Genomic DNA, 55,558 nt, shown 5'->3' with positions numbered 1-55,558 from the left:
AATGGGTCACAGACAGCCTCCCTGCCCTGCCCGCAACCTCCCGGTTGGGTGTCGCTGCCGACGTCCTATCACTTAGCGCGGTGTGGCAGCACGTGCCTCCCGCCGATCGCCCTCGTGCCTTTCGGAAACTGGTCGGCCTGATGCGATCCGGTGGACTGATGGTCATGACGCTCCGGAACGGGCCGGATGACGGTAGGGGCGGCTATCCCGTCAACCTCGCCGAGGTCGAGGACCTCGCACGAACCCAGGGCATGCAGGTGCTACGGTCGGTTGCCTCGGCTGACCTCCAAAGCCGGCCTGGTATTTCCTGGACGAACGTCGTTTTGAGATTGCCGGACGACGGGACTGGAGCCCTCCCACTGCTCCGCCATCTGGTGCTTAATGACGCCAAGAGCGCTACCTACAAGCTCGGCCTGCTGCGCGTGCTGTGCCGGGCCGCTGACGCGGCGGGCGGGTTGGCCGAGGAAGATGGTGACGACCACATCCGCCTGCCATTGGGATTGATCGGGCTTTATTGGCTACGGCTTTATATTCCTTTGACCGCTTCGAATCTGCCGCAAACCCCTGGTAATCGCCATGGGGCCGAGGGGCTCGGTTTCGCCGGGCCAGGATGGCAGGCTTTGACCGATGGGGCTGCAACCCAGCGAGACCTGCGGATCGGCGCCACCTTCGCCGGGGAAGCCGCGATGGCCGTCTTTCGCGCCCTGAGAGAGGCTTGCGATCATGTCTGCCGAATGCCGGCCAACTTTTTAACTTACCCAAATGGGGGCCGCATCCTGGAAACAACCAGGTCGAGGGCGTCGCTCCAGGCGGCAGACATAACCCTTAGCCGCGACACCCTTGCGGCCTTCGGCTCAATGCGAGTTCCACGGCACCTGTGGACTGCTATGCAGCGCTTTGCAGCATGGATTGAACCGGCCCTTTTGACTGAGTGGATGCGACTGATGCAGGGCTACGCCACCACTTAGCAAAGGAGCATCGATATAGGCGCCATGGCCGCCGCTATGACATGGTCGGACCCCGCGCGCGACGTCGCTTTCCCACGGGCCCGAGCGCTAACGCTTATGACTGAAGGCCACATCGTTCACTGCGTCTGGAGCGGAAAGCGCCTGACTGCCGATAATCTCGATGTCGATCATTGCTTACCTTGGTCGGCGTGGCCATGCAGCGATCTGTGGAATTTGATGCCGACTGATCGGCGGGTAAACCAGGTCAGCAAGCGCGACCGTCTTCCCTCGGCCGAGGCCCTCACCGCGGCAGAAGACAGCATATCGACGTGGTGGACTGCCGCTTACTTGCAGCCCGGCGATCCAATACTTCCAGCCCGATTTAGGGCGGAGGCGGTCGCAAGTCTTCCTGGGATTACGATATCGGGCAGCCCTGATTCCAAGACTATTTATACCGCCTTGGGACTGCAGCGGGTCCGACTGCGACAAAATCAAGGCGTGCCTGAATGGGCATGGCGTTCCTGACAGCAGCACGGGCGCATCCAATCGGTCAATGGCTGTGAGTTTTCGTTGATGAGGTTCTGCGTCAAAGTTGGTGCAAGCCCGCCTTTTGAATCCGGCAACGCGACCCCGGATTCCGTTGATGCCCAACAAACAGCTTCGACTTTCGAGATCCGACCTAGAAATTAGGAACATAGAGCGAGAGACCGACCAATGGGTGATCCACGCAGAGAGCCGATCGAGCCCTGCTTGCCCCGTCTGTAATACACTGTCCACGTTTCGTCACAGCCATTACGGACGGCGCTTGTGGGATATGCCCATCCAAGGCGTCCCCGTCCGCCTGAATATCACTACCGGGCGATGGCGATGCCGCGACGCGGATTGTAGACGTCGCATCTTCGCAGAGCGGTTGGGCGAATTGGCGCAGCCGCATGCCCGATGGAGCCATCCGCTAGTGGAGATTCTTGGGGCCTTCGGCCGCGGTGCCGGCTTCCGGCCAGCCGAGCGACTGTTGGGAAAGCTCGGAATGATAGCAAGCGACAACACTATCCTGCGACACCTGCAGCGCGCGGTAGCCCGCCGATCGGCGCCAAACCCCTACGGGTCGTGGGCATTGATGACTGGGCCTGGACGAAAGGGCAGAGCTACGGAACCATCATGGTCGATCTGGAGGCCCGCACCGTGGCGGACGTGCTACCGGATCGATCAGCCGCCAGCGTCGCGAAATGGCTGCGCCAGCATCCGAGCGTGGAAATTGTTTGCCGTGACCGATACGGGCTTTACGCAGAAGGCGCTCGTTTGGGCGCTCCGCAAGCCCGACAGGTTGATGACCGATTTCATTTGATCGACAATCTGCGCGAGCGATTGGAGCAGCAACTAAGCCGCCACCACGCTCCCCTTCGATCCGTCTCGGCGCCACCGATCGTTGGAGAAATTGCCGAGCAGAAGGAAGTCGTTGCGCAGGAAGGCCGCCACGCCATGCTTGAGCTGTTCAATCATGTGAAGACCCTCTACACCATTGGGCGGACGGCCTCGTCTATCGTGAGAGCCACCGGGTTGAGCCGAAACCGCGTCGACAAATGGATCCGGCTTGATAACCTACCCGAGCGAAACAAGATGGCCCCGACAACTGCGAGTCCGAGTTCCTATCACTCCTATCTATCCCGTCGGTGGGCAGAGGGGGTGACGCAGATTCGGTGGTTGTTGGATGAAGTTCGGCGACTTGGCTATACGGGCTGCCGCTCCAGATTGGCAGAGTATGTATCCTCCTGGAGAACGGCGGGTCCTGTGTTCCACCACTCGAACGGTGGCAGGCTAGTCCTTCCCGTCGACCCCACGACAAACACAAGAATCTCGGCCCTTGTTGCGGCGGCAATTTGCATGAAACCTCGTCCGATGCTCAGCCAACGCCAATTACTCATACTCGACCTGCTGAAGGACACCTTGCCCGGATTTCGGATCATGCGCCGGCTATCTCTTCAGTTTCGAGCGTTGCTTCGTAGCCGTAAGCCCGAGGGCCTCTCCCGATGGACGGCCGACGCCATGCAGTCGGGGATCTACGCTCTGCAGCGTTTTGCGAAGACACTAAACCACGACCTAGATGCCGTTCGTAATGCTATTGCTTATCCATGGAGTAGTGGACAAGTTGAGGGGCAAATTAATCGCCTCAAAACCCTGAAACGCGCTATGTATGGCTGGGCCAGTCGCGACCTCTTGCAGGCACGTATGCTGCCGTTGCACCAACTCTGACGCAGAGCCTCTTTAGTGGAAACTGACACTTACCACCGCTACTTCAGCAGGACCTCCCAACCCTGGAGGAACTAGCCCGCGAGTTTCCGTTGATGTCGGTCATCAAGCTGCGGATCGAGATAGAGCGTGCCATGCGGGATTGGTTTAGCCAGCCGCGACCTCCTTCCGCACGCAATCTCGGGATTTCCGACACGCTACGCGAGTTGCATCACCGACTGAGCAGCCCCGAAAAGTCGATTCATTTTATTTCTCTCGCTACGTCGCTCAGCCATTCGCCGGGTGTCCTCTCCGAGGGTGGATCAGCGATTCACGCCAAGACTCGCTGCCAGACAGCACCATGAAGTCGGTGGTCGGAAAACTCACCACCCGGCGGATACAGCCCGCGGGCAGTGGTTGCTTCACCCGATCCTCATGCTCGCAAGGCTCCCGCGTTTCATATCCGTGAGAGATCAAATATCGGCGCACCACCTTGAATGCCAATCCGCCATGCGGCTCGAGAAAAGCGATCGGTACCTCCGCCTCGACGATCGACGGCGTCCCTACGTAACGCAAAGCCGCCACTGTCTCCAGGTGCCGATCGTGCGAGTTATAAAGCGCTTCGCCACCCCACAACCGGAGCAAATCGCCGATACCGCTTTCGCCGGCCAAGCGCGGCGGAAAGAAACAGAACCAGACCATTCCGGCCCTATTGGGCTCGTGAGCCTGATTCTTGGCCTTAAGCCGCTCACCCACGGCTGCGGTCAAAAGCCCTTCCTCAACCGCGGCATCGATGCGGCGGATCAGCATTGCAGCATCCGGCAACGACATGCCGCTCTTACCAATTGCAGCGCTCTCCCGGTCGGTCAGACGCGTGCAATGCCAACCAACGATGGCGTAAGGCTGCACCGCATCGATCAGTCCATAGATTGCTCGGTCGTAAGTTGCCGCGTCCACGCGAACAGGGCCGTTCGCCCAATCGAGAAACACCTCGTGATGCGCATCCAAATACGCCAGCAGTTCGGCAGGCCACGTCGCCACAGATTCGAGGTCAACGACCGTACGCGACAGGCTGCGCTTGTCATCTTCTTCAATCATCCAGCTCATAGCGTGATGCGCCCCGGCTTCAAACGGTGGCGACTGGCCTGCGCGAGGTTGACGGTGTCCTTCACGAAATCCAGCCGCGCCACTGCCGTGTGGTAGCTGCGGAACGCCTCGCCGAGCGCTTCGTCGGTGACTTCCGGCGAGACCTGATCGTCCTGGCCAACGGTCAGCGGCACATCTGCCAACGCGATGCCTCGTCCAGCGAGGAATGTCGTGACAATGACCTCGAAGGTCATCGGCTGGCGATGGTCCATGTGACCGGAGTCGCACGCCACCCATTCGCCCGTCACGGCGCAGGACACACGCCCATCGGTGCCGACCTGGGCCGCGAAGAACGTATCCCGCGCACGATAAAGATCGAACCTCGCTACTCGCCGGAAGGCCTGGCTCACCTCCTGCTTTCGGCTGGGCGCGCGTTGCGCGATACAATGCAGATAGGAGAAATCCGTGCCGCTACCTTCAGCACGGATGACCCGGAAACATTGCGTTCCGTGCTCGGTCATCATGACCTGAAAGTGGCTGACGCCGCAGCCCACCTTTGCAGCATATTCAGTGTGACGTTCGAGAAGGGCCGCGACATCAAGGCCGTCCTCGTCTCTGACCCTCTCGCCGGGTCGGTACGGTTCAACATGGCCTTGAAGAAGTCCGTGGCGTCGCCTTGCTTCTCGAAGCTGCGGGTAGCCAAGTCGACGGGCTTGGAACGCCCCATCAGAATGGCTCATCTTCTTCAGCAGCGCGAAACACCGTCACGTGGCGGGTGATATCGGAATAACGAACCTTGCCGACAACGCGGTCCTCTTCGTCCTCCTGGAGAGCCTCGCCCCACGCTCGCCGGATAAGATCTCTGGCATAAGCGGCGACGTTCGAATCACTCCATCTGGGCAGACCGGTGACAGATCTCGGCCAGCTACTATTATTGGCCCTCCAAATGCCGCCGTCGTGCTTGAGCACCAAGGCTATATCTTCAGCACCTTCAAAATCTTCACGAAACTCCTTGGGATGAACATCATCTTGCTCCTCGTCGTAGTCAAACTCGCCATCAAAACTGACGGCAATTTCCGTAGAGGAGCGAAGCCGGTCCTGGAATTCACCCGTGGTCAGCCAATCCGTTCCCCACTTGACGAACTTGAGGTTTCCAATATTGCCACCACACTCAAGCACGACTTCCGCTGAACGCGCCTGACGCTCTTCGTCCTTTACAGATTCTACGATCAATTCGGCCTGCTTCGACGCCCATCGCGCAAGCGCCTCCTTTGTAGCGAGTGGTTGAGCCGCATCGCGGGCGGCGGTCACCGCCTCGCCGAGCAATACACCCTCGACATTGTGCAGCCTGCCAGCACGCAGTCCGGAAATGGTCACCCAGCCGCCGTCTGCCGAATACGAGTACCTCGACGGTGAAATGAAGGCCCGTCCAAACACCTGATTGTCAGCACCTTCTATGGGCTGCATCAGCGCCCGATCCGCCTTTGGAGCCTCAGCTTCGGGGCGATCGACGTTTGGATTCAGTCGACGGATGAGATCGAAGTCGCTGATTTTCAACCAATCGCCCGGCCGCGCGACCGGTTGGCTGCCTTCTTTCACCATGGTCTCGATCGTAACGTCGAGATTGGGAGCCACCGCGCCTACGAGCGCAGCCAATGGCATGGTCCGCTTAGAATAAGAGTTGATGTAAAGAAGACCGCCCGCCTGAAATGGATTGTCTTTCAACAAAACCTCCACGCGCGTACCGCCATCGATTGGCACGGGCTCGCCGAGGACAGGCGATAGAATTGGCCGCGCGCTTGTGCCGCCACGAAATTCCAACAATCGGCTTGTTTCTTGTCCCTTGTCGCAACGTCGCGAATAGACGCGAACAACGGGCCCAAGCATGAAGACTGAGAAGAATCCGATTCCAAACCGGCCGATGGCATGCATCCCCGCGGCCATCAGCCCGGGAAACTCCTCCATTGCGAGGGGAGACCGCCAAAACGACGTTCCGAAATCAAGTAGCGGGCCGGTGAGCACCTGTTCAGACATGCCGATGCCGTTGTCCTCAACAACCAGCCAAAACCGGTTGCCTTCCGAGAGCAATCCGACCGTAATGAGTCCCCAGTCGGCGGCGCGCTTCTGATATTTTCGCCTGGCCTGTACCGCGTCGGCCGCGTTCTGAATCAGCTCGCGAAGTGCGACGGTCGGATCATTGCCATAGAGCTTCGATCCGCCGAGGTTTTCTACGATGCGGGGAACATCCGAAACCTGAAGACGGGCATCGACCGGGCGCCAACCCCGAGTCTGGACTGAGCGGGCAAGCATTTCCGGCGATCCTGCGCCTTTAACCCGTCTTGCCTTTAAGACCTCACGACCGCGGCCTTGCAAGAGCAGATCAACGTCCCGAAGCTCGCGATCGACAGCATTCAATGTGTCATACGCCAGCCACCAAGCTTCTGCGTCCTCTCGCCCGAAAGGCTGGCCAGTGGTGAACACCACGGCGTCGAGTTCAATATGCGGCCTAGCCAATCGTTCCTGAAACGACCAGTGGAGGGCTGAAATACCACTTGGATTCGTGATCGCGCGAAGAAATCTTGGAGCGCGACGGCTGTCGAGGTGCAAGGCATCTGCAATACGTAGCAGACAAGCGAGCTTTACCCTATCAACCCGATTGAGTGTCCGACTTGCAAGAGCGCCGAGATCTTCCGAAAATTCCTGTTCGAGCTTTTGTACAGACCACCAGTGACTGTGGGCGACCTGACCAACTGTCGGCCCATAGAACCTGCGCAAATCCGAATCCTCAACAAGATATACCTGCGACCCGTCCGCAGTGCGCCACGCTTGTTCGGCGAGTTCTTGGGCGCGCTCTGCATGCAGTCGACGGAGGACATCTGGGACGATCCGTTGCACGATAGCGTCTGGCGGGTTTTCGACATCAAACTTCTCGCCGGCGCTTTCCTCTGAGGCCAATGCGAGGCGCGCGATAGCATCCTTCCATGCGACCGTTGTCCTGACTTCCGCCAAGCCACCGGGGTATGCCGCCAAGCTCATCGCGGCATCGTGCAAAAGGATGCTCGCGCCGAGAACAAACGCCTCCGCTGGATTGACGTTGATCGCACCCTCAGCAACCGAAGAAGCCGTATCCCACAGAGCATCCAAGTGGCTGATGTCGTGGACGGTCATCCCCGGCAAATCGACTGCAATCCGAGAAACGAGCTGCGCTGCGCGTTCTCGAATCGATAGGTATTGTGTCCTGAAGAACTCCTGCTCTTCAGTAGTGCTATCCGAGCGTGGAGTTAAAAACGCCTGTCGCCAAAGCCACGTTTGACGAAAATCTGGCCCGCTGACAGTCATATAATCCTCGACGAGAAAAAAAGGTTACTGCGCTACTAGCGTTGGCACAACGAATTCGAATTGCGCCTCGCAGCCGTCATGGGCGCAGACGGGTCTCTTCAGAGTAAAGGGTCTCTGGAATTTGGTCCGGTTGCATTTCTTGCAGGTGAACTGGGCCCGGAAGGCTTTGAATTCCTCCCAACGCGCCTTCTCGTCGCCGATCGAGCCGTCGCCATACGGTCCATCCTGGAAATGGCTTCCGAAATTCTCGATCTCGCCCTTCGCTAAACTCGCGAGAAACCGATTGTTGACGCCCGGCACTAAAGTCGGCTCCAGCTTGGCGTCCTTGAGCAACCCGGCCAGCGCCAAGGCCAGTTCGCTGCGCTCGTATGAATAAGCCTTCTCCAGCGGCCGGATGCGCACGCTAACCCCGAAATCCCGGCACATACCCAGGAGCCACTCCTCCTCGGCCTGGCGCATCTCGTTGGCTGCCGACTGGGCATCCGCCCAACGCGCCTCGATCATCCCGTCGCTGACCTTGTGGTCAGCGAAACGTGGACCATAGGCAGGGTCGAGCCCAATGATCCGGGTGAAGTGCCACGTCTTCGCCTCAAGCTGGTCCTTCAAGTAGTTGAAGAACCGCTCGTCATGAGTGGTGATCAGGATCTGGCAGTCTCCGAACCGGCTCGCGATGAGACCGGCGATGGTGCGGCGATGATCGGCGTCATAGGACGTGACGATGTCGTCCAGTGCGATGATGGGTGCGCCGGCGTTGAACTGCTTGATCGCCGCCATTCGCAGCGCCAGCGCTAGCGAATGAATCTGGGAATCGCTCAAATAGCCACCGGGCTGCACACCGGTTCGGTTTTTGGCAAAATCGATCAGCAGATTGAGTCGCTGCTGGTTCGTATCGTCTTCTGCCGGCAATTCCAGCCGGACCGGCGTGGCGCCAGCCCCCTGGACTAGTTTATAGATGTCGTTCATCGGCGTCTGAAGCTTGTTGAGCAGCGCCTGGACCTTCTTACGGATTTCGGCCGAAATGGTCGCTGCCTGCGCCGTCAGGGCGTCCGAGAGCTTCACCAATTCGTCGCGCGTCCGTAACCCGAGATCGCGCTCGGCCTGCAGCTCCAGCAGCCGATCGATCTTCGCCTTGGCCTTGATATAGGTGTGGTCACCTTGCTTCAACTCGATGTCGACAATGGCCTGATCGACCGTAGCGAGCAGCTTGACGATCACCGCGACAATATCGGCCGAGGCCGGCACTGCACTCTGCGGCCAACCGGCGATGCCCGCTTGATACGAGATGAGATCGGTTTTCAGCGCGGCCTCACCGCTGCCAAGCAGGCCAATCAGCCCCGGCAGCGCCGCCACCAATTGGGTATGGGCCTTGGTCGCCACCGTCCTGGCCTCGTCGAGTGCCTTCTTGGCGGCGGCGTAGTCGGCCAGTTCTTCGAGATGCTTGGCGATATGTGTCCGGATCGTCTCGGGGCTGCCTGCCGCCGTGTCCGCGACGGGCGTTGCACAAACCGGGCAAACCATGGGTGCCGGCCCGCCTTCGGCGAAAAGCGGTTCTGCGGCTTTCCACAAAGCCTGAAACACGGTGCTCGCCGCCTTGCCGCGCTCTTCCGTTTCCTTACTCTCCGCCGCCGACAGCGTCGCGACAGCCGCCCCGAAGGTCGGAATCGTGCCGATGACGACGATCTCACCGCTCGCCGCGTCCGTCGTCTCCGCCCACAAGGCGGCTGCCGCATTGCGAATCTGACGCAGGCCCGCGAGTCCGATCTTGTTCTCCTCGGCCTTGGCGCGCGCTTCCAGTTCGAGATAGGCCAGATCACTAGCCGCCAGCGCCGTAAGCACCAACGCCGGATCGAGCGGCGCCAGGACCGACGTATTGGCGTGGGCAAGCACCGCCGCCGAATCCCAGGCTTTCACCACCTGGGCCGTCTCCCTGGCAAGCTGGGTGTCCACGCGCTGCAGCGCCGTCTCGTCCTCGGCCGCAGCCTTTATCTGCGCGCGCAGCGCACGAATATTCTTCTGAACCTCGACCAGCGGGCCGAGTTGCAGCCAATTGGCGACATCCGCGTAGCGTTGTTCGGGCGTATGGATTTCGACGAAGGTACGCAGCGCGTGCCCGCGAATGATCGGCGGCACCGCGAAGCAGGCGTTCACAGTCGTGGCTACTGCCGGTATCGGCCGCTTCGCCCCTGTCGCCGATCGGCTACCATTCACGGCATCCTTGCCCGAGACGACGCCCATCGTGATCGCCGGCGCGATCTTCGCCTCCTCAGCCAGATTATGCGCCAGCGCCACGGGGCCGGCCTGGTTGTTGATGGCGCGCTGTCCGAGCCTTTCGAGCGTTCCGTCCTTGGAGAACATGAATTCCAGCGCATCGACAACGCTGGATTTGCCGCTGCCGTTAGGCGCGAAGATCGCCAGGCAACGCTTCTTGCTGAAATCGAACGTCTTCGGTTGGAGATAGGCGCGGAACCCGGAAAGGACCAAGGACTGGAGGAAGTAAGGGTCAGCCATTGGCCGCCTCCGGATTTGGGGGGTCGGCGCGTTCGGCTGCGAGTTTCAGGATGGCGTCCTTGGCTTTCGAGAGCGCGTCAACGGCTGGCGAAGCAGTAAGTAGGTGTTTCGCAAGGATATCTGCCAGGCCGACGTCTACATTCTCCTTTCCGCGAAGCGCGTTGCCCAGGTTCGCCAGGAAGTCCGCGGGAGTCTCCACCTCGGCTGCCGCCGGCGTCCTCTGTTCTCCTGCGTCCGCCATACGCACCTCCCTATTGTTCTGTTTCCCGATACTACAACACGAACGAGAGCAGACGTGTGCTGACACGTACCAAAGCTCGGCCTTTGCCATCACGGCATCGGGCCCGATCCACGGAAGGAACCGCCACTCTGGCTCGGTGGAGCCGCGACATCTGAGCTTCGGACCTCTCACAACGACACGACGCGGGTGAAGACCCGGACCAGTCCGACAACCTTCGACCTTGCATTCAATAGAGTCCGGAATATATTCAATGTCAATCTGAATGTGTCGGAGGCTGAAGGTGAACACGGAAACTGGTGCCATCCTCGCTGAAATCCGCGATGCTGCAGGCATGACGCAGCGCCAAGTCGCCGAACGTATGAGCGCCAATCAGACGCGCGTCTCCCGTATCGAAGCCGGCGATGGCGACGACGTCGACATAACGTCATTTCTCGAAGCGCTGGGTACGCCTCGCGCACGCTCTTTCGCGGATCTGCTGAAGGTTGAGTGGCTGCATTTGCCGCAGCCGTCTCTGCGACACCCCGATCTCGACGTGTTGGTGGCGATCGAGTGCGGGCTAGCCCGCATCCACGCATTCCTAGCCGATGGACAAGTGCCGACGGTGTTGGCGGGTCAAGCGGAGCTTCTCGAAAAGCGGCTTGAGGAAGCAGGCCACTACCTCCTCGCCCTTGACCACGACGTCGTCTACGTCGGTGAGATCGGCGTCGGCAAGACGACGGCCGCTTGCCGGCAGACCGGCCTGGTGATCGACGCAGCTACCGCCGCCGATCTCAAGGGGATGATGCTGGACACGGGCGGGGGGCGGACGACGCTCTGTGACGTCCGCGTTGAGACCGGCGAGCGCTTTGCGTTGACGGTCGAACCCATCACCGATGAGGAGGTCTACAAGCTTGTCGCCGAGGTTTGCCGGGGCGTTCACGAAAAGCTCGGCGGTGAGAGTTCACCCTCGTCGGCGGATTTCAAACCGGCCGAAGAGGTCGAACGTGCGCTGCGCAACATGGCAAAGTTGCCTCGGCCTCCTCGATCACGCAAAGGCGTGGTCGCAGGCCTGGACCCTGCCGCCGATCTCGCTCGTCAATATCCAAAGCTCGATGACCTAACGGCAGAGTTCGCCGCGCGCCTCAGCTTGTGGCGCCGAAGCCGACGCGCCATCGATTTCGACGGCGTCGATCCCAAAGCCGGACGCCAGTGGCTGCGATCGACCTTCACGGCGATCAACAACGGCCGGCATGATGACTTCTCCCTCCCGGCGCTCATCACCGTAACCGTACCCTTCAGCCTTGTTCCCGGCGCCCGCCTGGCGATCGCAGTGGTGGATACGCGAGGGGTCGACGGCAGCGCGGTACGCCCCGACATCTTAGCTCACCTCAAAAACGACCGCGCAGTGACTTTACTCTGCTCGAAATGGGGGAGCGCGCCCGATCCAAGCGCTCAGAATCTCCTGACTTATGTCACTGAAACTGACGCTGATTCTGCGCTGCTGAACCGCGTCGCAGTTGTCGCACTGGCGCGCTCGGGCGATGCACTATCCATGCGTCATGACTCGGGGGAGAGCGCCGAGGACGTCGCCCAAGGCTACGACATCAAGCTCGGCCACGTAGAGGACGCTCTGCAGAAAATCGGGATGCAGGGTGTCGAGGCATTCGCTTTCGACGCCAGCGCTGACAATCCCGCCGATCTCACGACCTTCGTGCTGGACAAGATCGGATCGGTCCGCAAGGTCCAGGCCGACGCGGCGCGCGCTACGATTGCCGCAGTCGACCAGATGCTGTCGAACCGGCAGGAAGCCCAAGCCCTCGCGGCGATGCAGGCGGTTGGCGGTAACCTAGAGCGCTTCGCTGACCGTCACCATGCACTGCGCGGCGTACGCCGGCCTGCTCATGACCGATTGATTGCGGCGGTCACCACCCTGCACCCGCGCACCGTATGGGCGGCGACGCGCCGTGCTGGACGTTTCTGGAACTTCGATGTCTTTCAGTATCTCGGCGACGGCGCTGCGGCTGAGGCCAAGGTTCGCTCGTCCGAGGTTATCGCCGGACTGACGGCGATTATCGAGTCGGACCAAGGCAATCCCGAGCTGGCCAGCGCACATGGCTTTCTGGCCCAGATTCTCGCCAATGCGGCGCAGTGGGAGGCCGATTTCGTGAATGCTTCACGGCATCACGCCGCAGCGGTCTACCACGAGCCCCTAGGGCGCGCGCAGGACCTCTGGGATCGCTGTGAGGCAGCCTATGGTACGAATATGGGCGGCTATCGCGACAGGGTTGCCGCAGAGCTGCGGGGCTGGTTCGAGGAAAACGTCGAATTGCGGGAAGAGCTCGACCGCCGCGTCACCCGAGCCTGGGAGACCAGTTTCATCGCGCCGGTTCGCCGAGCTGCCGGCCTCACCGCCGAGACGCCGGTTGCGTCTGTACAATCCAACGAGTGACGGCGATGACGAATTTCAGCAACTTCCGAGTCATGGAGCCCGAGACTAAGGATCTTGTCTTGGATCTTATGGAGAACGCGGATCGCCAGCGGTCGGCCTTCATGTCATTCGTCAATATCTGGATGGCCTTCAACGGCTGGATGGCGGCGGTCACCGAACGGGAGACTGACGCCGACATGATCCGGGTTTTCGCCGCGAATACTCGCCTCATCGAGGCCTACATAGCGCTCACGCATACTTCTCGGTCATTCCATCGTCTTGTTGCGGATTTTGCTGCGATGTGGCCAGTGCTGAACGTACGCGACGTACGCAAGAAGCTTGGCCGCGACGCCCTTTGGTGGTTGCAGCACGATGATCTGACCGCGGCCTGTCAAGCAGCCAATGTCAAGCAGCAACCCTTGGCATGGCTCCTAGGCGATACGCCCTCATGGGAACAGTTGTTGCGCACGATCTACCAGGTGCGATGCAATCTGTTTCATGGTGAGAAATCCCCACAGAACCCCCGCGACCGTCAGCTCGTTCTTAAATCAGATCGCATTCTTCGGGTGTTTCTCGCCGAGACTGGATGCTTCGATTGGCATGAATGACCGATTATGATCGCCGCCGCTTGGGCACGGGGACGCGGATCGGTGACGGCACGCTGGTGTGAATGGGCGCCCCCAGCATAGGACTTGGCCGTCCAATTCCTAACTGAAACCTTTGCGCTGCATCGACAAGCTCAAGCGCGCCCGACTGGCCGAACGAAATCTCCAGCCATCGCTTTTTCAGGTCGAAGGTAAAGGTAACGCTATCGCGCTCGTTCGCGACGCGCTGGTTCCGATCGTCGTCGTCGACCTCTCCGCCCTGGTCATCTCGAATGTCTTCAAGCTTTTCTATGAAATCATCGAAAGTCTCATCGATGCTTTCGAACTCGATCACAAGCCGGTCAAACTCGCTCCCGAAGAGCTCATCGATGGCGGCCCTATGAGCGGCCCATCCCTGCCGCAATTCCAGGCGACGACGGATGATGTACTCAGCAGGATCTTCGGGGTTCTGCCCGGTCTCAATCGAGTATCGGAACGCCGGGGTGTCCAGGTCCCCAGACCCGCCATCTTCCTCTTTGCGTAGGTCCTTTCGGCGCGCATTTAGCGCGGCCCGGGCGCGCTGATATAGTTCCTGCAGCTCCTCGGCGCCGCGGTCAGCAAGTGGGCGATGACACCAGCCTTCAGCGGAGTCGTTTATGTCAGTCGGGACCTTGTGGTAACCGCGTTTGAAGCCATCGAGTTGGCGGATCGCTCCGGTTTCAGCTCCCTCAAGGAACTCGCTGTTGTTGCGCAACCTGATACCCGCCAGGGCGGCGTCGGCGGGGGCCGCTGGCGGCTCTGGGATATGGTGGGTCCGAAACGAGTTCGACCCCGAGAGAACTGCCTGAGGGGTCTGAGTTCCGCGGACTTGCATTTCACGCGTCATGAACCGCGGGACCTCGACACCTAAGTAGTCCCGCAGCCCGGCGTCGGTCAGCCAACGATCTCGCGTGAGAGCCCGATCTGCCCGTCCCGACATCGCCTCAAGGACAAAATGGGTCCACACACCATGACCGAGATGCGCGGCGGGATATGACTTTTCGCCAGGCGAGCAGGAAAGGAAGACCCCAAGATACCAACCACTGTCGAGAAACTCCTCGACCTCATCAGCGTCGAGGTTGGAAATTACGTCGCGTGATTCGAGCCCTTCCCTAAATTTCTCCGCGCACGCGTCGACAAAGACAAACGCCTGACGACAGTCGCTGTCGGCGAGCGGCTCCAACAAGTCGTCGCGCAGCCTAGAGAAGCGGAACCATTGGGAAAAGACCAGCCACGCCCCCCTGGTCGGAGCGATTCTTCACGTCCTCTATGCCGAGGAGGACAAGACGCTCGCGGGTGTCGCCTCGTTCCTGTCCGATCCGAAGCGGCCGATCGAATCGACGCTCTCGGCCATGATGCAGACGCCGCATCTCGGCGAAGCCGGCGTCCATCCTGTCGTCGCCTCCGCCGCGCGCGAGCTGCTGAACAAGTCCGGCAACGAACGGTCCGGCGTGCTGAGCACAGCCATGTCGTTTCTCGGCCTCTACCGGGATCCTGTCGTGGCCGAGGTGACGCGACGCTGCGACTGGCGGATCGGTGACATCGTGGCCGGCGCCCGGCCGACCACACTATACCTCGTCGTGCCGCCGTCCGACATCAACCGGACCAAGCCGCTGATCCGCCTGATCCTCAACCAGGTCGGCCGGCGGTTGACGGAGGACCTGCAGGCCAAGGCCGGGCGACGCCGGCTCCTCTTGATGCTCGACGAGTTTCCGGCGCTCGGCCGCCTCGACTTCTTCGAGTCCGCGCTGGCCTTCATGGCCGGCTACGTCATCAAGAGCTTTCTCATCGCCCAGTCGCTGAACCAGATCGAGAAGGCCTACGGTCCCAACAACTCGATCCTCGACAACTGCCATGTCCGGGTCAGCTTCGCGGCCAACGACGAGCGGACCGCCAAGCGCGTCAGCGATGCGCTGGGCACTGCGACCGAGATGAAGGCTATGAAGAACTATGCCGGGAGCCTGCTGTCGCCGTGGCTCGGGCATCTCATGGTGTCGCGCTCTGAGACCGCGCGCCCGCTGTTAACGCCAGGCGAGGTGATGCAGCTCCCGCTGTCAGAGTCCCTTAACTGCGATAACCGCCCGATTTGCAGCAGATTTCCCTCAACTATGAGAATATCGCAGCCTTCCCACGCTGAGGGAGCCTTTCTCGAATCTGTAACTCCTTTTGTTCTTTGGCAATTTTCGGCTATCGGAACGCCAGGCCAACTCAATGATGGGCTCTCATCGTTAAGGGAAAAGACCTTTTCTCATTCTCGTGGTAAAAGTGCAAGACCTTGATTTAGCTGGAGATCTAATTCTCATAGTTGAGGAAAACTTACAGCTGGCGTCGCGCCTGGCAGGAAGTTATCCCGTTCTACGCCTTTCCAGGCCAGGTCCGCCGGATCCTCTATAGGATGCCTCTTGGAGATCGTAATCCCCTGTTTTCATGGCTGATTTCAAGCCATCGGAGCATCCATGCTTATGAACGTTCTCATCGTTAAGGGAAAGACCCCTTGCTTATTCTCGCGGTAAAAGAGCAAGCCACTGATTCGATTACGGGCTTTATTCTTACAGATGAGGAAAAACTGACAGCTGCGACGGGATTGGATCATTTCCTGAACGCGACACGTTTACACATGGAGATGGCCGGCGACCGGAATAGTCGATAAGCAAAGGTGGTCATACGGCTTGTAACACGGGGGCGTAGTTTTGGCTGAAACGGATTCGCTGGCGCCGCTGTCGCTAGCAGACTTCAGTCAGGCAATCGCCTCCAAACCCAAGACGCTCGAGGTTCACCTCGATCTAGTGGAGCGTGATCTCGAGATCGCGGGATGCAAGGTCCGAATTCACTGCCACTGCCTGAAGGTAGACGCCAACGGGCGTGTGAGCGTAGCCCGCCTCGCCGAATTCATTCGCACTGCGGTGATCGACTATGCAATCCCGCATGAGGCTCGTCAGCGTGCCAGAGAGCGCGACAACCGAGAGGGTGGGTTCGCTGCCACGGTCGAACTTTACCATCGCGCACTCGGGACGTTTACCGACCTGAAGACGTCCGGCGAGGGTGGTGAGCTCCTCCTATACTTGCTTGCTGAGCGCTTCCTCGGTTTGCCGCAGATACTTTGCAAGATGTCACTCAAAACCAGCGCGCAGGTGCATTACCACGGCGCAGACGGAGTGTATGCCGACGTCGACGAGGACGGCATTTTGAATCTATATTGGGGCGAGTCAAAGATCCACTCGGATGCGGCAAAGGCGATCCGCGAATGCCTAAGCTCGTTGAAGCCGTTCCTTGACGAGGAAGAGGGGGAAGCGGCGAAGCGCGAACGCGACCTCGTCCTGCTGAGTGAGCGAGCCGATCTAGGGAAGCCCGAACTCAATGCATCGCTGCGTCGGTTCTTCGACCAGACAGACCCGCTCGTGAAGAGGAAACGGTATCGTGCAGTCGCTTTGGTTGGCTTTGACAGCGATAGCTACCCCGCCGCTGATGGGAAGTGTGGCGCGAACGACATCGTCGACGCGTCTAGGGAGACGCTAAAGCAGTGGTCTAAGAATGTCGGGAACCGGCTTGCCCTTGAGCAGTTGACCGATTGCCGGATAGAATTCCTCTGCCTACCTCTTCCCGACGCCGACGCTTTTCGCAGCGCGGTGCTGGCATCTTTGGGTCTGTCCAAATGAGTGAAGAGGAACTTATCGATTGGCTACTCACCGAGGGAGTGGCCAGCGATCTTATCCTGCTCTCGAGGGTTAACGCGCTCCAAGAGCTCGAAAACGTGGAGCCGATCGAGGCCATCGGCAAGGCCGTGATGAATATCGACTGGAATCGGTTGCTGCTCGCCGGCAGCATCCTGGCGCGCTCGGAGAGCCGATCCCCTCGCGAGGCGGCGCTGCTGATTGCGACTTCCGCGATGACGTTGACGGAGCGTGGCCCGACGCGGGATGCCGCAGCATTGCTGTTCGAGCAGCTTTCCAACAAACTGGCAGTTGCGCTCTCACAGCGGAGGGGCGAGGTAGGAACGGATTTCGACACGCGCTTGGGTGTCGGTGCTCGGCTGGAATTAACGCGAAACCGCCTCAAAAATTCAGTAGTGTTTGAGGCAGACGGCGGGCTCATGGAGGTGAACGCCTTCCAGCGATCCTTCTGGACCGACGCACAAGAAGATCACAGCTGGATATCCGCCTCGGCGCCGACCGCGTGCGGGAAGACTTACTTGGTGTTGCAATGGTTGCTCGACCAGGTCCGGGCGAAGAGGGCTCGAATGGTTGTGTACCTTGCCCCGACCCGCGCGCTGGTGAGCGAGACCGAGACGAACCTCAAGAGCATGTTGGCAGGTGCGGGCATCGACGCCGATCAGATGCGGGTCAGCTCACTCCCTTTGACCGACCAGTATCTGGCCATGCGAGAGGGTGGCCCCCCGCTGATCGCTGTCTTCACCCAGGAGCGACTGCACCTGTTCGCCAATGCGCTGGCCGACGAGATGACAATCGATCTATTGCTCGTGGACGAGGCCCACAAGATCGGTGATAGCAAGCGAGGGGTGATCCTGCAGGATGCAATCGAGCGCGTGATGAGGACCAGTCCGAACGTTCGGGCGGTCTTTATCAGTCCGGCGACACAGAACCCACGGACCCTGCTCGACGACGCGCCGGCATCGGTTGGCCGCCGGGTTGTCGAGAGCGATGCACCAACTGTGCTTCAAAACGTCCTGTTCGCCCAGCAGGTCAGGCGCCAGACCACTAAATACGAATTGGCAGTCCGTCGTAACGACGAGCCTGAGAACGTGGGTGTCCTAAGCCTGGCAAACCGTCCAGGCGGGCTTCGGAAGAGGGTTGCGTTTATCGCCGAGGCCTTGACGGGCCAACGTTCGGGCACGCTAATCTACGCCAACGGGCCCGTCGAAGCGGAGCAGATCGCCTTTCTCCTAAATCAGGGCGCCCCCCGGGGGGCGATCGACCTCGAGTTGGCGGCCCTTGCGGACCTTTCTCGAAAGGGGGTACACCCTGGCTACCTGCTCGCGCCGCTCGTTGAGCGAGGGGTCGCATTTCACTACGGCAATATGCCGTCGCTGCTGCGTTCCGAAATCGAGCGGCTCTTTAAGTCCGGCAAGATCCGGTTCCTGGTCTGTACCTCGACCCTTATTGAGGGTGTTAATCTTTCATGCCGAATGATTGTGCTTCGCGGCCCAAGGAAGGGGAGCGGCAAGCACATGCTAGCGCACGACTTCTGGAATTTGGCCGGTCGTGCGGGTCGATGGGGCGACGAGTTTCAGGGCAAGATCGTCTGCATTGATCCTCACGACGAGGAGGCGTGGCCGCAGGGCGTGCCAAAACGTGCACGCTACGAAATTAAGCGTGAGACGGACGCGGTAATGGAGGCCCCGGATGAGATACTCGGCTTTCTAAAAGGGCGCTCTGGCATGTTGATGGAGGAGGTGGGACTAAACTCCAACCTCGAACAGGTCTCGTCCTATTTGATTTCGACATTCCTGCGAGCCGACACTGTCGCCGATGCGGCATTCGCGAAGCGACACGATCCGGATTTCATAGCGAGCCTGGACAAGGCGCTCACTGAACTATGCAAGGGTAATCAATTGCCTCCGGCATTGGTCTCACGGCATCCGGGCGTGAGTGCCATTGCGATGCAATCCCTTCTCGAATTCTTCGGACGGCATTCGGGCGATGCGGAAGACCTGGTTCCCGCAGCTACTGAGGACGAAGAGGCGGTGACGTCAATGATGTTCGTTATGCAGACGATCAACGATCATCTCTATCCGGCCTTTAAGCCGGATAAGCTGATCTACGGGCATGCCGTTACTGTGCAGCGCTGGCTCCGCGGTTGGTCGCTCGCTCGAATGATCAAGACCCGAATCGAGAATCTTCGCAGGGGCGGAAAGGTCATCGACGTCCCGAAGGTCTGTCGCCAGACTATGGAGATGGTCGAACAAACCGCGCGGTTCGCCGCACCGAAGTACATCGCCGCCTATGTAGATGTCCTGAAGGTCCACCTTAATGACATCGGGCGTGCCGACCTTCTTCAGGAGCGCTTCGACATTGGGCTGGCCCTGGAATTCGGCATCTCGACTCAAACATTGCTTTCGCTCATGGAGCTAGGCCTTTCCAGGATGAGCGCCGTTGCCCTGTATGAGGTGATAGCACAAGATAGCCTTGATCAGGATGCGTGCCGCGATTGGATGCGCGCTAATGCGAGCACCTTGGCAAGTGCAGGTATTCCCGTCATCATTGTTCGAGAGTTGCGCGAGAAGCTGCTTGGCGAGACCTCGTCACCGAATGCTTCAGAAGGACAAAATATAGAGTGAATATAGATATTACGGTTCATTGAACACTGTTGTTTGGCTGTTGCGAGAGGACTCAACGGGGAGGCCTATAGATCTGCCGGAGTTTGATCAACAAGCACGAAACCCGTTTTAAAAGGGATTGGCGATGGGCAGGGCGCGGCGGATTATCCTCAGTACCCGAACTTTTGATAAGGCTGGAGATGCGACGGCATTCTTCACTGCTATGTTGAACCGTTACGATATCGGGGTCCGCGTCAGCGATGAAGATGCAACCGATCTATCTGCGTTACTCGATCGTCACGATGAATTTGAAGATAAGGCGAGAACTGGGATCGCTGGATTTGAGGTCAACACACCGCCGAAGGACGTCTTGCAATTCTCGAAGAGATGCTTTTGGGTAATTAGAAATGATGGGTCGAAGATCGATTTTTCAATAGGCCACTGTTTAAAGCCACAGCTATACGATTGATTGGCCATTTATTTGCGTCCACTGTCAATCAGCGTCCAAAATTCCACGCCGACACACAGACACCGACCCCGGGCCTTCTAAGCAAAAACGGTCCCGAAGGACTGCTTTCGACCTCTTGATTTCATTCAGAAAGTCTGGAGTGGGCGAAGGAATTCGAACCCTCGACCCCAACCTTGGCAAGGTTGATCACCGAAGAACAACGATAGTTCGACTAAGCCGGCTCAATGTCCATACGTCCTCTACACCGAGCGACGCACAGCCCGGGCAGAAGCGCCGATCATTCATCGTCCGTCTCCTCAGCCGGTAGCATGCCGGGCGCCAGTTCATCCTGGGTCGGCAACACGTTGGCAAGGTCATCCGGGAGGGTCTCTGGCGCCAGCAGACGATAGCGGGCAACGCCGATCGGGGCATCGACGCCACGGAGCGCGTACTCCACGACTACCCGGTTGTGCTCGCGGCAGAGGATCAGGCCGATACTGGGATTGTCGCCCGGTTCGCGCTCCGTGTCATCGAGCGCAGCGAGATAAAAATTCATCTTGCCGGCATGCTCCGGCCGGAACGGTCCTGTCTTCAAGTCGACAGCCACAAGGCAGCGTAGCCGGCGATGGTAGAACAGGAGGTCGACGTAGAAATCCTGTCCGCCGACCTCCAGGTGATGCTGGCTGGCGATGAACGAGAAGCCCTTGCCGAGCTCCAGCAGCAGGTCCTTGACGCGCGCTATCAGGCCGCGCTCCACGTCGCGCTCGTGCGCGGCCTGCCGTAGTGTCAGGAAGTCGAATTGGTAGGGATCCTTGAGCGCCTGCTGAGCGAGGTCGGAGGTCTCGGGCGGCAGCGTACGCGCGAAGTTCGTCAGCGCCTTGCCATGTCGCGCGTGCGCCTGTGTATCGATCTGCGCGCCAAGGACGGGGCGGCTCCAGCCGTGCTCGAGCGTCGCCTCGGCGTACCATAGCCGCGCGGCCGGGTCCTTGACCGCGAGCAATTCGATATTCTGGCCCCAGGGCAATTTGCCAACGAGCCGTTGGAGCATCGCTGGATCAGGCCAAGCCTGGGCGAAAGCCTTCATGTAGCGCAGGTTGGCGGAGGAGAAGCCACGGGTGTCGGGGAATGCGACGCGCAGGTCGACGGCGAGGCGACCGACGATCTTGCTGCCCCAGCCTTGTTCAGCTTGCCTTACCAGGATGTCGCGGCCGATGCGCCAGTAGAGGCCAATGAGCTCACTGTTGACGGCGAGGGTAGCACGCAGCCGCGCCTCGCGGATCTGCGTCTTCAGATCGGCGAGCCAGGCAGGGTAGCCGGTGGGAACCGGAGGGGCACTCATTGACTCACCTTAGGCCGGCGAGCGGCGCCGACGTAAGACGGCGATCAATCAATCGACCGGCGGGTCAATTTGCCAACGGGCCGTTGGCAAATTGACGGGCAAATCTCGCCAATGCCGCTGCGGAGCGGGCGCACTCACAATGGTGCCACTTTACTCTCAGCGAAGCACTGGAACTGAACGTGATCTCCTTGCCTTACCTAAGGAACGCTAGGCCACCTTCGGCCAGATTCTGGCGGAAAGCGATGGTCTAAAGATCCAACCGGCAGTGATGTCGGGCGTCAGGCTGATGCATTGATGGTCATCTGCCGGAATTAACCCGCTGCAAGCTCCTCTTTCTGTCGTCCAGCAATGAGCCGCACGAGTCCAAAGTCGCTTTCCTGATCGATCGCGAGGACGCCTTCTCGCGCAAGCTCAAGGCCCGCTAGCAGCGTGCTCGCGACCGCAGCCCTCGCTTTAAGGGCCCGATCAGCAACGTCGGCCGCGATAATCGGCAAGAAGCGGCGAAGTTCGCCACCCTCGGGATGGTCCACCAACGTCAACCTTATCCGTGCCAACGCGTTCGAGACGCGCCAAAGGTCCGGAACAACCTGCCGATAGACCAGCGCCTCCTCCGGCCGCCCTCCCCTGCCCCGCAGTACGACCAGACACGCCTCCATCAGCGCGACGTAGCCGCCCTCCCGCGAAGGCACCGTCGTCGCCGGCCGGCTGAAAACATCAATCCCAAGCCGTGGCCGTGCCGTCAGCCAGGACGCCGCCGCCCGCACGAAGACCATCTCCTCGAGGCGCCTGACCTCGATGCCGGCTTCCTTCTCGGCCTCGATCGCCGCTTCCGGGCTGGCCGGAAACAACAGCCGCGACCGCAGCAGCACCAGTCGCGTGGCCAACACCAGCCAATCCGCCCGCCGCTCCAGCGACACCCGGCCAGCAAGGCGCTCCATGGCGGCCACGAACTGCTCGGCCAAGTCGCGGACGGACATGCGGCCAAAGTCGATCCGCTGCCGCTCGGTGAGATCCAGCAAAAGGTCCATCGGGCCGTCGAATCCGTCGAGATGAAGCACCGGCATCTCCGGCACCCAGGGCGGATTATCCCAGTCATCCCAGACGGGATCAGCAGACCCCTCGGCAACCTCCCCCTCCCGTCCCTCCCCGTCCGTTAGTCCGTCACTCACCGCCGTAATCCGGCCGGATGTCGAACACCAAAGCGGGCCAGCGGCGGCGCACGGCCTGGATGGCAGACCATGGCGTCCAGTCAGGCGACCAAAATTCAAATTCGACGCGAGCTGAGCGCCGAAGGCGGCGGTCGTCGCCGCCCGTCTTCAGCCGCACATGCCGAAGGGCCTGCACCACGCCCCAGTGGGTGCGAAGCCAGGCGATGCTGGCCGGATCGTCTGGCCCGAGATGCAGAATGCGATCCGGCACCGGCAGCAATGCGTGCAGGTCAAAGGGGCAGCTTCGAACGCGGCCGATTGCGGCGGCGGCACGCTGCTGATTGACCTCGATGGCGCTGCGGATCTGCCCCGCAAGCGCCCGAGCTCCGGCCAGGCTGAGCCCCGCCGAGCCATCCGGCGGGTGGACCAGAGCCATCACCCGGTCCTCCTCGAGAAGATCGAGGTCGGGAGAAACCCACGGAATGGCGCTCGCACCGGACGCCGCTGTTCGGAACGACGTGACCGCGTCCGCCGATCCGGTCACGATCAGGTTGTGCCGCAGCCAATCCGTACTCGTCAGTGCAAGGGGATCGTTGCGCGTCGCTGCCTCGGGAGCGATACCGCGGGCACCTTGCGCATAATCGCTCACCCTAACCTCACAAATCTAGCAACCGGGCCGGGTTCTCACCGGTGATCTTCGCCCGGCGCCGGTAGCCGCGCATGGTTGAAACATCCTTCTGCCGGGTGTGTGCCATCACCTGCTCGTCGGGGGCGGCGGCCAGATACGCCTCGGTGATGAAGCCGGCCCGCAGACCATGCGGTGACAGGCGCTCGCGCGGATCAACGGTCAACCCGGCCAGCGCGGCGCGGCGCACCAGGATCTTCCGGACGCCATCCGCCGTCAGGCGGTTCTCCAACGTGCCCCACGCCGTGACGCCGCGAAACACCGCACCATGGGTGATGCCGGCGCGCTTCAGCCAGCGCTCCATCGCCTTCACCGGACAAGTGTCCTCGCCGCGCATCCAGGGAATGGTGATATCGGCCCCCTGCCCTTCCTGGTCGCGCTTGCTGCGCGGAATGTGGATGGTAAGCCCCACATCGAGAAACTTCAGGTGCTCCCGGTCGATTGCCACCAGCTCCGAACGGCGCAAGGCGCCGGCGAAGCCGGTGAGAAACAAGGCGCGATCCCGCACCCCCGCCAGGCTCGTGGAGCCCCCAGGGTTCGTGGAACCCGCAGGACCTGTGAGGCCGCCAGGGCTTGCGAAGCCCGCGGGGGTCGTGGAACCAGCAGCGCCTCCAGGCTCACCGCCGCAACTGCCGAGGAGTTGGCGGATTTCCGTTGAGGTCAGGGCGGCGGAGGGGCGGATCGGCTTGCCGTGTTGGCGCAGGATGCCTTGTAGGGTGCCGGTGATAGCCGGGTGGCGCGCGCTCCACAGATGGCCCTTCTCGTGATGGTGGTGGGCGATGGCGGCGAGCCGCGCCTGCAATCCGCTCTTGCCGAGCGCCGGCACCAGGCTGGCGAGATAGGCGGCGACCAACACCGGATGCACCGGCAAGGCCGCCGGGTCGACTTTCTGGGTCCGGCACCAAGCGGCGAAGCCACGCCAGTCGCGTTCGTAGGCCCGTTTGGTCGAGGCCGCCAAACGGCCATCCGCAAACGTGGCGGCGGTCTCGATGGCCTGCCCAAGTGGTCCCGACAGCAGCGACAGCATCTCTGCCGACGCGGGTGATGCTGGCGCCATTCGGCCCACGATCGCGAGCGCGGAGGCTTGGCTGCTCGCGGGTGCGTCCGAAGCGTCATCGCGCGCCAGAGGATTGTCGTCCGTCATGCCCGACCGAACCTGCGCATGGCAGGACGTCCAGACGCCGGGGCGCCTCTGCCATCTTGTACCGGCCTGGCACTCTCCGCATGAAAGCACACCGGTGACGGCCATGACGCCACGATACGGGTTGGGTCCCACGGGTCAGTGTGCCGGTGATCTCCCCCGTGCGTCCCCACGCGGCGGACCCCAGGTGCTCGGACCCGAGCCAATTTGCCGTCCGCTGGTCCCTCGGAGCGAGGGTCGACGCCTGACAGCCGGCCGGTTCATCGACAATCGAGCCCGGAGACAAAAATAGGTTGTCGGAAGCAGGCCCAAGCGCATCCGGCAACCGCTTTGGGTGAAGGAACACCTGCGGAGCTAACCCTCTGTAATCACGTCCAGTTTTCTGTTGGCATCGACCCATGAACGACACTGACCCCACGCATGACAGGCCTTCGGCGCGCTCAAAATGCCACCATCCGGCCCGGAAACACCCTGCCAGAGGCCTGGCAATTGTGGCAACTGGCCATTTGCACCTACGAGGTCTTGATAATGGGGCTTATGGAGACTGTTTTACTTGTTGGCCCTGGCTATTTGCTTATAGCTATGCTCATGATAACTGATTGCAGATTATCGCATTTACGATGATGATCACGGCTACGATCCGATGCACGAGCCTCGCAATTTCAGGAACGCCCCGATGCGGAAGCTGTGCGGACCGCCTGATACGACAGGACCGCGGTTTGTCTACATAGACGACAACGAACCGAGCCACACCCGTATGCGTGCGGTGCACGCACCAGACCGAGTAACTTGAATGGTCCGCGAGAGAGAGGCTGGAATTGCTAGCCTGCCGAACGGGCTCTCACCGGGCCACAAACTCCGGGGAGAAATCGTCGTTCTCAGGGCAGGGTATCGCCCTCTCCGAGGAACAAGTCAGCTTTAGAATTCCAATGGCATTCCAGTTCGACCATTGCAGCGCGGAATTACAAGATCCCTCAAACGCTACTGAGGTGGTGTTGCCCTAGCTCGTGGTTACAGTTCAGCGACTGTTACACACCGGGAGATATGTGTCGTGTTGCGGAAGGCTGCATAGACTATCCGAAGTGAGGGCTCTTGTAATAGAGCTAATACCAGGTCTCATTGATCACAACCGCTCAGCTCACGGCGGCTAGCCCAGCGATATCAGGTGCGCCAAGGCAGACTGAGGACCGTCTGATGGGTTCTAATCAAAGAGCCTTGGTATAAGGCCGATTTGGCGGGTGGTTGCTAACACCCTGTGGAGCCAACCAAAGGAAGTTCTGCGACAAAGTGGCTTGTTTAGGGCATGTTGGAATTGGGAAAATGCCGTTCCGGTAGGCCTTTTATCAAGTCGATTGCCCCGTCCAGCGGAATGAGGGTTCTTGTAATGCCCCAGGATTGCGAAGACACCTACGCCATGCTCCGTCGGGCCGACTCACTCGGGACGTTCCAGGTTGAAAGCCGGGCGCAGATGGCCATGCTGCCGCGGCTGCGTCCCAGCGTGTTTTATGACCTGGTCGTTCAGGTCGCGATCATTCGCCCTGGCCCAATCCAGGGCGATATGGTGCACCCCTATCTCCGCCGTCGCTGGGGTCAGGAAGAGCCGGTCTATCCGCAGCCCTCACCTGAGTTTGGCGATCCGGACGAGCTGAAGAAGGTGCTTGGGCGCACGCTCGGGGTACCGTTTTTCCAGGAACAAGCCATGCGGGTAGCGATCGTCGCGGCGGGTTTCACGCCCAATGAGGCGGATCAACTCCGCCGGGCGATGGCGACCTTCAAGCACACGCAGGGCGTTGGCATGTACCATGAACGTCTGGTGGGCGGCATGGTCCGGCGGGGCTATGACCCCGAATTGGCTGAGCGCGTGTTCAAGCAGATCGAGGGGTTCGGCTCCTATGGTTTTCCAGAGAGCCACGCCGCGAGCTTTGCCCATCTTGCTTATGCGTCCTCCTGGCTGAAATGCCACCACCCAGCGGTGTTCGCGGCGGCGCTGCTCAACAGCCAGCCCATGGGGTTCTACGCGCCGGCGCAGATCGTCGGCGACGCCAAGAAGCACGACGTTCTGGTGCGGCCGCTCGACATCAACGCCAGCGATTGGGACAGCACACTGGAACCTGAGGTCCGGAGCGCTGATAAGCACGCATTACGGCTTGGATTGCGGCTGGCGTCGGGGCTGGCGGAGGAGGACGGCCGCCTGATCGTCAAGACACGGCGGTCGGGCAACGGTTCGCCTTATGGTTCCGTCGAGGAGGTGGCACGACGCACCTGTGTCAGCCGCAAGGCAATGGAAGCCCTTGCCGAGGCGGACGCATTTGCCAGCCTGGGCGCTAGCCGGCGCGATGCGATGTGGGATGCCAAGGCCATCGAGCACAACATCCCGCCACTGTTGCAGTTGGCCGGAAATGCCCTCGGCGAGGCGGGGCTGATCCGGGAGCCTGCCCCAGCCCTTCCCGTCGAGGCTAATGGGCAGTCCGTGGTGCTGGATTACGCGGCGACGGGATTATCCTTGCGCCAACACCCGCTCGCCTTGCTACGCCCTGCTTTGGCGGCGCTCGGTTACCACGACACCAACCACCTCAACAGCGCCAAGCCCGGCAGCTCGATCCGGTTGCCCGGCCTCGTCTTGATGCGGCAGCGGCCGGGCACGGCCAAAGGCATCGTTTTCATCACGCTGGAGGACGAGTTCGGGGTGGCTAACCTCGTGGTCTATACGGATGTCGGCCAGCGGGATCGAGCGGCGATGATCGGTGCCAGGCTGATGGTGGCCGAAGGCCAGATCGAGCGGGAAACGGAGCGTGCGGAGGTGCCGATCACGCATTTGATCTGTCGACGTCTCATCGACAGAACGGATCTGCTGCGGCAACTCAACACGGCCCACCCTTCACCAAGCTGGAGCGATGCTGTGCTCAGTCGCGCGGATGAGATACGACGGCCTAATCCTGGATCGGCCCAAACGAAGGTCAAAATGCCGAATAGCCGAGACTTCCGATAGCCCCTCTGCCGCAGCGGCATGAGACGATCGCCAAGAAAACTGCTATGTAGCATGCATGACAACGGCGCCGGCATCAACAATGACTTTGAACCCCAAAGAGCGCGAGTTCGTTCGCAGAGAATTGGATATGTTTTTTTCGACATACCCAACAGTCGCGGAGGGCATACAGATCAAGACCTGGCGCGGCGGACCGCACGCAGGTGAGCCCAAGATGCCACCACCCGCTCAATCCATGCTTGAACGAGGCCTACTCGAGTTGGACACCACCAAACGGCCACCGAGGCTGTTCTTTACAGAAGCAGGCTTGGCTGAATTGTCCGCGATGATGGCGGACCGGCGCTTGGCTGACCCGGCAAAATTCGCGCATATCCGGGAAGAGTTAGGGATCGCAAATTCATAGCCTGCACATCACTCTAACACGGCGTTTTTCGAAGAATTTGGCTGGCTAAAACGGGCTAGCGTCAAGTGAAAGCTCCATACAAACGGGCAGTCGTCACTCACAGGTAACCACTTCACGTCGGATGCTAAGGCACTTTCTACTCGAGAGCCAATCTTTTCTATGGTGCTTCACCTCGTCGTCATAGGCTCACGATGATCATCCAAGTCCTATGATGACGCCAAAACCCATCAACGCGACGCCGGCACCGAGGTTGAGGTGCTGCGTAATCGCACCCGCGAGACCGCGGCGAAGCAGCAAGGCGCCGCTGCACACCACCGAGTACCAAAACGCCGCCCCGACGATTGCCCCAGGCACCATCAGAAGCGCGTTGTCACTCCGACCAGCGGCATCAGTCGCTATTGTTGATGCCGTTGCAAGATAAGGCAGGATCGTCATCGGATTGGATAGACCGAGCATCAAGCCAGAGAGATAGGCAGCATGAGGCGCCTCGGCTGGAGGATCCGTCTTTCTGGCAGCCTTCTTCAACAAAAGGCGAACACCCAGAAGCATGAGAACTCCCGCTGACACAAGATGCACTGGCGTCTTCCACGCCGAAAGTGCGTCGGCAATGACATCCGCGCCGCCTACCGCCATGCTTGCAAAAGCGCCGTGCGCAGTGGCCGCACCGATGCCGCTGATGAGCCCGAGATAAGGGCGGCCCATGAGACTGCGTTGGAGGCAGAGCAGCGATACCGGCCCAAATGGCGCAGCGATCGAAAGACCGAGAAAGGCTCCGTGTAAGATCGGCGGTAGCATCAAAATCTCCCTGGCTTCATTCCACAGGCAATCACGCCAGATTGGGCTATTCGAACGGAGGAGACTGTGACGGGGGTCATACGGAATAGGGCCGCTCAGAAACTGCGTCTGAATCGGGCGGCTCTTAGATGAGTGTCGGCACGCCGTGCAAGATCCGTAGGTGAACTTTCGAACCGGAAGGTGATGCCTTTTGTTATTGATACGAAACGTGATATGGTACTACCATTGTCCTGCTTGGTAGATAGAGGCCTTCTAAAGGGCAGGAACTCGACATGATTGTATCGACGCGACGGACGCTCATTGGTGGCGCGACTCTTAGTGCTGGAGGCCTTCTCGCCCCTATCGTCCGTGCCGCGGCGCTGGACGGCCACGCGGCTGGTTTTGATGTTGCGCCCGCAGCGGATGGACTCAAGACGATCCCTCGTCGGTCAGGCGATCCGGTCCAATTCACAACATCGCTCGACACGGCAGCGTTAAAGGCGACAAGCGGCGGCTGGGCGCGAGAAATCACATCGCGCGCCCTGCCCATCGCAACTGGCATTGCATTAGCCCATCTTTTTCTGAATCCGGGCGGCGCACGAGAGATGCATTGGCACAATTCCGCTGAGTGGGCTTACGTGCTCGGTGGTAATTGCCAGGTGACGGCACAGGATCCGGCTGGAGAGACAGAGGTGGTCAATCTCGGCCTTGGCGACCTATGGTATTTTCCACGCGGTCATGCCCATGCCATCCAGGCGCTCGGCGACAAGCCATTTCACGCCCTGCTGGCCTTTGACGATGGGCTCTACTCAGAGCATGGCACGTTTGGGATCAGCGACTGGATGAGCCGGGTTGAGCCGGCGGCTCTCGCGCAGGCATTAGGCGTCTCACCAAGCGAATTGGGCGCGATCCCGACTGGAGAGACCTACATCATGCAGGGTCCCGTCGTCCCGCTCGCTAGTCCGCAAGCCCGTGCCGAGCAATTGCTATCCGCCGACCGCACTCATCGATATCGTTTGATCGATGGTCCACCTTGGGCCTCGTCCGGAAAGAGCAGCATATTCCTCGCGGGTCGACAGCAGTTCCCGATTTGCACGACGATGACAGGCCAAGTCAATCGCCTCGAACCTGGGGCCATGCAGCAGCTGCACTGGCATCCCAGTGGCAACGAGTTTCACTACGTTGCACAAGGTCAAGTGCGTATGACACTTTTTGCCGCTGATAAACGAATGGCAGTAGCGAACCTAATGGTCGGAGACTGCGGCTACATCCCTGCAAATTGCGGCCATTTTCTGCAAAACACCGGCACTGGCGCGTGCGAGGTGGTCAGCGTTCAGGATAGCCCCAACTACGAGGGCGCCACGTTGACGGATTGGCTGAGTGCGGCGCCCCGCCACCTTCTTGCAAACAACCTTGGAACGGCTATCGGTGACGTACCGAGATTCAAGCAAATTGGCGCAACCGTTCAAAAGCCAACCTGATGCGTTTTCTCGTGGTTGTCGCGATTATAGGCGGCACTATGCCATGGGATAGCCCGGACGCACTGGACGACCTAGCCGCCAACATCTCTCCAGCGCAGACTTGCCATGTTATGTTTGAGGCTGCGACAAAGGTGCAACGTGAAGAGCTTTACATGACCGTCAGCAATGAAGGTGGCGCTTGTATGTGGAGTGGTGGTGTAGAGAATGATGGGAAAGCACACCTTTACAAACGCCGGCTCAGAATTCCACCCACCCACGGCAAGGCGCTTGTCGGCGAAATCGCTCGCTCCCGCAGTTATCAAATCTATAAGCCGGAAATTGGCTATGTAGGGCAGGACGAATTCATCGAATACATTCTTAGCAGCCACAAAGAAATTGTACACCACATCACCGTCGAGCAAGTAATGCACTGAGTGAGAGATCCCGGACGCTAGCACAGAATGGGTGACGTCACCCGGATCCAGATGAAATTCCAGACCGACTTAACCCGGCTTCCATTTAAGTTGTCCGGTAGCATTCTCCGCTTACAACGAGGCCAAGGGAAAATGTCCCGTAGGCCCATGAGCGACGTCACGCGTGGTGGCGTCACCCGGGTGCTCGTAATCGCCATGGGCGCCTTCATCGACGTTTGGGAGATCTGACGAAATCGCCTCCAGTGGCGCCGATAGTCCGAACGTCAATCAGCGAGCGCCGTCGCCGTCCGGTCCGATCGTTCGGAAATCAGCTCGCTACAGCATGCCAGGCCGGAAACGTGATCGTCGGCTAATCATCTTGCCCAACCCCATGAACACGCCGTCGCCGGTGTAGTGCAGAGTCTCGGGGTGCCTGGGCGACTTGGCCACATGTGCCTTCACTACCTCAAAAATGAAGAAGTTGTACTTATCGATCAGGGTATCTTCCGCAAGCCGACACTCGAAGTTGGCATAGCACTCCGCGATCAGCGGCGCCTCGACACGCTCAGCCGCCTGGACGGTGAGCCCGAAGCGCTCAAACTTGTCGATCTCCGCGCCTGTCGTGTTGCCAATCCCGACGACAGTATCGGTCAGCGCCGTGGTCGGTAGATTGATCACGCATTCCCCGCTCCTGCGAATCAGTCCGAAGCTATGAATCCCTCCAGCGATGACGCAGCCGATTAGAGACGGCGTAAACTCCATCACCGTATGCCAACCCATTGTCATGATGTTGTGCGTCCCGTTGTGCGCTGATGAAACCAACACGATCGGTCCCGGCTCCAGGTAGCGACGGATCTGCGATACTGGCAGGTCGATCTTGGTTGTGTGTTTCGCCATCGTCTCGTCCCATTCAAACTCTGGCGGCCCATTAAATAGGTGCAGCCACTCTGGAGACCACCGGAGGAATGTTATCGTCCCAGTTCAGCTAGCTTTTGGGTATCCGGCCACGCCACTCTACCTCAATCAGCACCCCGGTGAGCGCCTTTGTCTTCAGCCCAGGCCAGTAGCCAATGAGCGTCGAAGGTGTGATACGCGCGGCTGGCGTCCGAGCCGCTCTTCGCGAAGCCGACTTCGGCCGCACGTGCATTGATCCGTTCACGGTTGGCACGCGCCTCGTCCGCTGAGCTCCCATACTTAGTTGTGATGTAGTCAAGGCGGTTGCGCGGCCGCCCGCCGGCATGTCCGGATTAGGTTCGAATGGATGGAAAGCTATGTGGGGCTCGGCCACATCGCCGATCTGCTCAAGAGCGATCTCCGACCCGCGCAAGCCGATGGCACACCAGGGACAGGCAAAGTCGGACACGAAGTCAATCTTCAGCGCTTTAGTCATGGTTCTTTCCTCGGGCGGCACAGTTCGAACTCGAACATAGATCTTTGTGCCGGTCTGGTCACGCGAGGCTCGGTGCGAAAGCGGCGGACTATAGAGTTCTACGTGGCGTAAACATGCCTGGGTTCCAACGAAAAAATGCAAGGGACGATGATGCCGCTGCTTGCAAGCTGCTATATCACCGTCGCCATGGCGCGGAGGGATGACATGCGCCTGAAAGCAGCCGCCATGTTTGGCGCAGTGATCACAACAATTGCTGCCGCACAGCCCGCCGTAACGACGATGAACCGTTAGCCGACGCTATATGAGCACCCCTGGTGAGATCAAGGCCTCGGGTTGAACCTACGCGCCATGTTCCCGATTCCCTTGCTGACGCAGCAAATCAGCTCTGAAACGCAGCAAGGTTGCGTCCGGACCAAGGTTGGATGCCTATTGGGAACCAAATGCCGTGCTTACTCACCTCCTTAGGGCTTCTATTCGAAATTCACGGATGCAACCTCGATCTGCAACGTGAGAAGTTTGTCCAGTTTGGGGTAATGGGTATCGAGGTAGCTGTTACCGCCAGCGAAGAGCGGATCTTGCCTACCTGCACGCATTCCACTTCCTGACGCCTCGCCGTATCCTGCATAGAGGCTATCAACGACGTCCATGCCGGAAACAATTTGACCAAACGGCGCGAAAGCAGGCTCCCCATCGTTTTGGCTCGAGTTGTCGCCGAGATTGATGTAGATCTGTGTGGAACGTGTCGCCGGCCCAGTATTGGAAAAAGCGACAAAGCCACGATGGTTTGGTCGAATTAATTTATCGTCAGGTATTGTGTTGTCTCGCCAGAGTTGTGCAGTAGCGGGATCGCCCGCGATACCAAATTGAGCCCATTTCCCGGTAACCACGCGGAAAAAGCGCGAGTCATTATAGTAGCCCTCGTTCGCGAGGTTGTATAAGCGCTGGGCGCCGTGAGCTGACCAATTTCGATGAGCCTCAATCAAAAACCGGCCCTTCGTCGTCGTGACGGATACGATGTAAACCTCAGGGCATCGCGAGGCTTCAGGCATGGATTACCTCTCAAAAAAGGCCCCGACGCTCGCCAGAGCGAGGCATCTCTGCAATCTTCCGCACGGAGTCAAGTGTCGACCTGCACTCAAGCTTGAATGCGAGCCCGCACGCCGGGCCTTCTGGCTCTCCGCCGCCGAGGCAGTTGGACCAGATGCACCGTGCGTCTTGCAGGAGCCCGTTCAGGGAACGCGAATTAGGCTGCAGGTCGAAGTGGCCGTAATGGCCGCGCAGCGCGCTGGAACACCGTAGGTGCTGTTCGGCCGGCGGCGTGTGCATCCCGCCGCCGCGTTTTCTAGCGGAGCGCTGCTAGTTTGCGTGACAGACGATCGCTCTGATGAACTGGCCGTCCCGGGACCACCCCCGATAGCGAGCGAAGCCCAGAAAGGCAAAGGTCTATGGCGTGATCGGCGGCCACGGCATCACCTGGAACAGTTCTCCCGTCTCCTGGGACGGCTTGTGGGACGGACCGCCCTCCAAGCTACAGATCGATCGCCGCGTCGGCTAACTTACCTTGTGATGTGATCTTTAGGAACAAAGGTGCTTTGCCGGCGTTTGCGTTCGGTCCGCCGGGCTTCTCCGAGGATATGCGGGGTGCCGGCCATTCAAAATCAGCACGCAAGCGCGTTGGAAGTCGCGCCATTTGATTTCGCACCGGCTGAAACCGGCTTCGGAGCAGTCTGGCTGCATCGCCTCATGGCTTCCAGCCGCACGCTGCGCCAGCTGACTTTGGGAGCCATGGCGCGGCTCGAACTGGCGATCCTAAGCGGGCACAAGGATAATCGCATACTGGTTGCCATTCGGTCGGCAAGACAGGGCCGTGAGTCCCTGCTCAGCGGCAATGAGGCATTCACGCTATTTTCTATGGCACGGGCTCAATCCAATCTGCCTGGATCAATGGCAGAGCTCGGCGTCTACCAAGGCTGCTCGGCCAAAATCATCAGCATGGCGAGCGAGAATGTCGACCTCCACCTTTTCGACACGTTCGAGGGGCTTCCGGAGCCGGGAAGCACGGAGAAAGCGAGATTGCGGACCGGTCTCTATGCGGCAGGCCTGTCCTTGGTGCAGGCCTTCCTTGATGACCGGGAAACATCAGCTTCCACCCAAGCCTCTTTCCGCAATCCGCGGAGACCTGCCGGGAAACCACCTATTCGTTTGTGCACCTCGACGTCGACCTGCACTCGAGCACCCTCGCCTGCCTGGAATACTTTTATCCACGGATGGTTCAAGGCGGCATCATCCTGTCCCACGATTACTCCTACCTGCATGGCGTCAAAGGTGCCTTTGAAGAGTTCCTAGCCGACAAGCCGGAAATGGCGTTGGAGCTGTCAACGTCCCAGGCCATGCTCGTCAAGCGCTGAGCGCCATTCGGCGAGCCCGTGGCTCATTTGTCACACGGCATGCCGCCTTCAACAACAAGAACATGGCCTACATACCCTAAGGCGAAACGGCATCCCTTGACTGGGCCATGGTCGTCTCTCTGGCCGACAAAGCGGCCCGCTATGGTCAAGTATTGTGGCCGGTAGACCCGGACCCCAACCAGCACTTTCCCAGTGAACGACAATCGAGCATTCTCATCCGGGCAACACCGCCGTCGGATGTAGCAGTATGTCCGCTCCGCGCTGTCCGATGTTGCATTTTCCCGCCGGGCGCGATCTGGTTGGCAGCCCGAATGGCGGTGGTCTGCTCCCCAACCCGCCAGTCGCGGCACCTTACCGTGCCCGCCAGATAAATGGCCTCCCCAAGGATCTCCGGTTGGTAGACCGGCGGCGGCGGCCGCGGCGCCTTCTCCATGACCGAGCCTGTATGGCTGTAGAATGGTCCGTTGACCAAAGGCGGATGCACCATCGTGACGTGGACAGCCGACTGCTCGTGGACCAACTCGGAGCGAACCGCCTCGGTGAAGCCCCGCAGGCCGTATTTAGTTGTCGAATACCAGAGGCCATGCTGGCTCGCATCTTCGAGCCTTTCAAGCGAGGCAAGCACCGGGCGAGTTCGCAGGGACTGGGACCCGGGCTTTACATCTCCAACCAGATCGCCGTCGCCCACGGCGGGTCGCTCGGTGTCGTATCGACGGACCGGGAAACGCGATTCACCTTCCGGATGCCTCTCGGAATCGAACCTTCTGTACAAACGTGACTCGCACGAACCGCCGCAAATCATGCGAACTCTGCGAGAACGACAATGGTATCTTCGATGTGCGTGAGCGGGATGGGCAGGATTGACGGTTTAAATCGCAAGCATTATGCTTGCAGTCGGCTGACTTGAGCGCATATGCTTCCTCGTGAGAGGGAGACGGCCATGAGTGACGAAGCCAAGTCGACCTTCGGAAGAGCCTCAGGTGGTCATGCGCGAGCCGAGGCTCTGAGCCCAGAACGCCGAAGGGAGATTGCGCAGGAGGCGGCGCGTAAGCGTTGGCGAACCGACCTCGCGGGACGTTCTGCCTCTGTCCGGAAGGTTAAGGCGGATCTCGGGGAGAAGCTGGCGGTCAACGTGCCTTATGTGGATCTCGGCCATATCGACCTGCTGGTGTCGGAGGGCATCTACGCCAGCCGGGACGAGCTAATCCGCACGGCCATCCGAAATCAACTCGACAAGCATGCGGAGGTCGTCCGCCAGTCCGTCGTCCGCCACAGCCTAGACCTCGGGCTGCGGCATCTGGACCGGAGGACTTTGGAGGAAGTGCGGAACGCGGGTGAGCGGCTGGAGTTGAAGGTGCTGGGTCTTCTGACCATCGCCGACGACGTCGATGCCGCCCTTGCCGTTGAGACCATCGCTTCCATCCAGGTGCTGGGCGCGATGCAGGCACGTCCCGAGGTTCGCAAGGCGCTCGCCGACCGCACGCGCTGAAGTGCCCACTCGACTCCGAGGCGGCCCATTTGGGGCCTCGTGCGACAAACGGAAGCCGGTTACCGGTTCCAAACGGAGATGCCCAAGCGGGTCTCTAACGAGGATGAATGCAATGAATTTCACGATCCTCGACACGATGCGCGAAGCCACTCGCCTCACCGCAGGCGGTCGTTTGGTGGAGGCAACCGCCGCCATCCAAAGGATGATGGGCGGCAACGCCACCCCCTCGGCCTCGGTCGAAGTCGGCACGACCATCGAAGGAACCTTCGAACGCATCGGTGAGTCGCAGACTCCTGATGCGTCCACCCTCAAGCCAAGCTTTCTGGGCAAGGTGTCTCTGAAGGACTTGGTGCGGCCCAAGGGGCGGACATCGATCTCCGCCAACGTTGTCGTGCCCGAAGGCGCCCAATTCGAGTGGGCGACCTACGCCGGGCCGACCGGATCACGCCGTTACAAGCTCTACGTGCCAAGCGGCCACAGCGCGGACGTACCTGCGCCGCTGGTGGTCATGCTGCACGGCTGCACCCAATCGCCGGACGATTTCGCCTCGGGCACCCGCATGAACGACGCCGCCGAGGCGAGCAAATTCCTGGTGGCTTATCCCGAGCAGACGAGCGCCTCCAACATGCAGAAGTGCTGGAATTGGTTTGTCGATGGAGATCAGCGCCGAGACGGAGGTGAGCCGGCGGAGATTGCGGGCATCTCTCGGCAGATCATGGGGCATCATGCAGTCGATCCCTCGCGTGTCTACGTCGCGGGGCTGTCGGCAGGCGGTGCGATGGCCGCGATCCTGGGCGAAGCCTATCCGGACCTCTACGCCGCCATCGGCGTCCATTCGGGCTTGGCTAGCGGTTCGGCGCACGACATTCCGTCGGCCTTTGCCGCCATGCGCGAAGGCGCGCCCGGCAGGTCCGGTAACGGGCGTCGCACCACCGTTCCGGCCATCGTGTTCCACGGCGACAAGGACACGACGGTGAACGTCCGCAATGCAGCCGCCGTGGCCGCGCAGGCGAAGGGAAGTGTCAGTTTGGCCGCTTCATCTGAAAAGGGCACCGCGGTTAACGGCCACGGCTACACCAGAACGGTTTGCAGGGACGCCGCCGGTCAACCCGTCGTGGAGCAGTGGACCATTCACGGGGCGTCGCATGCCTGGGCGGGGGGATCGTCTGCGGGCAGTTACACCGACTCCCGTGGTCCGGATGCCACGGGTGAGATGGTGCGCTTCTTCCTCGAACACCCCAAGACGGCAGCCGCCAACTAAGGAGCGCAATTGAAGAACAGCGATCCCAGTCATTAGGGGCCGTTCCTGGTGGTGCTGACCTGGGGCGGCCTGGGGCAGCGGCCTATCCGTGGCACTCGCCCTGGGACTGCCCGCCGGGGCGTATCGGGCAAACCGGGGACCATGATGCCTGACCTAATTCTAGCGCCCACGCTCGTCGGTGGCCCGACTGTCTTCGTCGAATTCGGTGGCATCGAAAGAGTGTTCGACGGAGCAGAGGATTTGGTAGCTGTAGGCCTTCAGTGGGCGGTATCGTTGAGCCGCCCCCGGCTCCAGTCGTGGCTGGCGGCTGGCACTTCGGCGGCCATGCGGGGGCTGAAATGAATGAAGCCGTGAGGAGCCTCGGGCAGCAGATGCAAGTCAACGGGCGCCGCGTTGCGCCAGCGGTCCGCCATCCGCAGCATCAACGGGCAGAAAATTCGCAAACCAAGCTGCATAAGGCGTGGTCCGCGCCATCCTGCGGTTGAAGTCAGGCGTGCCATCGGTCCACCACAGAGGCCCACCGTCGATCCGTCCGAGCCGCGAGGAAGGATGGTTCCGCGGAGGTCAGGCCGCCACCCAACACACGCCCACATGCGTGCCCGGTCGCCCAACCCACTTGGGCGCCCGCTCGACTGGCCATGCCTCGGCACCCGGCAATCCTATGGATTGAGGGCTGCCGCGCTGGCGGGTCTACCTAGTACGGCGTTTCCGAGGAACGACTCGTATCACGCGACCGCATTGATCTTATAGGTCCAGCTATGGACGACGGGGTCGCGGTTGAGGTCATCGAGATAGGCGAGGATCCCTTCCTTGAGCTCATCCTTCGATGCGACGCGGATTCCGCGAAGCATCGACCGCGCCATTTTGGAGAAGAAGCCCTCCACCAGATTGAGCCAGGAGCCGTGCTTTGGAGTGAACACGAAGGTGAAACGGCCCTTCGGCTGAGTTCCCAGCCACGCCGTGGTCTCCTTTGAGATGTGCGCGGAGTGGTTGTCGAGGATCAGCTTGATGGCAGTGTCTGTCGGATAGGCGGCATTGAGCCTCTCGAGAAAGCCGACGAACTCCCGCGAGCGATGGCGGTTCTCAACGCTGGCGTGAACCTCTCCCGTCAGCAGATCGATCCCGGCAAGCAGGCTCAGCGTGCCATGGCGCTTATATTCATGGTCACGCGACCAACCTGGATGAGATCCCGGCTGCGGCGGCAGATCAGGGGCGGTGGTGCCAATCGCCTGGATGCCGGGCTTCTCGTCGTACGAGATGATCGCAACATTCGGCCCGGCGGTTTTGTCCTCGCGCAGGACTTTGACCTCGCGGTAAACGCAGAGAACTTCAGCCATCTTCTCCTCGAACGCCTCGTCGCGGCGCTGGAGATAATAGCGAACCTTGTGTGGCTTGATGTCGTGCTCGTCGAGGATCTTGCAGACCGTGCCCTGGGCAAGACGCATCAAGCACGCATACCCGGCCGCTTGCGCATGCTCCCGCACGTGGCGCGCGAGCAGTCGGGTCGTCCAAAGCTCGTGCGGATATCCCAGGTCTTTGGCCTTCTGGCAGGCCAGCGACACCACCCATGCTTTGGCATCATCGGTGATCTTCGGCTCTTGGCCAGGACGCGGACTGTCATCGAGCGCCGCCATCACGCCAAACTGTACCGCGCGACTGACGCAACGCTGCACGGTCTGATGAGTGACCCCGATCAATCGACCCACGGCGTAGGTCGACGGGTCGGCCCAATAAGCCAGGAGAATGCGCGCCCGTTCAACCCGACAGGCGCACTCCGTGCGCGATCGCGCAATCGCTTCCAGTTCGATCAATTCACTCTCTTTGATCGAAATCCCAACTACCTGCCGAAGTGCTGCCATCCTACCCAGCCGTCACGGTTGCGATCCGGCCAGATTACAATATCTGAACCGGTTATGGAATCCGGCGCAACTGGTCGGTTCCATGGAATCGCTGTACTAGATCCGTGCTCGTGCGGGCCGAGGCGTTGTTGGCCGGGTTCAATGAAGCGAAGCCAATAAGGGCTTAAACGGCCTAGAAGAGGTGCGGGACCGCCACCATTTAGGGTTTTAACGCTGCTTCACATGATTCCCGTTTTTTCATAGATCGACTGCGTAGTCTCTCCGGCTTCGATCATCCCTCGCACGGCAGCCTCACCGGCGACCTTCCGTAAGGCTTCTTGAATGATGTCCCCCACGTGCGCCTTTGGGACAACAAGTACCCCATCGACATCGCCGACGATCAGGTCGCCCGGATGAACCTGGGCCCCGTTGTCGAACTCAACTGCACACCGGTAATCCACCACTCGGCCGCGTACCCGCTGATCCTGGGCGTAAGATCCCATTGAGAACACAGGCAGCCCCAATCCAAGGATCTCCCGCGTATCCCTGTGGTAGCCGCCCAACACAGCACCCGCCGCGCCGAGGGTGAGCGCACGCGTGCTCATCAAGCCGCCCCAGAAGGCGTATCGAGGTGAGCCGCCCGCTGCGACATAGACCTCGCCTGCTTTCAACGAGTCCAAAGCCTCGAACATCAGGCCAAAAGGACCCGGTTGGCCGGTATGGCCAATGTCTTGACCATGGCAATCTGCCTCCAGCACGGGCATGGCGCGGCCAACGATCACCATCTCCGGCCGCAAGGCTCGGATATGCGGCGGCAGGAATTGATGGGTCAGCCCGGCCACGTCCATGACATCGCCGATGACAGCGGTGAACAGGGTGTCGCGCACGGTCTGAAACAAAGTGGCGTCGTCTTGGTTCATGATGGTTCTCTCCTTTGCTCGTGGGACGCCGCCTGCCGACGCACGGCATCCGCGGCCTCGTCAAAATGGATGGTCATGGCAGCCCGCGCCGCCGCAGCATCTCCTGCCGCCACTGCGTCTAGGATCATCTGGTGCACAGCTTGTACCCGGCCCAGCTCCGCCTTGCCTGCGCGGCTTCTCAGACCGACCGCAATGGAGTCGAGCATGGCGAGATGCATGTCCTCAATGAACAGGGCAAAGAGCGGATTGCCTGTGGCCTGAGCCAATAGGCTATGGAACTGCAGATCGAGGGTCGAATACGCATCCCTTTGCTGCAGCACGCCCTTCATGGCGCTCAGCGTCTCTCGAAGCGCCAGCATCACTCCGGCCCCGCTGTGGGAGGCGGCAAGGCCAGCCATTTCAATCTCCAACCCGCGGCGTAAGCCCAAGAGGTCGAGCACGTTGGCCTGTCCCGTGGTGATGGCTCCCTGCAAAACATGGCGCACCACGCCGCCCTTCAGCGTTCCCACGCGGGGTCGCCGCCCCACAGATACTGTGATCAGCCCCAGCGCTGCTAACCGGCTGGAAGCCTCGCGTACGATAGGGCGGCTGATGCCCAAGGCACGCCCAACCTCAGTCTCACCCGGCAGCACGTCACCCGGACCCAGACGTCGGTCTGCAATGTAGCCTCGCAAATAGGCCGCCACCGCGGTCGTGCGGCTGTCGAGCGGCGGCTCGGATGCGATCAGTTCGCCCGGTTGGCGCTGCAAAAAGGACCCCACTCCTAATGACCAACCCTGATTGCCAAAACCTGTCTTACAGGTTTATGTCTGTTTCAAGGGCGCTGGACAAGCCGAAATTCAGTGGGGGGTGCGTTGGAGCAGACACAAACGATCGCGGTTCGGGTCAGCGACACACGCGCGGTGGTCGCCGCCAGCGCCGTTGGTACGATTATGGAGTGGTATGATTTCGCGCTCTACGGCGCGGCTGCTGCTCTTTTTATCAACCGCCTCTATTTCCCCAACGTCAGCCCGACCATTGGCTCACTGGCAGCCTTCGCAACATTTGCAGTCGGGTTCCTGGCGCGGCCGCTTGGCGGCTTCGTTGTAGCGCATTACGGGGACAGGATCGGCCGCAAGCCAGCGTTGATCTTCACTGTGGCGCTGATGGGCTTCAGCACCGTCGTGATCGGACTGCTGCCCAGTTACGCCACCATGGGGATATGGGCGCCAATCCTGCTGGTGGTACTACGCTTGCTGCAGGGGTTCGGAGCCGGCGCGGAACTAGCGGGCGCCATCACCTACATCGCCGAATACACGCCCCGCGGCAGTCGAGCTTTCTACACCTCCATTCCAAACGGCTGCACCGCGGTGGGGCTGGGCCTCGCGGTCGGAATTCTCGCGCTCTTGGGCGCAGTATTGACTGACGAGCAGATGCTGGCATGGGGTTGGCGTATTCCCTTCCTGGCAAGCATCGTGGTGGTGGGGATATCCCTCTACATCCGCAGTCGGCTGCAGGAGTCGCCTGCTTTCGAGCAAGAACAGCAGAAGCTTCGCTCCGCCACGAAGCTGCCACTCGCCGAGGTGTTCCAGGAGCGGGGGCGCAACGTTGTGCTGGGTTTCTTTTCCGTCACAGGGCACAATGCCAACGCCTATGTGCTGAATGCCTTCGCGTTGGGCTACATTGCCAACACTTTGCATCTCAGCCGCAACGTGGCGCTACTGGCCCTGCTATCCGCGGCCGCGGCCGGCGTGGTCATGACGCCGCTCTTTGGAATCTTGGCCGACCGAATTGGTCGCAAGCCTGTGTTCATTGGCGGGGCGGTATTCGTGGCGCTGTTCGCCTTTCCGTTTTTTATGCTGCTCGGGACGGGTGATACCACAAACGTGGTCGTCGCAATGATGCTAGGCTATGGCATTGGCTTTGGCGCCATGTCAGGCGCCCAGGGCGCATTTCTGTCCGAATTGTTCGAAACCCGCTACCGCTACACTGGCATCGCCGTTGCGAGGGAGATGAACAGCGTTCTGATTGCCGGGCCAACCCCGTTCATCGCGAGCGCCTTGGTCGCCATGGCGTCGGGGCAGCCGTGGCTCGTCGCCTGGTATTTGGTTGCCTGTCAGGTCGTGACAGTCGTCAGCGTATGGCTTGCACCCGCTCCTTCCAGACTTGAGGTAAAGGGCGTTTAGACCGACCGCGCGGCGGCAGCCAATGCTCAAGCTGCTGATTTTACCGGCGGGAAGAAAAAGCCGGCAAAGGTGTGGACGTGCCAGTCCTTCCAGCTCAGTCGAACAGGCGGCGACCAAAGACGAGTGAGAAAGGTGGCTCAAACCTTGTTATAGCGGACCACCTTTGACTATCATTCCGAAGCGTTTACCAAATACCCGGTGGCATCTCAGGACAGTCATTTGGTCGGACTGATCTCTCGCGGTATCTTAGCCTATATGCGCACCTCAAAATATAAGCCAGGCGTTCGAGTTTTGCTGGTCTTTCGGCCTAGAACCCGGTTACTGAGCCTGAGGCGGCTGGTTGACGGCAAGCCGACCGGATCCCTCGACTACTGGAGCTTACTCGAAGTCCAGCGACCCCGATTGCCGGCCACTTGGCATGCACACGGATTACGAGGCGATGGCAGCGCCTGGATCACATCGAACCTAATCGCCTACGATCCAGGCGCCGACCTGATCCAGACAGCCACTGGTTCTGTTTATTCCATCCAAGAAATTGCACCACCCGGTAGCACGACGCCGGCATTGGAAATCGCATACGATACAACAATCAAGAAATGGGGCCTTCTCAAGGACGAGTGACCCGAGCTTCCCCTTCTAGCCGGCCAATAGGGGTAGAAATGCGTGGAGTTACTGACTCACGAGCCGTCCTGATGACGCTGTCTCGAGCAAACGCGGCACCCATGGAACAGGGACCTCTAGCGCATGGGTATCCTCAATTCGTCGGCTGCCAAAAGGGAGATGATTGACTGGGCCGCCCGGATGGTTGTTCTCTCACTCTTCGATCCGCTGGCCTCGCGACATGATCGCGACCGCGGATTGGAAGGACCGTATTGAATGAAGGTGTCGTTCTACGCCCATGCGAGCTTCCGGCTGGAGACGCCAGGAATGAGCATCATCACCGACCCTTACACGCCTGGTGTTTCCGGGTTCGCTCCAATAGACGAGCCGGCGGACCTCGTGATTATGAGCTCGGCAACCGACCGATTTCACTCCGATCCGAGCCATGTCCGCGGTCAGCCAACCATCGTGAACGCGCTGTTGGACGTTCCGCCCGATGGAATTACGGTGCGCGACGCACTGATCCGCGCTTTTCCCACCAGCGAAAGTCTGACGTTCGACTACGGCCGAGATCCCGATGCAAATGCCATGTATCTCGTCGAGCTAGGGGGCGTGCGAGTGTTGCACATGGGGGACGTCGGCAATGCGATCGCGCAATCCGTTCTGGAGAGCTTGTCGGGGCAGGTCGACGTGCTTTTAGCTCTGACGGGGGCCCATGCGACGATTGCTCTTGAGGATCTCGACAAGGCGATTGCCGTCATCGCCCCTCGTATTATCATTCCGATGCATTATTGGCACCCACGGGGTGTCCTTCGAATTGAGCCCGTGGAAAGTTTTCTACAACGACACCCCGAAGGTATGGTCCACCATCGAGATGCAGCGTCTGTGATAATCGACGCCGGCAAGTTACCTGAGCAGCCACAGATCATCGTGCTGGCGCAGGCCCGATGAGGCGAAATGTCCAATCGGGCATCAAGCTTGAAGGTAGAAAAACGTAGGCTCGATAGTCAAAGATACAATCATACACTGTCGCGCAATGTATCACTAAGATCAGCAGCCTTCATTGGAGATCCACCCCGATCCGCGGAACTGACGGCCTTGCGCCAAACGTTCTTATGACACTGCTTGCTTGCCTGGCCTTAAGACCCATTACAATGCGGCGAGAGTATCGGCTTAACTCACCCCATCCATATCGATGCCGCCACAAGCCTGTTTTCAGACATTGACGCCGCCGTTGAAAGGCGAGCACATCAGCACGAAAGCCGGCTCAACACGGTGAAGTCAGGAGGGCAGTCAGATGTTTAATGGCTCAATGCGGCTCGCGATCCTATTAGGTCTGAGTGCACTGCCGGTGGTTGTGCAGGCTCAGACGGTCCCTCGCGATTGTGCATCGATAGCCTCGGTTCCGCTGCCCGCCACCGCGATCGGCCTTCCGACCTCTGGTGCCCGGGTCACCATCGCCACTCAAGTCGCCGCATCCGGGACTGCACCGCGGACCATCGGCGCCTACTGCCACGTCACCGCCGAGATTGACCCGATTGACCGTACTGCACCGCCCATCAAGCTCGAGGTGAACCTGCCCGACGCCTGGAACGGCAAGGCGCTCATGTATGGCGGCGGCGGTTTCAATGGCACCGTGCTGAGCTCACCGGGCCTGATCCGTCTGCAGCCTGCTGACGTCCCCGTGCCACTTGGTCGTGGCTACGTGACTTTCGCTAGCGACTCTGGCCACCAGGGCGCCTCCACCGACGGCTCGTTCGCGCTGAATGACGAGGCGTTGCACAATTACGCCTACGACGCGCTGAAGAAGACGCGAGACGTGGCTGGCGTCTTGATCGCGGCGCGGTATGGCCGCCCTGCAGACAAGGTGTATTTCCACGGCAGCTCAAATGGGGGGAAAGAGGCGCTCGGCATGATCCAGCGCAATCCAGCCGATCTGGACGGGGCCATCATCTTTTGGCCCGCCGTGAATTTCACCCGACTAGCCTTACAGCACACCCGGGTCGCACGTGTGTTGCTGGGGCCCGGCGCCTACCCTTCCGTGCCGCAACGCCAGCTTGTTCTGCGGGCCGCTATCTCGGCCTGCGACGGACTGGACGGCGCCACAGACGGGGTCATTGCCAACGCGCGTGCCTGTCAGTCCGCGTTCGACCCGGCCACCGCCAAGCTTGACGGTAAGCCGTTACGCTGTGAGCCCGGCAGTAATGGAGATGCCTGCCTAACCGACACACAGATCGCGGCTCTCCGCCTCATGGGCACGTCCTTCGGCGACGATGCCTATCCTGGCTTCAATATCTGGGGCACCGATCTCGGCTCCCGCACCAACGACGACCTGTCCCGCAACATCACTGACCAAGGGCTTGGGACGGTGGCGTCGTCCTACCCAACCACGCCGGGCATGCCGTTCATGCAAAACTTCGCTGATCAGTTCTTCAAGTACTTCGTTGCTCGGGATCCTAACGCCAAGCTGATGGAGTTTGATCCAGAGCACCCCGGCCGCTGGAAAGACAGGCTGGAGGCGTTAAGTTCCATGGCAGACCTGGGCGACACCGACCTTTCCGCCTTTGCCCGGCATGGCGGCAAGATCTTGTTGCTGCACGGCATGGCCGACCAGATCATCCCCACGCAGGGCACGGAACGCTATGTGGACGCCGTGGGGCAGCGCATGGGTCGCGAGCAAGTGGCGGGCTTCCTCAAGTTCTACGAGCTGCCCGTCACCGCCCATAGCGGCAACAGCCTCGCCTTCATGCCGGCCTGGGACGCACTGGGTGCGCTGGATGCTTGGGTGGTGAACGGTACGCCACCCCATGCGCCTGTCATCACCGACTCTTACGGCAAGCCCGGCCGGGCCCGACCGCTTTGCGAATACCCAACCTTCGCGAAATACAACGGGACCGGAAACATGGACGATGCGACCAGCTTCACCTGTGCCAAGTAAGCGTCGGGTTCTGACGGCGCTATTCGCTCTGCTGCTCCCAGCCGGCGCTGACGCGCATGCCATGTTGCTTCGGTCGGACCCCCCGGATGGCGCGCAGATCAAGACGCCGCCCGCGAGGCTCGTCCTTCAATTCACCGAACCGCTCGAACCACGATTCAGCCGGGTCGAGGTGACAGGCGGCGCGGGCAACCTTATCGCCTTGACACCGCCGCGGCCGCAGTCGAACGACGCCTCGGGCCTTGTCGCGGCCCTGCCCCCCCTTGGCGTCGGCCAGTATCAGGTGCGCTGGACCGTCATCTCGATCGACCTACACCGAACCACCGGAACGGTCGGCTTCACCGTCACGCCGTGATTTTGGGCCTCGGCGATGTCACCTCCCTGATCAGGGCACTATACGTCGCGGGTGCCATTGCGGCGTTTGGCGCGCCGGTGGCGTCGCTCACCTATGCCCGTGGCGCGCCGGGCTTACGGCGTTATGCGGTGTATGGCGTGGCCATCGCTGGTGCCGCGGGCCTCGTCTGGCTCGCCTTGCAGGCCCTCATGCTCGCGGACACACCAACCTGGGCCGCCTGGCAAGAGACGCTCCCCACGGTCGCACTCCACACCCGTTTCGGACAGGCGTTGCTGGCCGGGTTGATCCTGCTTGTTTGCTCAGCCTTCGCCCATCGGGTCCCCGCCACTCTGCTAGCGGGTGCCCCCATCGCCCTGCATGCCGTCGCCACCCACGCCACTGCGACCCAGGGCGGGATTGGCACCGCCGTGGAGGCGATTCACCTCCTGGCGGCGGCAGTCTGGCTTGGGGGGTTGCCCGCACTGCTATTAGCGTTGCGTGGTGATGTGGCAGAAACCGCACGTCGGTTCGCCTGGGTCGGCGCACCCGCGGTGCTCATGCTGGCGGCATCGGGCGTGGTCCAGCTTTGCTGGCTGGCCGGTGGATGGGCGGGCCTGTTCGGCACGACTTACGGCTTTATTTTGCTGGCAAAAATCGCACTGTTCGCGGCAATGCTTGGCCTGGCCATCTGCAATCGGACGCTGCTCGCGACCAGGGCGAAGTGGCTCGCCCGTGCCATCGTCCTGGAAGCGGCACTCGGCCTGCTGGTGGTCCTCCTTGCGGCGGCCCTGGCTGAGAGCCTGCCGGGCATTCACACCGATGCGGTCTGGCCGTTCCCGATGCGCCTGACCGACGCGCCGCTCGCCGACCCCGCCGCGCGGTGGGGTGCCGTGGCCGGGCTGGTCGGGTCAATGCTCGCGATCGCGCTGCTCGTCCGCGCGGTGAGGCACCGTAGGCTGATCCCCCTCACCCTAGGCGTCATCCTGGCCACCTGGAGCCTACCGCAGCTCCAGCTGTTCACCACCGAGGCTTACCCCACGAGCTTCGCTGACGCGCCACTGCCCACCACCGCGGCGATTGTCGCTGGTGACACACTTTTCGTCTCGAATTGCGTAGCCTGCCACGGACGGTCTGGGCACGGTGACGGACCGCTAGCCCCCTCTCTTGCGGTGCAACCCGCTGATCTGACGGCGGGGCACGTGCTGCAGCACCCGGACGGCGACCTGTTCTGGTTCATCGCCCATGGTCTTGCCGGGCCAGACGGCACGCAAGCCATGCCTGGGTTCACCCCAGCGCTGGAGGAGCCCCAGGTTTGGAGTCTCGTCGCTTACGTGCATGCGCTGAATGTCGGCACGGCGTTCACGGCCAACCGCCATTGGCCACAGCCCGTTCTTGCGCCCGATTTCCCGATCACGTGCCGCAACCGGACCACCACCCTGTCGTCGCTGCGTGGGCGGATGGTGCGGCTGGCGCTCGCACTAGCACCTCCATCACCTTCGGCGGCCTTGGTCCTGCTGCCGGGCACCCCTGGGCCGGACGACGCGTGCCGCACGGCGACCGGCGACGTTGCACAGGCTTACGCCGCGTTGGTGGGGGGCCAACAGGAGCATGAATTTCTGATCGATGCCCAGGGCTGGCTACGAGCCTACTGGAGCCCGGCCAATGCGGACGCCGTGGCGGCGAAGCTGCGTGATGTCGCAAATGCGCCGCCCCTGCAGGCCAGCGTTCCAGCAGGGCATAGGCATTGACGGACTTCGATATTAGGCTCGCGTCCAAGGTCGCAGCGATGTCGACCAAAAGGGAAGGACACCGAATGATCGTTCGCTGGACCGCTTTGGGTGCGTTCGTTCTCATGATGACTGCGGCCGGAATCCCACCGGCCCTTGCCGCGGACGATCCGCCTCAGCCTTGGACGAAGCCGGTGCCGCGCGCGACCTGCGGCCCTGGATCGCGGGCCGAAACCGGATTGCAGGGCAGTTCGACGCTGGCCGAGCGTTTCGGTGGTGCCACCGCCCAAGGCTTTAGCTGTAACATGCAACTCGTCGGTCAGACCCAGGGTGAGGGCGCAAGCTGGCAGCTCGCCTGGTCCGACACTTGCGCCTACTACGACACCGCGAACGGCACGCATCAGGCGCACCCCGGCGTGGTCGTCGTCGACGTGTCCGATCCTGCTCATCCGAAGCCGATTGACTACATCGACAGTCCGACGATGCGCGACCCTTGGGAGTCGCTACACGTCAACCCAGGCCGCAAGCTGTTGGGGGCCGCCGAAGCGGAGAACGGCACGGGCACCGGTAACGGCTTTGAGATCTACGACGTCTCGGACTGCCGCCATCCCGTGCGCAAGTCGATGCTGCAAATTCCCGATAGCCACGGTCATGCCGGAAATTGGACCCAGGACGGCATGTTCTACTACATCACCCAGGGCTTCCGTGGCGTCGGTGGCACCATGCCCATCGTCGACACCGCTGACCCGGCGAACCCGAAGCTGGTAACCACCTGGAAGTTCGAGGGCAACGGCCGACCACACGATACAAGCTCGAACGCGGACGGAACGCGCATGTACAGCCCGCAGCCGGGTTATTTCACCGCTCCCGTCGGCTCCAGCTCCTATGGGCCGGAAGGTCTCATCATCCTCGACACCAGCGACATCGCCGAGCACAAACCCAACCCTCAATTGCGCACCGTGGGCACACTGTTTTGGAAGGATGGCGGACAATCGCAAGCAGCACTCCCGATCAAGATCGGCGGCAAGCCTTTTCTGGTGTTCACCCAGGAGCTGAGCTCTGGCGGCATTGGCGCCGCGGGACGGGCCGCCTCTTGCGCGCAGAACCTGCCGCCTTTCGGCTTCCCAAAGCTCATCGACATCTCCGACGAGACGCACCCGAAGGAGGTCGCCAAGATCATGCTGGAGGTGGACGACCCTTCCTATTGCTCGATGACGATGGGAGAGGCGACCAATCCAGCGTTCGTCTATGACAGCCATTACTGCAATGTTGATAATGCCCAGGACGCCCGGCTCATGGTCTGCAGCTTTTTCGAAGCCGGGATCCGCGCCTTCGACATCCGCGATCCTTACCATCCCCGCGAGGTGGCCTACTACAAACCCCCCGCCCAGGGCACAAAAGATCTGCCGGGCTCCAATCTGCAGAAATTCACCGGCAGCGGTGGGGTCACCCTGAACCGCACGGCGGATTGGGCCTCCTCCTTCCTCCGAATCCTTAAGCGCAAGGATGGTCAGGTGGAGGTCTGGTTTACCTCTCAAGACAACGGCTTCCAGGTCGTCCGGTTTACCAATCCGGACGTCGTCGGCGCCGACCTCCTCGCGGCAAAGCCCGGCGACGACGCGATGTGATCAGGATGCGGCGCGGCTACCTCGTTTGGGATAAGCCGCGCCGACTGTCATGAAACGTTGCGCCCGATTATCAGCGACGGTGGCCGTCTTTGTGGCCACCCTCTGCCTGCTTTCAAGGCAGGCGGCGGCGCATTCGGTTGTGACGCCCTACGACCTGCCAATTCCGTTCTCCGTCTATGTTTATGCCTGCGCAGGCACGCTGGTCTTGACCTTCGCCGTGCTTCTGTTCGTGCCGGCTCAAGCTGGCGTGGCTACGAGGGTGACGCCGCGCACCTGGCAAGTGCCCGGGGCGCTGGTGACGGCCATTCGCGCCGCCGCCCTGTTCTTATTGGGCTTTGCGATCATCGTAGGATTCGTCGGGACGCCAAGCCCCATCGCCAACCCGGCGATGTTCCTGATCTGGACTTTGCTGATGTTGGTACTGACTGGCCTGACCATTTTCTTCGGTGACTTGTTCGCGCTTGCTAATCCTTGGCTGAGTTTGGCTCGGCAATTCCGGATCGGCGATCGGCCGTTGTTGTCCTATCCGGACCGGCTCGGTCACTGGCCGGCCTTTGGATGCTACCTCGGGCTTGCGTGGCTCGAACTGATGGCTCCCCCAATCCCCGCGCTGCTGGCATGGGCACTGCTTGGTTACACCACTTGCACCCTGTTCGCTGTCGCGTTGTTCGGACGAGAGGTATGGTTCGATCGGGCTGAATTGTTCAGTTTGTTCTTCCGCCTCGTCGGTGCCATGGCGCCACTTGTCTGGGAGCGCCAAATCGCAGGCTGGCAAATGCGTCGCCGAGCTGCGCTATCGGGCGTGTTGGCTCGTGAAACGCAGGGTGGGCAAACAGCATCTGCCCGGCTCAGCCTGATCGTCTTCGTCTTGTTCATGCTGGCGGCGACCACGTATGACGGCGTATGGCAAACCTCCTTCTGGGCCGGGCTGTATTGGGGCAACCTGATGCACTGGTTGCAACCGCTTTGGGGCAGCGACTTCGCTCGGGCCCAGGCTCTCCTGGCACCTGGCTACGTCGTCTACCAGCGAGGTGGACTGTTCGCTGCACCGTTCGTTTACCTAGCGATTTATCTGCTCGTCATTGCGGCGATGCGGATGATGATGCCCCGCCACATCGGCCTGCTAGACCTTGCGGCGCGGTTCGCGCCTTCATTGGTTCCCATCGCGGTAGCCTACATGCTCGCGCACAACTGGACGGCAATCCTGTCGAGCATCCCCGTTGTGCCGTTCCTGGTCACTGACCCGTTCGGCTGGGGCTGGAACATGATCGGATTGCCCGCTCTCTTGACCGCCGAGCCGCCGCCGCTGGACATGGGCCAGGTGTGGCATGTCGAGGTCGCCCTCATACTGGCCGGGCACGTGACGTCGGTGTATGCAGCGCACCTAGTCGTCACCAACATGGTCGCAGGCCGCCGCGCTATGTTGGCGAGCGAAGCGCTCTTGCTAGCCCTTATGGTTGCATACACGGTCATCGGACTAGTGGTATTGAGCCTTCCGCTCGCGATACATTGACGGCAGAAATGCGCCAATTGACGTCGTTCAGCCATTAGTCCTTCGCACCCGAAAGCTGCCGTTCGTCTGGCAAGGCTGCCAAACTCGATGCCAAGCGCACAGTAGTCTCCAGCTTGGTATGATTGTATTAGACGGGGCCCCGCCGGCGCCTGCGTTCGATCCGACACGGCGGCTAGCGAAGCGTGAAACGCAGCAAAGCGCCCGCGGAAAGAAGCATCATACCGACGCCGCAGCCGGCGACTAGCCAGGCCGGGCCCATGGCGGCGGCGATGCTGGGGGCGAGCAGCATCGCGACCAGTGCGCCGGCATAGTTCACCGTCATGAAGGCTCGGGTCGAGGCGGCGATTTCGTCGGGCGGCAGTTCGGTCTGCCGGAGCACAGCGAGAGGAATGTCGCCGACAGGGCCGCCTAGGGCCGCAAGAGCAGCGGCCAGCATCAGACCGGGCAGCCCGAGCGCCGGGCCAACGGATAGCAATGCGATGCCCAGCCCGGTCAACGCCTTGCTGCCGAAGATCATCGGTGCAAGCCGCTTCGGCAAGGTGCGGCTCCCGACGACCAAGGTCGCGGCCAGGTTCGTGCAGCCATAGGCGGAGATGCACAAGCCAAACGCCGCCAGACCGGAGGCGCCTGGGCCGGTGATACCGGTACGCTCGATCAGCAGGGGCAGCGCAAGGAACATGCTGGCATACCACAACCCGTTATTCGGTCCATTCACGCAGATCGCCAGCCCCAACAGTTTATGCCGCCGCACCGCGGCGAACCCGCCCCGCAGCGCGCCGCGTAGTGGCCGCACCGGCATTGACGGCGGCTGAATGGCGCACACGGCACAGGCCGAGACCAGGAAGCTGAGGGCATCAAGGGTGAAGAAATGCATGACCGGCAAAACAGTCGCCAGCGCACCGATCAGGCCAGGGCCAATCAGCCGCGCCATCCGGTCCGTGGTGTCGAACAGAGCGTTAGCAGCAGGGAGAATGGCGCGATCGGGCAGCAGGCTGGGCAGGAGCGCGGCCAAAGCCGGACGGAACACCGCATCGCCGATCGCCAGGACGATGATTGCTGTGCCCAGGCCGATCGCCGATGGCCGGCCGGCCATCGCCCAGTTCGCGACCAGGAGGGCCAGGATGCAGGCGCGGGTGAGGTCGGCACCGGCCATAGCGATGCGGGGGGCGATTCGGTCGGCCCAATGCCCAGCGAACAAGGCCGCCGCCAGCCCGCAGCCGGCTTGCAGCGCGGTCAGGTAACCGGCCGCCGGACCGAATACGCCTACGCCGACCCAGGCTAGAGCGACGATATAGAGTTGATCGCCCATGGCAGAGAGGCAGAGGCCCGCCCAGAGGAGCGAGACCGCTCGGTATCGCAGCGGCCGGAAGAGCAGCACGATCTATCGTTTTCCTAACGAGGGAATGCGCAGAATGCGTCTGCAAGCGGGCCCCAGATACAGGCGCCCTTGTCCGCAGGCAGGCTCAGCGCAGACCGGCATCCCATCGGGCGGTGAGCCGGATATCGTTGCAGCAGCGCGCAAAGATGGCCGTCTCGCCATGCAAGAGATAACGACTGGCGAATGACTATCGCTTTCGACCCAAGCGACCCAGCCCACACGGCGCAGCGGCGCCAGGCTGCCCGGGCGGCGCGCCAGAACAGCAATGTGGCGGAGCCCGCGGTGGAGAGCCGGGAGTTCACCCGAGGTGCTACACGCCAAGATTGCCAGCGCGACGAGTAGCGCATCTTTCCCTCGCCCAGCCGTTCCCAGGTCGGGGGCCGCCAGAGCCTGGTTCATGACGTCTGCTAGAACTTTTCGGTCCAGCTTTCCGAGAACGCCAACGCACTGGTGCTGAACGGCCTGCCGTCACGCGGCGCCGGGTGCGGCACGCCGGTGGCTTGCCGGCCATTGCGGGTCAGCCGAGCCCCGAGCGCCGGGATCAGCACCGTGCACACGCCATAGCGACGGGCCGGGTCCTGGAACGGTTGGGTGTGCACCAGCAGCGGCTCGCCGGTGTTGTACCAGGTCAGGCCAAACTCATCTTCCTCGGTGCTGACGTGCTCACTCCAGAAATCGCGGTAATCGCCGGACTTGCTGAATGCGGCGTCGGACACCGGAATGCTCTGATCCTCGAGTTCGGGGTTGAGCATCCCCTGCACGGTTGATTGCAGCCAGCGCGTCATGGCGATGTTGTCGGAGTAGATATGCCAGGTGCCGTCAGTCAGCTCGCTTTTGATGTAGAGCACATGGCCCGGACCGGCCGGTGAGAAGATGATGCGCCAGAAACTTGCACTGGTCGTGATCGGGCCGGAAGCGTCCTTGCCCAGCCGGATGAACGGATTCTCGCCGGTGAGAATCACGCGGTTGGCGTCGATGGTCATAAATAACTCCTTGATGGGGATTGTCGCGCGATACCTGGGTCTGATGCTCGGTGTCGAAGAACCTCACTCCACCAGGACAGCCCCGGGCAGGACAAGCCCAGGATGACACGGAGGGGCCTGGATCAGATCCGGGCAAGACGAAGTGAGGCTGCGATGACGGTGCGGTCAGCGCAGCAGGTCGAGCACCGCCTGCACCACAGCATCTGGCGTCTCACGTGACAGGAAGTGACCAGCAACCGGGATGATGCGGCGCTCATAGCCTCCGGTGAAATGCCGTCCGTCATGATCCGACTCGTGGGATGGTCCAACGCCATCCGCCGCGCCATGCAGGTTAATCGTCGGCACGGAGATCGACGGTTGCACCGCGAGGCGATCCTCCAATGGCTCGAGCAGCGGATCACCGGGCGCCTTGGCGTATCGGTGGCGGTAGGATTGAACAGTGACTTCGACAAAGTCGGGGTTGTCGAAACTAATGGCAGTCGCCTCGAACGTGGCGTCGTCGAAATTCCAGTTGGGCGACCAGAGTCGCCATAGCAGCCTGCAGAAATCGCGGCGGTTCTCGATCAAGCCTGCATGGCCTCGGTCGGTGTTGAGATACCATTGATACCAAAGCCGGTATTCGGTGTCGGCAAAGGAGGGCAGGCCTGCCTTCGGGATGTTCTGTATATTGTAGCCGGTAATCGAGACCAGCCCCCGCACTTTTTCCGGCCAGAATGCCGCGGTGATGCAACAGGCGCGACCGCCCCAATCGTAGCCTGCTAGGATGGCAGGCGGCAGACCGAGCGCGTCGATGAAATCGCGCAAATCGGCGCCGAGGGCGGCTTGCTGGCCGGAGCGAGGGGTCGCTGGATCAAGGAAGCGTGTCGGTCCGTAGCCGCGTAGGTAGGGCACCAGTACGCGGTATCCGGCTGCTGCGAGGGGCGGGGCGACATCGTCCCAATCATGCACGTCGGACGGCCAGCCATGCATCAGGATGATTGGCGTCCCATCAGCCGCTCCCCTTTCGAGGTAGGCGATTTCCAGCGTCGGGGTGCGGATCGTTTTGTGCATAGGTCTCGGCTCCCAAGGCGGTCATGCGCCCGCCGGCGCATGCGTGATCTAACGCTATCGAATGCCCACGAACGAATCAAGAACGAACATTTGCTGCCCGGTCATGACTGAGTATGGTCGGGCCCGGCCAATGACCCAAACTAAGATGAGATGAAAGGCAGCTATCTTACGTACACCGCCCTGAAACTGCCCATCCGCTTCCGGCCACTATAAGCCAGTTGACGCGAGCGGCACAGGCTTGCGCGGGATCGGTGGCCGAAGCCGACAGGATGCTAAATACTACGCCCCTTTCATTACGATAGCGAGAAAGCCCTGAGTCTAGGCCGTGCGGCTCTCATGGCGGCAACGCCAAACGCCATCAATTTGGCGGCAAGATTACGGCCCTTTAGTCCTGTTCGTTCATGGGTTAGGGTCTGCCCATGTTCTCAATACTGAGCGGATGCCTAGCAGGGTTACGACGACGCTACGCCGAACCGCACCGGGCCTATCATGGCCAGGCTCATGTCGACGCTCTCCTGGAAGGTCTCGCCGATGAGTGTCGCCATGTCGGCGACAGGGCGGCGGTCGAGCTTGCCGTTTGGTATCACGACGCAATTTACGACCCGAGCGCGACCGACAACGAGGCTCGCAGCGCCGACCTGCTTGTCGCCGAAATGAAGCGGCTGGCCTGCCCGTCGGTCGTCAGAGCGGCAGAGAGCATGGTCCGGGCGACCGCAAGCCACGAGCTGCCGCCAGACTTTCTGGACGCGTTGCGCGACGACATAGCTACCTTTCTCGATCTTGACATGGCGATACTCGGCGCCGAGCCCGCCGACTACGATGTCTATGAAGCGGGCATCGCCGCGGAATACATCCCTGTTCACGGCCTAAACAATTTTCGCGTTGGCCGGGCGGCGTTCCTGCGGAACATGCTGAGCCGCGAGCGGCTGTTTCACACAGAGCGCTTCCATCATCGGCTGGATGCAGCGGCACGTGCCAATCTGCGAAGATGGCTGCTAGATCTTGCCACCTGACACAACGCACCGGGTGCTCACGCTCCCAGCGGCGAGTAGGGCGCTCGCCTTAGGTGCCGCCGACGAACCCCGTCCGCTCTGCAACAGGTCGGCTTTTCAGGATCAACGCACGCTCCAGGCTCGACTGATGCTTCCGCAGAATGGCGCCATGGTCGGCTGACGGGTCGCCGATACTAACGTCGCTGGCGCATGTCCGCTTCTCTTCTCCGTTGATTAGAAGCTGGCCGGCAGCTGTCGGCCAGCATCCGTCCGAATGCAAGCGCGGGTAGTGGCCATCCTGAAACGTGACTTATTCGAACAGCACCCGTCTGATCCAAATCGGGCTCCGGGCATATGGCGCGGCTCAAGGTCTGTCCATGCGGCTTAGGGCCCGTCAGGAAATAACTGAATTGGGTCTATGTTTTAGTGGATATGGGATTCTCCGGTCACGGAGGGGTATCGTAGCGTCGTGAGATGATCGACACCAGGGCCATCCGTA

At 60.9% G+C, this 55,558-nt stretch carries 47 protein-coding genes and 3 pseudogenes; 29 read left to right on the top strand and 21 right to left on the bottom strand.

Annotated features, from left to right (window positions below):
- The 4 genes and pseudogenes from GSQ76_RS16755 to GSQ76_RS16745 all read left to right on the top strand — a co-directional run.
- Positions 1–968: pseudogene (locus tag GSQ76_RS16755) on the top strand (hypothetical protein); the annotation flags it as partial.
- 24 nt (positions 969–992) lie between these two features.
- Positions 993–1,472, top strand: coding sequence for an HNH endonuclease domain-containing protein (locus tag GSQ76_RS32730; RefSeq protein WP_408836776.1), 480 nt, complete (start codon positions 993–995; stop codon positions 1,470–1,472).
- A 118-nt stretch (positions 1,473–1,590) separates the two neighbouring features.
- Positions 1,591–1,812: pseudogene (locus GSQ76_RS32725) on the top strand (hypothetical protein); the annotation flags it as partial.
- Positions 1,813–1,886: 74 nt separating this feature from the next.
- Complete coding sequence (locus GSQ76_RS16745) at positions 1,887–3,197, top strand: ISL3 family transposase (protein WP_254070453.1); 1,311 nt, start codon at positions 1,887–1,889, stop codon at positions 3,195–3,197.
- A 264-nt stretch (positions 3,198–3,461) separates the two neighbouring features.
- On the opposite strand, the gene GSQ76_RS16740 is transcribed toward GSQ76_RS16745, so the two are convergent.
- Genes GSQ76_RS16740 through GSQ76_RS16720 form a run of 5 tightly spaced genes read right to left on the bottom strand, consistent with a single transcriptional unit; the run spans position 3,462 to position 10,347 of the window.
- A complete protein-coding gene (locus tag GSQ76_RS16740) occupies positions 3,462–4,280 on the bottom strand; it encodes a hypothetical protein (protein WP_158745267.1) in 819 nt (272 codons plus the stop codon).
- The gene (locus tag GSQ76_RS16735; protein ID WP_174247362.1) at positions 4,277–4,999 is read right to left on the bottom strand and encodes a DCL family protein; all 723 of its coding nucleotides are present in this window, start codon (positions 4,997–4,999) and stop codon (positions 4,277–4,279) included. The genes GSQ76_RS16740 and GSQ76_RS16735 overlap by 4 nt, the downstream gene beginning before the upstream one ends.
- Entirely contained in the window at positions 4,986–7,598 is a 2,613-nt protein-coding gene (locus GSQ76_RS16730) for an ATP-binding protein (protein ID WP_158745265.1), read from the bottom strand. Before GSQ76_RS16730 ends, GSQ76_RS16735 begins: the two co-directional genes overlap by 14 nt.
- Before the next feature lie 24 nt (positions 7,599–7,622).
- Positions 7,623–10,106, bottom strand: a complete 2,484-nt coding sequence (locus GSQ76_RS16725; protein ID WP_158745263.1) for an AAA family ATPase — start codon at positions 10,104–10,106, stop codon at positions 7,623–7,625.
- Positions 10,099–10,347 carry a hypothetical protein gene (locus GSQ76_RS16720; protein ID WP_158745262.1) on the bottom strand — a complete coding sequence of 83 codons (249 nt, stop codon included), beginning with the start codon at positions 10,345–10,347 and terminating at the stop codon, positions 10,099–10,101. The genes GSQ76_RS16725 and GSQ76_RS16720 overlap by 8 nt, the downstream gene beginning before the upstream one ends.
- A gap of 280 nt (positions 10,348–10,627) precedes the next feature.
- Here GSQ76_RS16720 and GSQ76_RS16715 point away from each other — a divergent pair, with 280 nt between their 5' ends.
- Both GSQ76_RS16715 and GSQ76_RS16710 read left to right on the top strand, forming a co-directional pair.
- Positions 10,628–12,775 (top strand): helix-turn-helix transcriptional regulator, encoded by a 2,148-nt coding sequence (locus GSQ76_RS16715; protein WP_216851101.1) that lies wholly within the window; start codon positions 10,628–10,630, stop codon positions 12,773–12,775.
- 5 nt (positions 12,776–12,780) lie between these two features.
- Positions 12,781–13,362 carry a hypothetical protein gene (locus GSQ76_RS16710; protein ID WP_158745258.1) on the top strand — a complete coding sequence of 194 codons (582 nt, stop codon included), beginning with the start codon at positions 12,781–12,783 and terminating at the stop codon, positions 13,360–13,362.
- A gap of 4 nt (positions 13,363–13,366) precedes the next feature.
- Here GSQ76_RS16710 and GSQ76_RS16705 read toward each other — a convergent pair whose 3' ends face one another.
- Complete coding sequence (locus GSQ76_RS16705; RefSeq protein ID WP_216851100.1) at positions 13,367–14,563, bottom strand: hypothetical protein; 1,197 nt, start codon at positions 14,561–14,563, stop codon at positions 13,367–13,369.
- A 10-nt stretch (positions 14,564–14,573) separates the two neighbouring features.
- Between GSQ76_RS16705 and GSQ76_RS16700 the strand changes: the two are divergent.
- The 4 genes and pseudogenes from GSQ76_RS16700 to GSQ76_RS32720 form a co-directional block, all read left to right on the top strand.
- Positions 14,574–15,443: pseudogene (locus GSQ76_RS16700) on the top strand (type IV secretory system conjugative DNA transfer family protein); the annotation flags it as partial.
- Positions 15,444–16,067: 624 nt separating this feature from the next.
- Positions 16,068–17,033, top strand: a complete 966-nt coding sequence (locus GSQ76_RS16690) for a DUF1837 domain-containing protein (protein ID WP_158745254.1) — start codon at positions 16,068–16,070, stop codon at positions 17,031–17,033.
- Complete coding sequence (locus GSQ76_RS16685; protein WP_158745252.1) at positions 17,030–19,672, top strand: DEAD/DEAH box helicase; 2,643 nt, start codon at positions 17,030–17,032, stop codon at positions 19,670–19,672. The genes GSQ76_RS16690 and GSQ76_RS16685 overlap by 4 nt, the downstream gene beginning before the upstream one ends.
- Positions 19,673–19,796: 124 nt before the next feature.
- Positions 19,797–20,120, top strand: coding sequence for a DCL family protein (locus tag GSQ76_RS32720; protein ID WP_158745251.1), 324 nt, complete (start codon positions 19,797–19,799; stop codon positions 20,118–20,120).
- Between the two features lie 277 nt (positions 20,121–20,397).
- Here GSQ76_RS32720 and GSQ76_RS16675 read toward each other — a convergent pair whose 3' ends face one another.
- The 4 genes from GSQ76_RS16675 to GSQ76_RS16660 form a co-directional block, all read right to left on the bottom strand.
- Positions 20,398–21,438: a YhcG family protein gene (locus GSQ76_RS16675; protein WP_158745249.1), complete on the bottom strand. Its 1,041-nt coding sequence runs from the start codon at positions 21,436–21,438 to the stop codon at positions 20,398–20,400.
- Positions 21,439–21,749: 311 nt separating this feature from the next.
- Positions 21,750–22,496, bottom strand: coding sequence for a ScpA family protein (locus GSQ76_RS16670; RefSeq protein ID WP_158745247.1), 747 nt, complete (start codon positions 22,494–22,496; stop codon positions 21,750–21,752).
- Between the two features lie 103 nt (positions 22,497–22,599).
- Complete coding sequence (locus GSQ76_RS16665) at positions 22,600–23,235, bottom strand: hypothetical protein (protein WP_158745246.1); 636 nt, start codon at positions 23,233–23,235, stop codon at positions 22,600–22,602.
- 7 nt (positions 23,236–23,242) lie between these two features.
- The gene (locus GSQ76_RS16660; protein ID WP_158745244.1) at positions 23,243–24,415 is read right to left on the bottom strand and encodes a site-specific integrase; all 1,173 of its coding nucleotides are present in this window, start codon (positions 24,413–24,415) and stop codon (positions 23,243–23,245) included.
- A gap of 1,300 nt (positions 24,416–25,715) precedes the next feature.
- Between GSQ76_RS16660 and GSQ76_RS16655 the strand changes: the two genes are divergently transcribed.
- Both GSQ76_RS16655 and GSQ76_RS16650 read left to right on the top strand, forming a co-directional pair.
- A complete protein-coding gene (locus GSQ76_RS16655; protein WP_158745242.1) occupies positions 25,716–27,401 on the top strand; it encodes a hypothetical protein in 1,686 nt (561 codons plus the stop codon).
- A 55-nt stretch (positions 27,402–27,456) separates the two neighbouring features.
- Positions 27,457–27,801, top strand: a complete 345-nt coding sequence (locus GSQ76_RS16650) for a hypothetical protein (RefSeq protein ID WP_158745241.1) — start codon at positions 27,457–27,459, stop codon at positions 27,799–27,801.
- Between the two features lie 195 nt (positions 27,802–27,996).
- Here GSQ76_RS16650 and GSQ76_RS16645 read toward each other — a convergent pair whose 3' ends face one another.
- Positions 27,997–28,596 (bottom strand): LysE family translocator, encoded by a 600-nt coding sequence (locus GSQ76_RS16645; protein ID WP_158745239.1) that lies wholly within the window; start codon positions 28,594–28,596, stop codon positions 27,997–27,999.
- Between the two features lie 272 nt (positions 28,597–28,868).
- Here GSQ76_RS16645 and GSQ76_RS16640 point away from each other — a divergent pair, with 272 nt between their 5' ends.
- Positions 28,869–30,056, top strand: coding sequence for a cupin domain-containing protein (locus GSQ76_RS16640; RefSeq protein ID WP_158745237.1), 1,188 nt, complete (start codon positions 28,869–28,871; stop codon positions 30,054–30,056).
- On the top strand, positions 30,056–30,469 hold the full coding sequence (locus GSQ76_RS16635) for a hypothetical protein (RefSeq protein WP_158745236.1): 414 nt from the start codon (positions 30,056–30,058) through the stop codon (positions 30,467–30,469). Before GSQ76_RS16640 ends, GSQ76_RS16635 begins: the two co-directional genes overlap by 1 nt.
- 315 nt (positions 30,470–30,784) lie before the next feature.
- On the opposite strand, the gene GSQ76_RS16630 is transcribed toward GSQ76_RS16635, so the two are convergent.
- Positions 30,785–31,345 carry a flavin reductase family protein gene (locus GSQ76_RS16630; protein WP_158745234.1) on the bottom strand — a complete coding sequence of 187 codons (561 nt, stop codon included), beginning with the start codon at positions 31,343–31,345 and terminating at the stop codon, positions 30,785–30,787.
- A gap of 640 nt (positions 31,346–31,985) precedes the next feature.
- On the opposite strand from GSQ76_RS16630, the gene GSQ76_RS16625 reads away from it, so the two are divergent.
- On the top strand, positions 31,986–32,129 hold the full coding sequence (locus GSQ76_RS16625) for a hypothetical protein (protein ID WP_158745233.1): 144 nt from the start codon (positions 31,986–31,988) through the stop codon (positions 32,127–32,129).
- Positions 32,130–32,308: 179 nt separating this feature from the next.
- Here the strand turns inward: GSQ76_RS16625 and GSQ76_RS16620 are convergent, their stop codons facing one another.
- Positions 32,309–32,887 (bottom strand): peptidylprolyl isomerase, encoded by a 579-nt coding sequence (locus tag GSQ76_RS16620; RefSeq protein WP_158745231.1) that lies wholly within the window; start codon positions 32,885–32,887, stop codon positions 32,309–32,311.
- Between the two features lie 1,089 nt (positions 32,888–33,976).
- Between GSQ76_RS16620 and GSQ76_RS32715 the strand changes: the two genes are divergently transcribed.
- The 4 genes from GSQ76_RS32715 (at position 33,977) to GSQ76_RS16600 (ending at position 36,996) form a co-directional block, all read left to right on the top strand.
- Positions 33,977–34,246, top strand: a complete 270-nt coding sequence (locus GSQ76_RS32715) for a TylF/MycF/NovP-related O-methyltransferase (RefSeq protein ID WP_158745327.1) — start codon at positions 33,977–33,979, stop codon at positions 34,244–34,246.
- A 247-nt stretch (positions 34,247–34,493) separates the two neighbouring features.
- A complete protein-coding gene (locus GSQ76_RS32490; RefSeq protein ID WP_158745229.1) occupies positions 34,494–35,024 on the top strand; it encodes a sensor histidine kinase KdpD in 531 nt (176 codons plus the stop codon).
- Between the two features lie 162 nt (positions 35,025–35,186).
- Complete coding sequence (locus GSQ76_RS16605; RefSeq protein ID WP_158745227.1) at positions 35,187–35,735, top strand: CopG family transcriptional regulator; 549 nt, start codon at positions 35,187–35,189, stop codon at positions 35,733–35,735.
- 112 nt (positions 35,736–35,847) lie between these two features.
- A complete protein-coding gene (locus GSQ76_RS16600) occupies positions 35,848–36,996 on the top strand; it encodes a PHB depolymerase family esterase (RefSeq protein ID WP_158745226.1) in 1,149 nt (382 codons plus the stop codon).
- Between the two features lie 257 nt (positions 36,997–37,253).
- Here GSQ76_RS16600 and GSQ76_RS16595 read toward each other — a convergent pair whose 3' ends face one another.
- From GSQ76_RS16595 to GSQ76_RS16580, 4 genes are all read right to left on the bottom strand, one after another.
- Positions 37,254–37,451 carry a hypothetical protein gene (locus tag GSQ76_RS16595; protein WP_158745224.1) on the bottom strand — a complete coding sequence of 66 codons (198 nt, stop codon included), beginning with the start codon at positions 37,449–37,451 and terminating at the stop codon, positions 37,254–37,256.
- 270 nt (positions 37,452–37,721) lie between these two features.
- Complete coding sequence (locus GSQ76_RS16590) at positions 37,722–38,807, bottom strand: IS630 family transposase (RefSeq protein WP_254070450.1); 1,086 nt, start codon at positions 38,805–38,807, stop codon at positions 37,722–37,724.
- A 266-nt stretch (positions 38,808–39,073) separates the two neighbouring features.
- On the bottom strand, positions 39,074–39,754 hold the full coding sequence (locus tag GSQ76_RS16585; RefSeq protein WP_158745221.1) for an RraA family protein: 681 nt from the start codon (positions 39,752–39,754) through the stop codon (positions 39,074–39,076).
- On the bottom strand, positions 39,751–40,503 hold the full coding sequence (locus GSQ76_RS16580; RefSeq protein WP_158745220.1) for a FadR/GntR family transcriptional regulator: 753 nt from the start codon (positions 40,501–40,503) through the stop codon (positions 39,751–39,753). Before GSQ76_RS16580 ends, GSQ76_RS16585 begins: the two co-directional genes overlap by 4 nt.
- Before the next feature lie 105 nt (positions 40,504–40,608).
- Between GSQ76_RS16580 and GSQ76_RS16575 the strand changes: the two genes are divergently transcribed.
- From GSQ76_RS16575 to GSQ76_RS16540, 8 genes are all read left to right on the top strand, one after another.
- Complete coding sequence (locus GSQ76_RS16575) at positions 40,609–41,919, top strand: MFS transporter (RefSeq protein ID WP_216851099.1); 1,311 nt, start codon at positions 40,609–40,611, stop codon at positions 41,917–41,919.
- Positions 41,920–42,138: 219 nt separating this feature from the next.
- Positions 42,139–42,540 carry a hypothetical protein gene (locus GSQ76_RS16570; protein WP_158745218.1) on the top strand — a complete coding sequence of 134 codons (402 nt, stop codon included), beginning with the start codon at positions 42,139–42,141 and terminating at the stop codon, positions 42,538–42,540.
- A 255-nt stretch (positions 42,541–42,795) separates the two neighbouring features.
- Positions 42,796–43,470, top strand: a complete 675-nt coding sequence (locus GSQ76_RS16565; protein WP_158745216.1) for an MBL fold metallo-hydrolase — start codon at positions 42,796–42,798, stop codon at positions 43,468–43,470.
- A 346-nt stretch (positions 43,471–43,816) separates the two neighbouring features.
- Positions 43,817–45,457 (top strand): tannase/feruloyl esterase family alpha/beta hydrolase, encoded by a 1,641-nt coding sequence (locus GSQ76_RS16560; protein ID WP_158745214.1) that lies wholly within the window; start codon positions 43,817–43,819, stop codon positions 45,455–45,457.
- Between the two features lie 61 nt (positions 45,458–45,518).
- Positions 45,519–45,809, top strand: coding sequence for a copper resistance CopC family protein (locus GSQ76_RS16555; RefSeq protein ID WP_158745212.1), 291 nt, complete (start codon positions 45,519–45,521; stop codon positions 45,807–45,809).
- 2 nt (positions 45,810–45,811) lie between these two features.
- The gene (locus GSQ76_RS16550; protein WP_158745210.1) at positions 45,812–47,536 is read left to right on the top strand and encodes a CopD family protein; all 1,725 of its coding nucleotides are present in this window, start codon (positions 45,812–45,814) and stop codon (positions 47,534–47,536) included.
- Positions 47,537–47,601: 65 nt separating this feature from the next.
- Positions 47,602–49,143 (top strand): LVIVD repeat-containing protein, encoded by a 1,542-nt coding sequence (locus tag GSQ76_RS16545; RefSeq protein ID WP_158745208.1) that lies wholly within the window; start codon positions 47,602–47,604, stop codon positions 49,141–49,143.
- 79 nt (positions 49,144–49,222) lie between these two features.
- Complete coding sequence (locus GSQ76_RS16540; protein WP_158745206.1) at positions 49,223–50,656, top strand: hypothetical protein; 1,434 nt, start codon at positions 49,223–49,225, stop codon at positions 50,654–50,656.
- 172 nt (positions 50,657–50,828) lie between these two features.
- Here the strand turns inward: GSQ76_RS16540 and GSQ76_RS16535 are convergent, their stop codons facing one another.
- Complete coding sequence (locus GSQ76_RS16535; protein WP_256366992.1) at positions 50,829–52,034, bottom strand: MFS transporter; 1,206 nt, start codon at positions 52,032–52,034, stop codon at positions 50,829–50,831.
- Positions 52,035–52,217: 183 nt separating this feature from the next.
- Here GSQ76_RS16535 and GSQ76_RS16530 point away from each other — a divergent pair, with 183 nt between their 5' ends.
- On the top strand, positions 52,218–52,376 hold the full coding sequence (locus GSQ76_RS16530) for a hypothetical protein (RefSeq protein ID WP_158745203.1): 159 nt from the start codon (positions 52,218–52,220) through the stop codon (positions 52,374–52,376).
- Between the two features lie 65 nt (positions 52,377–52,441).
- Here the strand turns inward: GSQ76_RS16530 and GSQ76_RS16525 are convergent, their stop codons facing one another.
- The 3 genes from GSQ76_RS16525 to GSQ76_RS32355 all read right to left on the bottom strand — a co-directional run bounded on the left by GSQ76_RS16525 (position 52,442) and on the right by GSQ76_RS32355 (position 54,654).
- Positions 52,442–53,017: a hypothetical protein gene (locus tag GSQ76_RS16525; protein WP_158745201.1), complete on the bottom strand. Its 576-nt coding sequence runs from the start codon at positions 53,015–53,017 to the stop codon at positions 52,442–52,444.
- Positions 53,018–53,182: 165 nt separating this feature from the next.
- Complete coding sequence (locus GSQ76_RS16520; RefSeq protein ID WP_158745199.1) at positions 53,183–54,067, bottom strand: alpha/beta fold hydrolase; 885 nt, start codon at positions 54,065–54,067, stop codon at positions 53,183–53,185.
- Positions 54,068–54,519: 452 nt separating this feature from the next.
- Entirely contained in the window at positions 54,520–54,654 is a 135-nt protein-coding gene (locus GSQ76_RS32355; protein WP_256366991.1) for a hypothetical protein, read from the bottom strand.
- A 66-nt stretch (positions 54,655–54,720) separates the two neighbouring features.
- Here GSQ76_RS32355 and GSQ76_RS31165 point away from each other — a divergent pair, with 66 nt between their 5' ends.
- On the top strand, positions 54,721–55,080 hold the full coding sequence (locus GSQ76_RS31165) for a hypothetical protein (RefSeq protein WP_216851098.1): 360 nt from the start codon (positions 54,721–54,723) through the stop codon (positions 55,078–55,080).
- The last annotated feature ends 478 nt before the right edge of the window (positions 55,081–55,558 follow it).

Source organism: Acidisphaera sp. L21 (genome assembly GCF_009765685.1).
GTDB lineage: Bacteria > Pseudomonadota > Alphaproteobacteria > Acetobacterales > Acetobacteraceae > LMUY01.
This window is presented reverse-complemented; position numbering and strand designations above follow the sequence as displayed.

Excerpts from the sequence above, each read along its gene's own strand:
- GSQ76_RS32730 (WP_408836776.1), top strand. The coding sequence starts at position 993 with ATGGCCGCCGCTATGACATGGTCGGACCCCGCGCGCGACGTCGCTTTC.
- GSQ76_RS16745 (WP_254070453.1), top strand. The coding sequence starts at position 1,887 with ATGGAGCCATCCGCTAGTGGAGATTCTTGGGGCCTTCGGCCGCGGTGC.
- GSQ76_RS16740 (WP_158745267.1), bottom strand. The coding sequence starts at position 4,280 with ATGAGCTGGATGATTGAAGAAGATGACAAGCGCAGCCTGTCGCGTACG.
- GSQ76_RS16735 (WP_174247362.1), bottom strand. The coding sequence starts at position 4,999 with ATGAGCCATTCTGATGGGGCGTTCCAAGCCCGTCGACTTGGCTACCCG.
- GSQ76_RS16730 (WP_158745265.1), bottom strand. The coding sequence starts at position 7,598 with ATGACTGTCAGCGGGCCAGATTTTCGTCAAACGTGGCTTTGGCGACAG.
- GSQ76_RS16725 (WP_158745263.1), bottom strand. The coding sequence starts at position 10,106 with ATGGCTGACCCTTACTTCCTCCAGTCCTTGGTCCTTTCCGGGTTCCGC.
- GSQ76_RS16720 (WP_158745262.1), bottom strand. The coding sequence starts at position 10,347 with ATGGCGGACGCAGGAGAACAGAGGACGCCGGCGGCAGCCGAGGTGGAG.
- GSQ76_RS16710 (WP_158745258.1), top strand. The coding sequence starts at position 12,781 with ATGACGAATTTCAGCAACTTCCGAGTCATGGAGCCCGAGACTAAGGAT.
- GSQ76_RS16685 (WP_158745252.1), top strand. The coding sequence starts at position 17,030 with ATGAGTGAAGAGGAACTTATCGATTGGCTACTCACCGAGGGAGTGGCC.
- GSQ76_RS32720 (WP_158745251.1), top strand. The coding sequence starts at position 19,797 with ATGGGCAGGGCGCGGCGGATTATCCTCAGTACCCGAACTTTTGATAAG.
- GSQ76_RS16675 (WP_158745249.1), bottom strand. The coding sequence starts at position 21,438 with ATGAGTGCCCCTCCGGTTCCCACCGGCTACCCTGCCTGGCTCGCCGAT.
- GSQ76_RS16660 (WP_158745244.1), bottom strand. The coding sequence starts at position 24,415 with ATGACGGACGACAATCCTCTGGCGCGCGATGACGCTTCGGACGCACCC.
- GSQ76_RS16655 (WP_158745242.1), top strand. The coding sequence starts at position 25,716 with ATGTTGGAATTGGGAAAATGCCGTTCCGGTAGGCCTTTTATCAAGTCG.
- GSQ76_RS16650 (WP_158745241.1), top strand. The coding sequence starts at position 27,457 with ATGACAACGGCGCCGGCATCAACAATGACTTTGAACCCCAAAGAGCGC.
- GSQ76_RS16645 (WP_158745239.1), bottom strand. The coding sequence starts at position 28,596 with ATGCTACCGCCGATCTTACACGGAGCCTTTCTCGGTCTTTCGATCGCT.
- GSQ76_RS16640 (WP_158745237.1), top strand. The coding sequence starts at position 28,869 with ATGATTGTATCGACGCGACGGACGCTCATTGGTGGCGCGACTCTTAGT.
- GSQ76_RS16635 (WP_158745236.1), top strand. The coding sequence starts at position 30,056 with ATGCGTTTTCTCGTGGTTGTCGCGATTATAGGCGGCACTATGCCATGG.
- GSQ76_RS16630 (WP_158745234.1), bottom strand. The coding sequence starts at position 31,345 with ATGGCGAAACACACAACCAAGATCGACCTGCCAGTATCGCAGATCCGT.
- GSQ76_RS16625 (WP_158745233.1), top strand. The coding sequence starts at position 31,986 with ATGATGCCGCTGCTTGCAAGCTGCTATATCACCGTCGCCATGGCGCGG.
- GSQ76_RS16620 (WP_158745231.1), bottom strand. The coding sequence starts at position 32,887 with ATGCCTGAAGCCTCGCGATGCCCTGAGGTTTACATCGTATCCGTCACG.
- GSQ76_RS32490 (WP_158745229.1), top strand. The coding sequence starts at position 34,494 with ATGTCCGCTCCGCGCTGTCCGATGTTGCATTTTCCCGCCGGGCGCGAT.
- GSQ76_RS16605 (WP_158745227.1), top strand. The coding sequence starts at position 35,187 with ATGAGTGACGAAGCCAAGTCGACCTTCGGAAGAGCCTCAGGTGGTCAT.
- GSQ76_RS16600 (WP_158745226.1), top strand. The coding sequence starts at position 35,848 with ATGAATTTCACGATCCTCGACACGATGCGCGAAGCCACTCGCCTCACC.
- GSQ76_RS16595 (WP_158745224.1), bottom strand. The coding sequence starts at position 37,451 with ATGCAGCTTGGTTTGCGAATTTTCTGCCCGTTGATGCTGCGGATGGCG.
- GSQ76_RS16585 (WP_158745221.1), bottom strand. The coding sequence starts at position 39,754 with ATGAACCAAGACGACGCCACTTTGTTTCAGACCGTGCGCGACACCCTG.
- GSQ76_RS16565 (WP_158745216.1), top strand. The coding sequence starts at position 42,796 with ATGAAGGTGTCGTTCTACGCCCATGCGAGCTTCCGGCTGGAGACGCCA.
- GSQ76_RS16560 (WP_158745214.1), top strand. The coding sequence starts at position 43,817 with ATGTTTAATGGCTCAATGCGGCTCGCGATCCTATTAGGTCTGAGTGCA.
- GSQ76_RS16555 (WP_158745212.1), top strand. The coding sequence starts at position 45,519 with ATGTTGCTTCGGTCGGACCCCCCGGATGGCGCGCAGATCAAGACGCCG.
- GSQ76_RS16545 (WP_158745208.1), top strand. The coding sequence starts at position 47,602 with ATGATCGTTCGCTGGACCGCTTTGGGTGCGTTCGTTCTCATGATGACT.
- GSQ76_RS16530 (WP_158745203.1), top strand. The coding sequence starts at position 52,218 with ATGACTATCGCTTTCGACCCAAGCGACCCAGCCCACACGGCGCAGCGG.
- GSQ76_RS16525 (WP_158745201.1), bottom strand. The coding sequence starts at position 53,017 with ATGACCATCGACGCCAACCGCGTGATTCTCACCGGCGAGAATCCGTTC.
- GSQ76_RS16520 (WP_158745199.1), bottom strand. The coding sequence starts at position 54,067 with ATGCACAAAACGATCCGCACCCCGACGCTGGAAATCGCCTACCTCGAA.
- GSQ76_RS31165 (WP_216851098.1), top strand. The coding sequence starts at position 54,721 with ATGAAGCGGCTGGCCTGCCCGTCGGTCGTCAGAGCGGCAGAGAGCATG.